Here is a 57,671-nt window from a genome sequence, read left to right on the forward strand (position 1 = left end):
CGGGATCGTTGGAGACGCCGACGCGCAGCGCGTTGATGGCAGGGATCAGCTTTTCGCGCAGGCGATCCGCCGTGTCTTCGCCCACAGGAACGACTACGGGCAGAGCCATGCAGCGTTCGCCTGCCGAGCCGAAAGCGGCTCCAGCGAGGTCGTTCACCACCTGGTCGAGATCGGCGTCGGGCATGACGATGCCGTGGTTCTTCGCGCCGCCGAATGCCTGCACGCGCTTCGCGTTCGCCGTGCCGCGCGAGTAGATATACTGCGCGATATCGGAGGAGCCGACGAAGCTGATCGCCGGAATATCGGGATGGTCGAGGATCGCGTCGACCATTTCCTTGTCGCCATGGACGACCTGCAGCAGGCCCTCGGGCGCGCCGGCTTCCACGAACAGTTCGGCGAGGCGCACGGGCACGGAGGGATCGCGCTCGGACGGCTTCAGGATGAAGGCGTTGCCGGCGGCGATCGCCATGCCGAACATCCACATCGGGATCATGGCAGGGAAGTTGAACGGGGTGATGCCCGCACCGATGCCGAGCGGCTGGCGCATCGAATAGACATCAATACCGGGGCCTGCGCCCTGCGTGTATTCGCCCTTCAGCGCCTGCGGGATGCCGCAAGCAAACTCGATGACTTCGAGGCCGCGCTGCACATCGCCATGCGCGTCCTCGACGACCTTGCCGTGTTCGCTCGAGAGCAGCTCGGCGAGTTCCTGCTTGTTGGCTTCGACGAGGCGCTTGAATTCGAACATCACGCGGGCGCGGCGCTGCGGATTGGTCGCCGCCCATTCGGGCTGGACCTTCTTCGCTTCGTCCACGGCCTTCTGCAGCAGGGCGGCATCGCCCAGCGCCACTTCGGCTTGGACTTCGCCCGTGGACGGGTTCCAGATCTGGTGCTTGCGGGTGGCGGAACCGGTGGGTCCACCGGCGATGAAATGGTCAACCTGACGCATGGGGGAATCCTCTCTTTTCTTGCCAACGGCTGTGGCAAGCAGATGCTCCGAAATCAACCGGTTTCAGATGAAACCTTTGCCTTTCGGGTCTATCCGACCGCCGCCATCATCTGCGCGCACAGGATCGCGCCATAGGTGCCGAGCGCATAGCCGAGCACTGCCAGCAGCACGCCGACCGGGGCCAGTGCCGGATGGAACGCGGCCGCCACGACGGGCGCCGAAGCGGCACCGCCGACATTCGCCTTGCTGCCGACGGCGACGAAGAAGAACGGCGCCTTGATCAGCTTTGCCACCAGCAGCAGCAGGATGACGTGGAAGAGCATCCAGATGAGGCCCACGGCCATGAAGCCGGGCGCATCGCCCAGCTGCGTGACGTCCATCTTGGTGCCGATGATCGCCACCAGCAGGAAGATGAAAAGCGTGCCGAACTTGCTCGCGCCGACGCCTTCCAGGTTGCGCGCGCGGGTGAAGCTGGCGGCAAGGCCGAGCGTGGTCGCCACCACGACGACCCAGAAGAAACTGCTCGCCAGCGTTGCCTCTTCGCCCTGCAATTCGGCGAAGAACCCGCCCAGCATGGTGCCTGCAAGGTGGCACAGGCCGACCACAGCCAGTGTCGCTCCGAACAGCAGGACGTAATCGTTCGCCGTCGCCACACGCTCTACCGAGCTGGTGTAATCGGCCATCTTGTCGCGCAGCCGGTCGATCGCGCTGCTGTCCGCACCGAGCCAGCGGTCGACCTTCTCGCTCGCGCCTGCACCGTAGAGCAGGAAGATCATCCAGATGTTGGCGACGATAATGTCGACCGCGATGAGCGCTGAATATTTCTCGATGTTGTAGCCATAGACCTCCAGCATCGCGGTCTGGTTCGCTCCGCCGCCGATCCAGCTGCCCGCCAGAGTGGCCAGGCCGCGCCATGCCGCGTCCTGTCCGGTGCCGATGATCGAGGGATCGAATTGCGCGACGATATAGAGCGCGAGGGGGCCGCCAATCACGATGCCCAGCGTCGCGGTCAGGAACATGATGATCGCCTTGCTGCCAAGGCCAAGGATGCCCTTCAAATCGATGCTGAGCGTCATCAGGAACAGCGCTGCGGGCAGGAAGAAGTCCTTCGCCACGGTCCAGAGATTGCTCTCGCTCACATCGATGAGGCCGAAGGTGACCATCAGCGAGGGCACGAGGTAGCAGACGAGGATGATCGGCACGAAAGTGTAGAACTTCTGCCATCCGGGCCGATCGCGCGTCACGAATACGAAGGCGAGCACCAGGCCCAGGAGGCCAAGGATGATGCGGTCGTCGGTAATCAAGTGAAATCTCTCCCGGAGGGGCTGTATCAGCCGGCAGCGAAAGTGCCGGTTTCGAAGAAATGGGCGATTTTCTTGCGCTGGGGGAGGATGTCGAAGCCTTTGTCCGCCAGCCAATCATCGTCGAAAATCGTGTCCGCATAGCGCGCGCCGTCATCGCACAGGATCGAGACGATCGAACCCTTGAGGCCGCGCTCTGCCATGTCGGCAGCGATCTTGGCGCAGGCCCAGACATTGGTGCCGGTCGATCCGCCGCAGCGCCGCCCGAGCCGTTCGCTCACCTCGTGCGCGGCTGCGATGGAGCAGGCGTCGGGCACGGCTTCCATGGCATCGACCACATCGGGCAGGAAGCTGGGCTCCACCCGCTGGCGACCGATCCCTTCGATGCAGCCCGAGGGATGGTCGACGCGCTCGACCGACCGGTCGGCCCAATGGCGGTGGAAGACCGAGCCTTCGGGATCGGCAACGCAGACCTTGGTGTCGTGGCGGTTGTAGCGGGCGAAGCGGCCGATGGTAGCTGATGTCCCGCCGGTCCCGGCTCCGCATACGATCCAGCGCGGCACCGGATGCGGCTCGCGCTCCATCTGGGCGAAGATCGATTCTGCGATATTGTTGTTGCTGCGCCAGTCCGTCGCCCGCTCGGCAAAGGTGAATTGGTCGATGTAATGGCCATTCAGATCATGGGCGAGGGCCTGCGCTGCGTCATACATCTCGCCGGGATTATCGACGAAGTGGCACTTGCCGCCGTAGAAAGCGATCGCATCGATCTTCGCCTGCGCCGTCGTCCTGGGCACCACGGCGATAAAGGGGAGGCCCAGCATCCGGGCAAAATAAGCCTCCGACACTGCGGTCGACCCGCTCGATGCCTCGACGATGGCCGTGCCCTCGCAGATCCAGCCATTGCACAGGCCGTACAGGAACAGCGAGCGGGCGAGCCGGTGCTTGAGGCTGCCGGTCGGGTGGCTGGATTCGTCCTTGAGATAGATGGCTATGTCCGGAAGCGCGGGGACGGGCAGGGGGATGAGATGCGTGTCCGCAGACCGATTGAAATCGGCTTCGATCCGGCCGATCGCCCAGTTCACCCATTCGCGGTTCGTCGTCATCCGGCCCTTCTATAGGCTTGGCCGCGAAGGTGAAGCCGCCGCCCCGGGTTTTCCGCCGCTCACCGAATCGATTGACCGTGTGGCGCCGCCCATGGCAAGCGCCGCTCCACCAGGCGGGTGTAGCTCAATGGTAGAGCAGCAGCTTCCCAAGCAGCCTAGAAGCCCGGATTTCTGCGGGTATTGTTGTTAACTGCGATTAAATCTGCCCCATTCTATTCAGTGGCTTGAGATTGCGAGGTAAACTGGTGTTGCAACGGGTTGCAGCGGATCATCTTCCGAGTGCCGCCTTTGCCGCTTCCTCGGCCCCATACGCACCGGCATCCAGTAGCTTCTCGTAAACGTCCATCGCCCTCGCCCGAAGAGGGCCGTCGTTACGCTGCAACGCTATGGCCAATTGCACAAAATCGCGATCAATGAAGCCCCGATGCCTGCCTCCATGCTGACCCACGATGAGGTTCGCGATGCGTTCGGTCACATCCATTACAGGCTCATCGAAGCCGGGATAGAGCAGCAGAGATTGCAGGCCGTCCGCAAATTTGCCTGTAAGGGACGCGGCAAGAACCGACGAATTGTCGGCGATTGCCGCTATCAACTCCCGTGTGAAGTCATCGGGCGCGAGAGTTTCTCTCATGTCGACCGTGGAGGAAATTGCATGCGCCTGATCCCCGTCCGCGCGAGACACGTGTCCCATAAGAAACTCGTGTGCTCGCATTCGCAGAGACGGGTCATTCTCCCTCCAAGCTGCGGCGGCTGAAAATAGTCGTCCCGTAATTTGCGAGGAGACGTCATCATCGAGAATGGCTGCCAAGGCATTCGCCATTTCGCTGTCAGGCTCTACAAGAATTACCGCCTCGGCAAACTCCGCTGCAGCTTGCTGGAAAATCTCATCCTCTTGGCCAAGCCACTCCTCGCATATTTTCAGCACGAGGTCGTTTGGGAACATTGCCCGGGTGCTCCAAAGCACACCGACAAGATCGGCGGATTGGAAAATACGAAAATCCAAACTGGCAAGCCGAGAGAGTAGCGCACGCACTCGTGACCTATCTGCCCAGAACAGCCACTTTCCTTTGTCAGCCAGAAGAAACGTCCATAGATGGGGGTCTTCGGGCTTGACGGCATGTCGCTCCAATACGTCGAGCCACGCGTCGTAAGCCTGCTCCTCGCGTCCGATCAGCCCATGAAAGATCGCGGAAAGAGGCGTGTAGTTTTCTTGAGGAACTATGCGCATCCCCCCGTAGGCGTGAAACAGTAGAGGGGAAGGCGCGGTCTTCTCTCTCTTGTTTCGGCGTTCGTTTTCGGCGTCCCTCGCTAACCGCCGCTCGGTTTGATCGACAATCGCGTCGGGATCGTTCTCCAACCAACTTTCGAGCATTGCTACCGTATCATCCGGCAACCCCTTCAACGGATCGGCAAGTCGAGAAAGTGCCCAACTGGCGTGGGTCTTCCAAGTGCGCGACGAAAATCCCGCGCTCGAAAGATCGTGGATCATTCCGAGCAGTTTACGAGGCGGGTAGATACCGTCTTTCGACAACTCGTCCAACAAATAGCCTGCCGCGTGCTCATGCTTCCCCGGGACAAATCGCGCCGCGATGCGGATTGCCCGCTCAGGGTTCTTTTTTCCAAACTCTGCGAAAGCGCGAGACAGTTCGACGACCCCCCCGTCCCGCGAAATGGGTCGCCGATGTGACCGCTCTGACTCGTCGTGTATTTCGTCTAGCATGCGGAAGATGTCGTCATCTGCTGCCTTCTCCATGGCAGTTTCCGACATGGGTGACCCGACAAACGTCCCCATCGACCCCCCACGTTTGCGCGGAATAGGCTGTCGCTTCCGCTCCCGCATCTCGGCAACCTGCCGTCTCCGGCGCGGAGGCAAGTTTTTCTGTGGCAACCTCTCAAGCAATTCCATGCGGTTCTCATCAGACCATCGAAGCCGCATGCGTCTCAAGTCGGCAGTGTCCTCCTTACCGTGCCCAGCCTCATAGAGTGACCATCCCTCAATGCGGTCGCGAAGCGCCATCACCGGTTCGCCGGAAAGATGTTTACCAATCATTTCGACCAGTTCTTGGGATGACAAACCGGCCTCGATTGATGACATGCCCGGCTCTACCGTGACATGCGCGTCGCCGATGTAGAAACGTCGCTCATCGGCAAGGATGTAACCTAGCGCTTCCTCGGCAAGCGACGCACCGCCTGCGACATAGGTTTGAGCAATCATATCCTGCAATTGGTCGATCTCGACAGAAGCTAGGCGCGTAATGAGCCGCGAGGCTAATTCTGGCTCAGTCTTTGCGACAGCGCTCATCGCTTCTTGAAGTGCGACAATGATGCTTCCGTGCTCACCCTCTACTTGCCAATCCCACGGAAGCGATTTGGATTTGGAGTATCGTTTGATACCGTCGCAATACGGATCGACTTGCTTCTCTGCCTGCTCAATCAACCACGGCAGAAGAGCCTCCGCGAACTCGGCAGGAGCCGCCTCGGCCAGCTTCTCGACGTCGTGCAATTGGGGACCGGTATGTTCATCGGCTTCGATTGTCCCCACCCAGATTGCAACGACGCGACACGCCTCCCCCAGTCTGCCATCCGTCCGCAAAGTGCTAACCAGATGGGATACGCTATATGGGTCGATAGCTGTCCGGCTGAGAATGGTGCGGATCAGCGTCTCCACGTCGTCAGTGATGACGCCAGATTGCTCGGCAATACGAAAAACCAGCTGGTCCTTTGAAGGGTCACTCCAATGCGAACGAACCAGCGAGACCATATTGTCCGGGTCTTCTCTGGCTTCCGCGGCAAGCCCCTGCACCGCCCGCCAATGAAAGTCCTCTTGCTGCATGAGTTGCGGTAGGCATTTCGACAAGTGGGGCCGCCACTTGGACCAGTGCTCAACGATCTTCCCCAAGCCGCGATTTGCCAAGATTGGGTCGGTGCGGATGAGTGTTTCGATCCATGCAGCTTCCTGCTGAGTGGGGTCACCAACCGTCGAGACCACATCTGTGACGAGGTGTCTGAGGTGACGCCGGGTTCGTCCGTCGCCGAGCAAAGCCGAAACCGCCCGTATGTAGGCGCCCTCGTCGGTCGCCCTAAGCCGTTGCAATGATCGCAGCACGGTTGCGCGCACGAACAGACTATCTTGGTTGCGCCACGCATAGTCAGCTAGGTCGCCGCCGGAGCGAAAACTCTTCGCCTGAAAATCATCGAGCCAAGACTGGTGGCTGAACCCGATCTTCTGGCCACTACGGACGATCAAGCCACACGCTTCGCCTCTGGCCAAGGCTTCTTTGCTGTTCGCCTCATATACGTCGGCTGGACGCCACAGTGTCTCGGTTGCGAGCATTTCCGAGGCGAGGTTCTGCATTAATTCCAAAACCGCTTTGCGGGTCTGGTCGGGTCCAAGGTTAGCTGTAGCAAGCCAACGATCCAACAAGTCGCCTGCTTCTACCGAAGAAGGATCGACACCCCGCTGCACCAGTTGAACGAACAGCTTGAGGGCAAATGGCCTGCGGAGCGTCTCCTTCAACTCCTCAGAAATGCCAGCGCACTCAATTCCCAGATCGGCGAGAAGAACAAGCACGCTTTCAGTCGAGGGTAGCGCTAGATTGAACTCCTCAGCCTTGAGTTGTTGGAAACGCGCATCGTGTGCCGCCTCGAACGGGCGCGACGACACAACGACATGCACACGCAGCCTTTGATCTCGGATGTGCCTGACCATCCTGAGAAGAACTTTCATCCGGTCGGACGAACGGTCCATGACGTCGCTAACCGCGTCCAATTGGTCTACAATTACAGTCACGGATGAGGATTGAGCGACCGCCGCAATCTCGGCCGCCAGCGGTCCTGACATTCCTAGGGCGCGCCCAATGTCATCGACGGTTTGGATCGACACTGGGAGGGTGTCAGCCTTGATGCCGAAAACAACGTGACCACCCCCTTCCAACTCGTCGGTTAGCTTGGACATTAGGGCCGATTTCCCCGACCCCGCCTCGCCGATGAGGATCGACGTTCCACTAGGTTCCGCGAGAATGTGCCTCTTGAGGCGCTCCAGTTCCGGCCTCAGAATTTCATGCCCGGAGATGTCTCTCGGCCACTCTCGCAGTTCGTCCGATCCTGTTTTTGCGTCTCGCATAGCATCGTGCAAGTTGATCGCGGACGCTTCCTTTCCCTTCTCCTGCCGCTCCATCATTGTTCGGATCGCCGTCACGTGACTGAGCGTTGCCTCGGTGGCGACGTAGTGACCGACTTCTCGCCAGTGCGTGGATTTGTTGAATTGAGACCGTAGTTCACGAATGATGGTCGCGAACGCGGCCACGAGATCGTCGCGCTCAGTTTGGAAGACGCGACGAAGGGCCTCGTCCGCAGTTTCATCCTTAGCAAAACGGTCGACAAACATTTGAACGAACCGCTTGGCCAATCCGTCCGAGTCGGGAAGGTTCGACGGATCGCTTATGATGGCTTCAAGAAAAGGAACGAATACCACTTTCACGAAGCTGACGGACCGAAGATCGTCCGCGAGCGCAGGAACAGTCTGTATCCCCGCTTCAATAGAGGCGGAGCCTATCTCGGCGATTTCCTTTTTGGCTTCGCCTGATTTGAGGAGATTGAAACCCTTGCTGGCTGCATAACCCAATGCGGCCTCGCCGATTACCCCAAGAATGACCTCAGCCAACACGCCCCTTATCTCCTTCATGAAGAGCCAGATGAGGGCTTAACGTCTTTTAGGGCAAGGACGCATCATCGATTTTTGTGGACCATCGTTGCCATCAAGATCGTCGACCGACGCTCAGGCTCGCCTATGATCTCGCACAGCCTTCCCCTATTTGGACACGTCCCGGCCACTAGGAGATGTCTCACACGGCTTCCTTCTAGCTTTTTGAACGCAATCTCATTGATCCTTAGGCTCTCGTTGGACAGGCTGTAGCATACGAAAGGAATCCCAGTTTTCGCGCCTGTTCCCTGACTGTCGCGGTAGCTTGACCCGGAAGCCACCAACTCTTTGATGTGGGGTCCCAGCGCGCTCCCAGCTTCTTGGCCTTGTCTTTGTCCGCGAAAGAGACTTTCAGTTCGATCCGATCCCGGGGCGGGTCTGATCGAGTTTTGCCTCGTTTTTTGTCTACGGCAGCAAGAGCATCTGCAATTCTCGGGTCGTCCAGTGGCCGCAGCTCGGCACCTTCCGCCCACGCTGGTGGCTCAATCTGTCGCCATGTCTTATAAGTTCCGGCCGTATCGAGAGAGGCGAGTTCCTCCCGCAAGTCACCTTTTAGGTTGTAGATGTCCATCAGGACCGACGGGTTGCCGTAATAGGGGGGCGGCTTTGTCGCTCTGCCCATAGCCACTATCCGGGCGCATGAGGCCTCCCAAGTCGTGCGCCGGACCCAGATGCCAGGACCATTGGCGTCGTCGAGCATTTGAAAAACATTTCGGCTATTGTCCTTCTTCCAACTCTCGTCACCCGCCATCACACAATCTCCTCCGGACATCACATGCCTATCGAAAGATCGGTTTGTCAAAAGGCTGCGCTGAATGAACCAGCGTGAACTAATCGGGAATATTTCTGGCTCGCAAGAGGCCCCTTTGGGACGACGAATGTCCTAGACCACACCCCGCACTCCCCTAGGATTTCAGGGAGTTTTGCAGGGGATCATATCGTGAAGGTCGGCTACGCCAGAACATCCACCTTTGACCAAATCGCCGGATTGGAAGCCCAGCATAGGCTTCTCGAAGAGACAGGCTGCACCCAGATTTTCTCGGAGCAAGTTTCGTCGGTTGGCGAGCGGGCACAATTCCAGAACGCGCTGGACTTTGTCAGGCAAGGGGACGTGCTGATCGTCACACGCTTAGACAGGCTTGCGCGCTCAACCTCGGACCTTCTCGGCATCCTTGCCGTCTTGGAAGACAAGCAGACGGGCCTGCACATCCTCGATTTTGGCGGCTCAGAAATGGATACCCATTCGCCGACTGGGAAGTTGATGCTGACGATGTTCGGTGCACTAGCCCAGTTCGAGCGCGAACTAATGCTCGTTCGCCAGCGTGAGGGTATTGAGCGCGCCAAGGCAGCGGGAAAGTATCGTGGCAGAGTGCCCACAGCCCGGCGCAGACTTCCAGAGATGCTCGAACTTGCCCAAAAAGGTCTTACCCCTCCCGAGATAGCCAACCGCCTACAGGTCTCTCGTGCGAGCGTCTATCGGCTGTTGAAGGATGAACGGTCGTGAACCAGTCAGGCGAAATCTTCGCGCGGATCATAGCTGAATTGGAAGACCTGCACTGTGTGGCGGTTGATGGCCAAGCCGCCGACCAGACGCCCGAAGCCATCGCGGTTCTTTCAATTGAGATTTGCAACGGGTTGCAACGCGTCGGCGATCTCTTCGCCGAGGTGCGTTGCATTGCGAAGCCTCTGCCATGAGATGCCTAGCACAGGATGTGCTGCTGGATCACAAGGTAGAGGACTTGATCGCGGATGGCTGTTCATTGCCGCGCTGGGGGTTCGCCATTCCCGGGCCTTACAACGGTGCGACTGGCGAGGAACGTGTCTACGCTTGGCAGAAGAACCAGATCGCGTGGCGGCTCGGTTGGCTTCCGCGCAATCAGACCTGCTCGATCTGCGAGACAAGACCTGCCGATCAAGGTCATCAAGAGATATATATGCGCGCCTTTGCGCTAATGCCTGTTTGCAGGTCGTGCCACGTCCGTTTGCATCGTAGGTTCGGTGATCCGGATCGCTGGCAGGCGTTCGTCGATCAGCTTTCGCCCGATAACTGGGCGAGGATGCTCCTGCCCGAGCAATTGGATCGCGTCGATGCAATGAGGATAGCCGCAGAACTGGACTGGCTAAGCGCGCTTGCAGCTTTCTCGGAGGTTTGGCGAGCAGCGCGGTGACTGGCGCGTCAAGCGTCGGTCCCTCCGTCTACATATCTAGAAAACACGGTCTAAATTACTGATTTTCGGCTTGATTTTGCAAATTTTCGATCTTTTATTGTCCGAATGGCTAAGCACCCTTCATTGATCCAAAAGTATCAAATAATCGTCCGCGAGTGGATGCCCCACCTGTCGACGAACGAGTTCGCGGTCCTGATCCAGTTGGTCGACCGCACCATCGGCTGGGGCAAGACCCGTGCCACCTTCAGCCTGAACCGGGTGCTCGAAGGAGATAAGGCATACGGCGGCATAAAGATGTCGCGGCGCGGCTTGTTCTACGCGCTGTCGTCACTCGAAGAGAAGGGCATGATTGCGCGGCACAAGCACCCGCAAGGCAAGCAAATCCGTATGTATTCGGTCAATATGGGATGGACACCCGCCATGCCTATCGTGCCAAAGAGGCTTCAATATGGCCCCAAAACCAGTGCAGGGGATGCACCGGACCAGTGCAACAGTTGCACCGGCCCAGTGCATGAGGTGCACACGAGAGAAAGAAGTCTGGGAGAAGGAAGTCAGGAGAATGAAGAACAGGTAGCGGCACGTCCTGCGGACGACACCGCTACTGCGGTTAATCCGGACGATTTAATCCGGAAGGCCAAGGCCGACCTCCGGACGCTCCGCCGCCAGCCGCCGCGCAAGCTGACGACCCTGCCCCAGAAGATCGACGCCGCGCAGCGCGAATGGCGAGCCGCCATCGAAGAGAACCACCCAACTGGTGGGTGTCTCGCTTGGAACCAACGCGAGGTCGCCATGGTCAAGGCCAAGCTGCGTGGCTGGAACGACCGCCGCATCGAATTTCACAAATTCATTGGTTGGTGCGCGGCCAACTGGAGCCTCGTGCGCCGGAAGCAACTGGCGTGGATGACCAAGTCTAAGCCGCCCAAGACGCCCGAAATCGGTTTCCTTGTGTCGTTCATCACTCACTTCCACGAGGCGTGGGCAGACCGCGACCTAGGCAACTGGATGCACGAAGATCAGACCCGCGACTACGATAAGCTGCGTGCCAAGGGCCTGTCGCACGACGAAGCCGTCCACCGCCTCGCCAAGGACGACGCCATCGCGGAGACGCGAGACGAGAACCGCAAGGCCAAGCAGGACATCGCCATTCGCCGTGGCATGCTCAAGCGGCAGGAAGAACGGCTCAAAAACAAGACGAGCGCCGCTCCACACCCACGCTCCGAGGCGGCCCGGGCTTCTAAGCGCCCGGCAGCCAAACCCGTCAAACGGCTGACCGGGCAAGAGTTGCAAGATTTCGAGTTCGACGACACGCCGCTTGATCCAAATTGGGAGCCGCTAAATTGACTAAAAATGAAGACGTTTCTCTTTTTTTGTCAATAACTTACTCTTGATTTAATCAATAGATCGTTTAGATTTTCGGCTGAAAGGAAGCGCAATGGCCATTTCTCGCCGAAAAGCCGTGAAATTATCATCCAGGCTACAGTCCCAAGGAGGTTCCAACTTCCGAAAGGTTGATTTGAAGCGTGCAATTGACGGGGCGCAGCGCGTTGGAATGGATATCGGTGCGGTCGAAATACGACCTGATGGAACGATCACTATTCGCGCTGCGGGAGAAGTTGCTTCTTCGTCAAATGAATTGTTTGAGCGATGGGAAGAACGTCTCTGACGTCCTCGCCTCATATTGTCCGTAAACGCACGAGAAACGGCATCGTGTGGTATGTCTACGCGTGGAGGGGCGGCCCGCAGGTTTCAAGGTTCGAGCAGGCTAAGCGACCAAAATTGCAATCTTCGGATTGGGTAAAAATTTATCAGGCCGAAGAGGCCGCTCGGAATGATCGCACACGGCTTGTAGGCGGTGCTCTTACAGCTTTCAGGGGGTCAGCCTACTGGGCTGCACTTGCCAATAGCACGCAAAAAACATGGGGGGCAGCGCTTGATAAAGTCGAAAAAAAATGGGGTCGGGTCCCACTAGTTCTCTTTGACGATCCGAGAATGAAAGCAAAGATCGTCGCATGGCGAAATACCATGGCGAGCACTCCTAGGACGGCCGACATTTCGGTTTCTGTGCTTTCAAGATTTCTGGAATGGGCAACCCTCGACGGTCTGCTTGCCATTAATGTTGCTAAGGGTGTGCCGACTATTCACCGCAGCGAGAGCCGCGCACCGATCATTTGGACGGGCGACGATCTCAATGCGTTGAAGACGGTTGCCCAACAGCCGCTGCGGGATGCTGTCGATCTGGCTGTTCTGACCGGATTGCGTCGTGCTGACTTGGTCGCGCTACGATGGGATGAAGTAAACGATCTAGCAATTCACAGGACCGCTGCGAAGCGCTCAAGACGTAAAAGATTTCGAGTTACCATCCCTAGGCTCCCCCAGCTGGATGATCTTCTTACAGCCCTTCGAGAGCGCGACCGGAGGCCGGGTGTTGAGACAGTTCTAGTGAATAGCTTCGGAAAATCTTGGACCGGGGATGGCCTGAACTCAAGTTTTTACGATGCACGAAAAAAGGCGAATAATGGGAAGGGCATTTGGCATCGGGAACGCGATCCTGTCACTGGCGAAGAACAACTCACTCAAAAGCGCCTTCATGACATGAGAGGAACATTCGCCACTCGGATCATGGCACACCCAAAGGCGAAGCTGACAAATCGAGAGGTGGCCGACATTATGGGTTGGTCGCCGGAACAGGTCGAGCAAATCCGGAAGAGATACGTTGACGATACCGCTATCGTGGTGTCAATCACCCGCCGCTTGGCAGGCGATCTGTAAACCGGATTGTAAACTGCCGGGTCTGTGGCATTTTAAGTCATTGAAATGCGGGTGTAGCTCAATGGTAGAGCAGCAGCTTCCCAAGCTGACGACGAGGGTTCGATTCCCTTCACCCGCTCCAGCGAACTCATTTCGGCGGCATGCGGATCGCGCCGTCCAGGCGGAACTGGTGGCCGTTGATGTAGCTGTTGCGGGCGATTTCGACGATCAGCGAGGCGAACTCCTCCGGATGGCCGAGGCGTTTGGGGAACGGCACGCTGGCGTTGAGCTGGTCCCACATCTGCGGGTTGCGATCCTTCATCCCCAGCATCAGCGGGGTCGCGAAGATGCCCGGCATGACCGAATTTACGCGAATGCCTAGGTCCATGAGATCGCGGGCCATCGGCAGCACCAGCCCGTTCACGCCCGCCTTGCAGCTGCCGTAGATCACCTGGCCGATCTGCCCGTCCTGCGCTGCGACGCTCGCGGTCAGGGTGATGGCGCCGCGCTCTCCGTCCTCGTTGAGCGGCTCGCTATTGGCCATACCGAGAGCGGAATGGCTGGCGATGCGGTAGGATGAGACGAGAATGCCCTCCGCTCCGAATGCGTAGTCTTCTGTCGACAGGCGCTTGTAGCCGCCACTTTCCTTGTCCCAGCCTAGCGTCTTGCCCCGGCGGCTGGTCATGGCGCAATGGACCGTGACGCGCTCCTGGCCGTGGGCGGCGCGGGCGGAGGCAAAACCGTCGACCACCGATTGTTCATCGGTGATGTCGACCCGGGCAAAATGCCCGCCGATTTCTCTCGCGTGCGCTTCGCCCGCTTCCTCGTTCACGTCAAATATCGTCACCTTGAGTCCCGCCTCGGCCAACGCGCTCGCGCTCGCCTTGCCGAGACCTGATGCGCCGCCTGTGACGACTGCCGCCATTCCCGCTTTCAATTCCATACCTTCCTCCCTGCTGTCATTTGGCTTTCACGCTGCTATCGCATGGCGAGGCCTCCGGGCCAATGGAGAGAGAAATGACCACCCAGATGCAGCGCCGCCAGTTCCTGTCCACGACCGCAACCGCCTTCGGTGCCCTGACGCTGAGCGGATGCATGACGCGCGGGGCGGATTTGACGGATGCGGGATACGGCCCGCTGGTCCGCGATCCGAACGGCTTGCTCGACCTGCCCGAAGGCTTCTCCTACCGCCTGCTGTCCAGCCTTGGCGATGCGATGAGCGATGGCGGGACGGTGCCGGACAAGGCCGATGGGATGGGCTGCCTGCCGCTGTCCGGCGGAGAGATCGCGCTGGTGCGCAATCATGAGCTCACGCCCTTCGACGAGGGCGGTGGGGCGATCGCCGACGGGTACGACAGGCTCGCGGGCAGAGCAGTGCTTCCGGGCGGCACCACGACGCTGGTGCTGGATGCGGCGACGCTGGAGAAGAAGCGTGAATATCGCTCGCTGGCCGGGACCATCCGCAATTGCTCGGGCGGGGTGACGCCTTGGGGTAGCTGGCTGACCTGCGAGGAATATGTCACCGAGCCCGAGAATATTGCGCCCGACAAGCTGGGCCGCGACCATGGCTGGATCTTCGAAATCCCGGCCGATGCCGAAGGGCAGGTCGACCCGGTGCCGCTCAAGGCAATGGGCCGGTTCAACCACGAGGCTGCCTGCGTCGATCCGGAAACCGGCATCGTCTACCTGACCGAAGATCGCGGGGATTCCGTGCTTTATCGTTTCATTCCCAAGGTCCGCGGCAAACTGGCCGAAGGCGGCAGGCTGGAGGCGATGGTAATCGACGCCGTGCCCGACACCCGCAACCACGATGCGCCCCTGATGCCTGTCGAGAAAAGCTATACAGTGCGCTGGATCGCGTTGAACGATGTCGAGGCGCCGGAGGACGATTTGCGTGAACGTGCGGCGGCGCAGGGGGCATCCATCATCGCGCGCGGCGAGGGCATCCACATGGGCACGGACGAGCTCTATGTGTGCTCTACCAGCGGTGGGGCTGCAAAATATGGCCAGGTGTTCAAGCTCGTGCCCGGACGCGGGGCCGGTCCCGACCGCTTCGAGCTTTTCTTCGAAAGCGAAAACGCGGCGCAGTTCAATTACGGCGACAATCTCACGGTCGGGCCTAACGGTCACCTGATCGTGTGCGAGGACCAGTACATGCCGATCGTCGACAACCGGCTTATCGGCATTACATCCGTTGGCGAGCCCTATGCCTTCGGTCGCCTGCGCATGCAGACCGAACTGGCAGGCGGGTGCTTCTCGCCCGACGGGAAATGGTTCTTCGTCAATGCCTATGCGCCGACGCGCACGATCGCGATTACCGGTCCGTGGAAGGTGTGACGTCGCTTTAGATGAGCGCGCTGCTGTTCGCCCTTGTCGCTGCCTTCGCGCTTTCGATCGGTGCGCGCGACCAGCTGCTCATCGCGGATCTGCGCGCCCGGCTGGGGCGATCTCCCGGCCTTATTGCGACGGGAATGGCTGTGGCGGCGGCAACGGGTGCACTGGCCGGCTGGGCCGGAGGCAGGTTCGCCGCCTTGCTGTCGATCAATACGGCGCAGATGTTCGTCGCGATGGCCCTGCTGCTGGCGGCGGTCGAACTTGCGTGGCCCAATCGCGGCAAGGCACCTGCGGAACCCACCCGTTCGCTCTTCGCTATCGGGCTCGCTCTGGCTTTGCGCCAGCTCACCGATGCGGCGCGCTTTGTTGTCTTCGCGATTGGTGCGGCGCTCGCATTCCCGCAGATGGCAGCGCTCGGCGGCGCATTGGGGGGAGTGGCGGCGATTGCGACCGGCTATGAGCTTGGCGAGAGGCTTCGCTTGCTACCCCATCGAGCGATTCGACTGGGTTTGGCGGCCATCGTCTTCATCGCGGCGATAATAATCGGATTTTCCGTTCTTCTTGCGTGAGAAGGATCGTTTATTCCGATCTCTGCAACAGCCAAAGACCATGAAACCCTTTGTCCGTCTTCCCGTTGGTTGGGCAGACAGTTCATAATCCAAGAAGGGGATTTTCCATGGCCGAACTCGGCAACAATTCGAAAGCCGGTCTCGTAACCGCGCTCAACGGCGCACTGGCCGACACGCTGGCGCTCTACATGAAGACCAAGAACTTTCACTGGCATGTTGCAGGCCCGCGCTTTCGCGACCTCCACGTCCTGTTCGACGAGCAGGCCGCCCAGCTGATCGCCACTGTCGACGACCTGGGTGAGCGCGTCCGCAAGAACGACGAATACACGCTGACCTCGATCGGCTCGGTCGCCAGCGAAACGAAGATCGCCGACCAGGACGATGTCACGATCACCGCGGACGCGATGGTCAAGGAATTGCGCGACGACAACCGCAAGCTGCATGACCGCCTCGGCAAGGTGAAGGAAGAAGCCGAAACCGTTGGCGACAACGCGACCAGCGGCATCGTCGACGACTGGATCGACCAGTGCGAAGAGCGCATCTGGTTCCTCAACCAGACCAGCAAGTAAGCTTCGCAGAAAAATACCAATTCACAGCCCGTTCGCACCTTGGGTGCGGGCGGGTTTGTTGTATGTGTGAGCCATGGCAGACGTAACGATCATCGAACGGGCAAGCGACGAAGCAATCGCCGACTGGCTCGCCGCACGACTTTCCGAGGCGCTGGAGGCAGGGGAAGGGCCGGTCACGATCACCGTCCCCGGCGGTTCGACGCCGTTCCCGATTATTGAGAAGCTGCTCGAACACGACCTCGATTTCTCGCGGCTGGTCGTGTGGCCGAATGACGATCGCATCGTTCCCGAAGATCACGAAGCGTCGAACACGGGCAAACTCAGGGCGCTGTTCGAACCGGCCGGTGCGGAAGTGGTGACGCTGACGATCATGGAAGCGGTCCCGCATTTCGACCTCGCCTGGCTCGGCATGGGCGCGGACGGTCACATCGCTTCGCTGTTTCCCAACACCGATCCAAAGCTCGATGAAGAGCGGCGGATCATGCGCCTGACGCCCGATCCCCTGCCGTCGGAAGCGCCGTTCGACCGGATCAGCCTGACGCTGCCGTCATTGCTCGATTCCGCCCAGATCGCTTTCGTGATCCGCGGCTCCGACAAGCGCACGGTTTTCGACCATGCCGTGTCCGGCCAGAGCGACCTGCCTGTCGCACGGCTGCTCAAAGGTGCGAGCCAGCCCGTCACATGCTTCACCTGATCCCGGCGCCGCTGCACCGGCTCGCCCTTCGCATCGCTTACCGCTTGCGCGCCCGGCTTCGCAAATCCACCGGCACGACCCGCGACGGAGTGAGCGTGATCGTGCGTGACCTCGACGGGCAATTGCTACTTGTGCGCCACAGCTACGGTCCCAAAGGCTGGTTTTTCATCGGCGGCGGCATCGATCGCGGTGAGACGGCGGAACAGGCCGCGCGGCGCGAGATGCGCGAGGAAGTGGGCTGCGAAGCGACCGCGATCAGGCCAATCGGCACCATCGGAGAGGAATTGTCGGGCGCCGCGCATACGGCGCATATTTTTGCTGCGGTGATTGACGACCTGCCCAGACCCGATGGCCGCGAAATCGTGGAAGCGCGGTTCTTTCCCACCCACTCGCTGCCCGAGCCGCTGAGTCCGCGTACGCGCGAGCGGCTGGCCTTGTGGCGCGCCAACGCCGCCTAGAGCAGGCTCAGCTGCGCGTCGGGCCCCCGCTGTTCTTCCTTTTCGTCCTTTTCGAGCTTCGAAAGCGTTAGCCCCATCAGCCTGATCGGCATGGGGAGCGGTAGCACCTCTTCCAGCAGGATGCGGGACACGCTCGCGAATTCCTCCTTGTCGGCGATGGGGCGGGGCATGGACTTGGCGCGGCTGAAGATCTGGAAGTCGGTGTATTTCAGCTTGAGCGTGACGGTACGCCCGCTCGCCGCTGCGCGCTCGATCCGCTCCCAGACGATGTCGATGATGTTTTCCAGCGTCTCGCGCAGTTCCGACCCCGAGGAAATGTCGCGGCTGAAGGTGCGTTCTCCGCCCACAGATTTGCGGGTCCGGCTGGCGCGCACCGGACGCAGATCGATGCCGCGTGCGGCGCGATAGAGGTAATCGGCGAAGCTGCCGAAATGGGCGCGCAGCCACTCGATGTCCTTGGCCGCGAGGTCGGCGCCGGTCGCAATGCCGAGGCGGGTCATTTTCTCTTCGGCCTTGGGGCCGACGCCGTGGAACCGCCTGACCGGCAGGGACTGGACGAAATCTGCGCCCTGGCCCGGGCGAATGACGCACAGTCCGTCGGGCTTGTTCTGGTCGCTGGCGAGCTTGGCGAGGAACTTGTTGTAACTGACACCGGCGCTGGCGGTCAGCTTCGTCTTGGCGCGGATCTCCTGCCGGATCAGCTCGGCGATGCGGGTCGCGCTGCCTATGCCCAGCCGGTCTTCGGTCACATCGAGATAGGCCTCGTCGAGGCTAAGCGGTTCGACCAGTTCGGTGTGGTGGCGAAAAATGGCCCTGATCTGCTGCGACACCTCGCGGTACACGTCGAATCGGCTCTTGCAAAAGATGAGGTCCGGGCAGAGGCGCTTCGCCGTCACTGACGGCATGGCGCTGCGCACGCCGAACTTGCGCGCTTCGTAGCTGGCCGCGGCCACGACGCCGCGCCCGCTCGCCCCGCCGACTGCCACGGGCTTGCCGCGCAGGTCCGGATTGTCGCGCTGTTCGACGCTGGCGAAGAAGGCATCCATGTCGACATGGATGATCTTGCGCAGACCATCGGCCTCCTCGTCATCGTCCCTGTCCTGCGCTTCGCTCATGTCTCTCCAGATAGCGATACAGGTTGCAAAGCGGAACCTTGTGCGGCACCCGCCATTTTGTGCAAATGCGAAACGATCAACTTGCGACGGGCGAACGCCCACCTGCCGAGGCCGCGTCGCGCGCGCCCATCGGCGAGCGCGAGCTGATCTGGATGATGGCACTGCTGATGGCGCTCAACGCTTTCGGTATCGATGCCATCCTCCCCGCGCTCGATGTGCTGGCAACCGATCTCGGCGCGCAGGGCAACAATCGGCAATTCGTGGTTGGCGCCTACCTGCTCGCTGCCGGGATCGGTACGCTGGTGCCGGGTGCCTTCGCCGACCGCTACGGGCGAAGGCCCGTGCTGTTCGTGGCCCTGTTCCTCTACATCACGCTTTCCATCGCCTGCGCACTGGCCAGCACGTTCGACATGCTGGTGGCGCTGCGTGCAGCGCAGGGTTTCTTTGCTGCGGGCATCATCGCGCTTCCCCCTGCAATCATTCGCGACCGGGTCGGCGGGGACAAGATGGCCCGCATGATGAGCCTTATCTTCGTGATCTTCCTGCTCGTTCCGGCAGTTGCGCCCAGCATCGGGCAGGGCGTGCTCGTCCTGATGGGCGACTGGCGCTGGATTTTCGCCAGCATGGCGGTGGCCGGCGTAGTCATGAGCGCGTGGGTCTATTTCCGCCTGCCGGAGACGCTTCACGAAGAGGACCGTCAGGAAATCCGCATCGGCCCCATCGCCCGCAACATGAAAAGCGCGGTGACGTTGCGCGAGACCATCGGTTACACGCTCGGCAGCGCGCTGGTTTTCGGCGGTCTGTTCGGCTTCATCAATTCCTCGCAGCAGTTGATCGGCGAAGCCTTCGGCGCGGGTGACCGCTTCCCGCTGATCTTCGCCATCTGCGCAGGCTGCATGGCGCTGGCCAATTGGTCGAACAGCCGGATCGTCGAACGTTTCGGCGCGCGCAAGGTCAGCCACGCGGCGTTGTTCGCCTTTATAGCGGTGGCGGCGGCGCAGCTCTATTTCGCCAACCAGCCCGACGAAACGCTGTGGACCTTCGTCCCGCTGATGGCGGCGAACATGAGCCTGCTCGGCTTCATCGGGGCGAATTTCGGCAGCATCGCCTTGCAGCCGTTCCGCCATATCGCCGGCGCGGCGTCTTCGGCGCAGGGGTTCCTGCGCATGACCAGCGGCGCCTTGCTGGGGGCCTTCATCGGCTATGCCTATGACGGCACGGCCCGCCCGCTTGCGGCAGCGCTGCTCGTCACGGCCGTGCTGAGCCTTGCTTTCGTGCTGTTCTCCGAACGCGGGGAGCTGTTCGGCGAGAAAATGCCCGAAGACGCCTAGGCTTCGGCGTGCAAGCGTCGCCAGGCGAGGTCGGCAAATTCGCACAGCAAGGGCCGCGTATCGCGCGGGTCGATGATGTCCTCGACATTGAAGCGTTCGGCGCTGCGGAAGGGCGATGTGACCTTGTCCAGCTGTTCGCGGATTGCAGCCAGTTCGGCTTCCGGGTCCTCCGCCGTCTCCAGTTCCGACTTGTAGGCCACCTCCAGCCCGCCCGCGATGGGTAGCGAACCCCAATCGCCCGACGGCCAGCAGAACCGGTACTGGTACGTCTCCGCATTGCTCATCGCGCTGCCCGCAATGCCATAGGCGCGGCGCAGCACGACCGAGGCGAGCGGGACGCTGGCCTTGTAGATCGCGTTCATTGCATGCACGCCGTAACGGATCGTGCCCGCCATTTCCGCCTCGCGCCCGATCATGAAGCCGGGGTTGTCGACGAGATGGACGATCGGCAGGCGGAACTGGTCGGCCAGCTTCACGAAGCGTTCGACCTTCTCTGATGTTTTCGCCTCCCACGATCCGCCGAGATAGGAGGGATCGCTGGCAAGGACCGCGACCGGCCAGCCGTCGAGCCGGGCGAGTGCGGTGATGCAGGCGCGGCCCCACATGCGGCCGATTTCGAACACGGTGCCCTGGTCGAACACCATCTCCATGCAGCGGCGCATGGAATAAACCTGCTTGTCCTCGCGCGGGACCAGGGAGAGCAGCGCTTCCTCGCGGCGGTAGACGGGGTCGGTGCAATTGGAGCGACGCGCGAACTGGCCGACGTGTTCGGGCATGAAGGAGAGGAAATGGCGCGCACGGGCGAAGGCTTCGGCCTCGCTGGCCACCTCGTCGTCGATCACGCCGTTGCGGGTATGGATGCCGCTTCCGCCGAGATCTTCCTTCGCCTGGTTGTGGTCGGTCGATCCCTTGTAACTGTCGCCGAGGCCGTCGACCACGGCCGGGCCGGCGGCGAAGATCTGGCTGAGGCCCTTCACCATGATCGAATAATGGCTCGCCACCGCGCGCGCCGCGCCTAGCCCTGCCGTGGGACCGAGGGCGAGCGCGACGACAGGCACGGTATCGAGGTTCTTCACCACGTCCGACCAGCCGGGGACCGCGGGGATGTAGGTCGCGCCGATCTGTTCGAGTGTCTTGACGCTGCCGCCGCCGCCGGTGCCGTCGATCATGCGGATGATGGGCAGCTTGAGCTCATGCGCCATCTTTTCCGCCTGCACCATCTTGCGGGAAATCCCGGCATCGGCCGCACCGCCGCGGATGGTGAAATCGTCTGCGGTGGCGACGACCGGGCGGCCTTCGATCAGCGCCTTGCCGAAAAGGAAGGGGGCGGGGAGGATACCGGCAAGGTCGCCGTTTTCATCATAGCTCGCCTTGCCCGCGATCTTGCCGATCTCGCGGAACGAGCCGTCGTCGACCAGCGCGGCGAGCCGGGCGCGGGCATCCATCTTGCCGCGCGCGTGCTGGCGCGAAACTTTTTCCTCGCCGCCCATCTGTTCGGCGAGCGCTTCGCGTCGGCGCAATTCGTCGAGTTCGTCCTGCCAGCTCATGCGTGCCCTCTCTCCGTGGGCCCACACGCTTGCAAGGGTCGGAGCGAAAGGGAAGCCTTATTCTTCTTTCGGCTCGACAACCGCCAGCACGGCCTCGACCTGGACCTGCCCGCCTGTCGCAGCGGAAAGCTCGGTCACGGTCCCGTCGAAGGGCGCGGTGAGGGCGTGTTCCATCTTCATCGCCTCGAGCACCATCAGCCGCTGGCCAGCGGTGACCGCATCGCCCTCGGCCACATCGACCGCGATGACCTTGCCCGGCATGGGGGCGAGAATGGCACCGTCGCCCGCCCCAGCAGCGCCCGAGCCGCGAGACTGGCGTTCGAAGACGAAGCTCTGTCCGTCGGCGAAGACGACTGCACGCTCGGGGTCGACGAATCCTGTTGCCAGGCTGTCGACATGCGAGGCAGCCGCGTTGACCGTACGCGTCTCGCCCTTGTGCGTGAGCGTTGCATTGAGCCTGCCCGGCGCATTGAGGCGCAGGCCGATCGGCAGGTCCTCGTGCTCTTCCGTTTCGGCAAGCGCGATGAAGTCGGCAGCAGTCTGCCAGATATCGTCACCCGCCTCGTCTGCCGAGACCAGCGTGTCGAGCTTCGCTTCGATGAACCCGGTGTCGAGGTTCGCGTCTTCGAAATCCTCGTCGCGCAGGCAATTCGCTATAAATGCTCCATTGGTTTTCACCGGCCAGATTTCGACGCTTTCGGCGATGTCGGCGAGCTGGTCGATGGCCTCGGCGCGGGTCTCCCCCCAAACGACGAGCTTGGCGACCATCGGATCGTAGTACGGCGAGATCATATCGCCTTCTTCGACGCCCGTTTCGATCCGCCCTTCTACACCGAGATCGAAATGGTCGAGCCTGCCGGTCGAGGGCAGGAAACCACCTGCGGGGTCTTCGGCATAGAGGCGCGCCTCGATAGAATGGCCGTCGATGAAGAGATCGTCCTGCTTCAGCGGGATCGGCTCGCCGCTTGCCACACGCAGCTGCCATTCCACCAGGTCGACGCCGGTGATCTCCTCGGTCACCGGATGCTCGACCTGCAGGCGGGTGTTCATCTCCATGAAGAAGATGCGGTCGGCGCGCAGACCTTCGCTGGCGTCGGCGATGAATTCGATGGTGCCCGCGCCCTCGTAATCGACCGCCTTGGCCGCGCGCACGGCGGCGGCGCAGATGTCTTCACGCGTCGCCTCGTCCATGCCGGGGGCCGGGGCTTCCTCGATCACCTTCTGGTGGCGGCGCTGGAGCGAGCAGTCGCGTTCGAACAGGTGGACGACATTGCCGTGGCTGTCGCCGAAGACCTGCACCTCGATATGGCGGGGCGAGGTGATCCACTTTTCGAGCAGCACCTCGTCATTGGAGAAGCTGGCCTTGGCCTCGCGCCGGCAGCTTTCCAGCGCGGCTTCGAAATCCGCCGCCGCATCGACCTTGCGCATGCCCTTGCCGCCGCCGCCTGCGACCGCCTTGATCAGCACGGGATAGCCGATGGCGTCGGCCTCTTGCTTCAGGCGCTCTACCGACTGGTCCTCGCCCTCATAGCCCGGCGTGACCGGCACGCCTGCCTCGCGCATCAGCTTCTTGGCGGCATCCTTGAGCCCCATGGCATCGATGCTGGAGGGCTTGGGGCCAACCCAGATCAATCCTGCGTCGATCACGGCCTGCGCGAAGCCTGCGTTCTCCGACAGGAAGCCGTAACCGGGATGGATTGCCTCTGCGCCGGTCTGCTTGGCCGCAGCGATTATCTTCTCACCCACCAAATAGCTTTCGGCGGCGGGCGAGGGGCCGATATGCACTGCCTCGTCGGCTTGCCGCACATGCAGCGCCTTGGCATCGGCGTCGGAATAGACCGCCACGGTGGCGATGCCCATTTCACGCGCGGTGCGAATGATGCGGCAGGCGATTTCGCCGCGATTGGCGATGAGGAGTTTCGAAATCATATGAATGCGCGCTAGCCGTAGCGGTCAGATCCATCAAGCGCCTCGCGTCAAGCTACCAACCGGCGACGGGCCTGAAATCGTGCCGCGACCAGATGATCGGTTCTTCCGGCCCGCTCGGCCGGTTCCACAGCGCTTCGAAAAAGGCGGTGGTCACGTGCCAGCTTTTCTCCAGCCCGCCGACGCGTACGCGCTTGTCCCAGGCCAGCTGGCCGCGATTGAGCACCTTGCGCCCGATCGCGCCGTAGATATTGGCCGCCGCAAGCACGGCCCAGCGCTGGCGGAAGCGCAGCTTCTTCGCGCCGAGCTTCGATGCCTCCTCGTGCTTTTCCATCAGCGCGATGAGGCGCGGCATCAGGCTGGCGAGCTTGAAGCGGTTTTCGGGAAGGGCATGTTCGCCCGCTTGCCAGTCCAGTTCGGCCAGCCACGTCGCGGGCAGGTAGCAGCGCCCGGCTTCCGCATCCTCGGTAATGTCGCGCGCGATGTTCGCAATTTGGAAGGCAAGGCCGAGGTCGCAGGCGCGGTCGAGCGTTTCGCCGTCGTCCTTGGGCACGCCCATGATCACCGCCATCATGATGCCGACCGATCCGGCTACGTGATAGCAATAGCGCATCATGTCGGCCTCGGTACGCGGCTGCCAGCGGGTGGCGTCGAGCGCGAAGCCGCCGATCATGTCGTTCGCCATGTCCCAGTCGAGCCCGCACTCGTCTGCAACGAGGCCGAAGGCATCGAACGCGAAGTCTGCCGTGGGCTGTTCGTCCAGCGCGCGCTTGGTCAGGACGCGGATCGCCTGGACGCGGTCTTCTGCGCTTTTCAAATCGCCTTGGTCCCCCAGCGGACCGCCCTTGTCCTGGTTGTCGGCGATATCGTCGCACCGGCGGCACCAGGCGTACAGAAGCCAGGAGCGTTCGCGGGTCGTGCGGTCGAACAGTTTCGACGCGGCGGCGAAGCTTTGCGAGCCTTCCGCAATCGCGTCGTGTGATTTCGCAACCAGCGCTGAACGTTCGCGGCCGCCGCCTGCCCGGGCAGGCGTTGCGCGCAGATTGCTCGTGGTAAGGGGACGCTGTGCGCTCAGAGGTCTTCCGCCTTCATCTTGAAGATCGGGGTATGCGGGGAATAGCTTTCCATCTGCTGAAGCAGGCCGCTTAACGTAGTGTCGTGCACGAGAATGCCTTGGTGCGCAGCACGCACGAAGCCGACGTCCGCCATCTTGCGATTGAAGGCGATGAGTTCGTCATAAAAGCCGAATGCGTTGAGCAGGCCGACCGGATTGGAGTGATAGCCGAGCTGCGCCCAGCTCATCGCTTCCCACAGCTCGTCCATGGTGCCGACGCCGCCCGGAATGGTGATGAACCCGTCGCTGAGATCGGTGAAGCGCTGCTTGCGCTCATGCATTCCGCCGACCGTGTGAAGTTCGGTGCAGTCGTGGTTTGCGACTTCCGAATTGGCGAGTGCTTCGGGAATGATCCCGATAACTTCACCGCCCGCTTCGAGTGCGCCGCGCGCAGTCGCACCCATCAGGCCAAGCCTGCCGCCGCCATAGACGACCCCGATGCCACGCTCGGCCAGGCCGGCGCCGACATCGGAGGCAAGCTGGATGTAACGTGGATCTTCGGGCGAAGCGGAACCGCAATAAACCGCTAGTCTCTTCATTTTTCGAGCAAATCCTCAACCATGAGCCCCGCGGTCGCCTTGGCGCTGCCGACCACGCCGGGGATGCCGGCGCCCGGGTGCGTGCCTGCGCCCACGAGGTAGAAATTATCGATCACGTCGTCGCGATTGTGCCCGCGGAACCATGCGCTCTGCGTCAGCACCGGTTCGAGGCTGAAGGCGCTGCCCATGTGGGCATTGAGGTCCATCGCGAAATCGCGCGGTGCGTAGTGGAACTTGGTCTTGATCCGGCCATGAAGGTCCGGGATCAGGCGGCGCTCGACCTCGTCGAGGATGCGCTTTTCCAGGATCGGGCCCATCTCTTCCCAGTCGACCGACAGCTTGCCCATGTGGGCGACGGGGACGAGCGCGTAAAAGGTGCTCATGCCTTCGGGCGCCATGCCGGGATCGGTCACGCTGGGGTGGTGCAGGTAGATCGAGAAATCCTGCGGCAGGACGCCGTGATCGTAAATGTCTTCCAGCAGGCCCTTATAGCGCGGGCCGAACAGGATCATGTGATGCGGGATGCCCGGCCAGGTGCCCTCGATGCCGAAATGGACGACGAACAGGCCCGGCGAAAAGCTCTTGCGCGACAGCGACTTGGCGTAGCTTTTCCCGCGCTTGGTCTCGCCCAGCAGGTCCTTGTAGCTGTGCATGATGTCGGCATTGCTGGCGACCGCGTCGAAGCGCTGCTTCCAGCCAGAATGGGTTTCCACCTCGCTCGCCCGGTTGCCCAGCGTGTGCACCTGGACCACCGGATCGTGGAGGCGCACGGTGCCGCCGATCCGCTCGAAATGCTTCACCATGGCGGCGATCAGCCGGTTGGTGCCGCCCTTGGCCCACCAGACGCCGCCGTCCTTTTCCAGCTTGTGGATGAGGGCGTAGATGCTGCTGGTCTTCATCGGATTGCCGCCGACAAGCAGGGTATGGAAGCTCAGCGCCTCGCGCAGCTTCTCGTTTTCGACATAGCTCGACACCATGGAATAAACGCTGCGCCACGCCTGCTTCTTGGCCAGCGCGGGAGCAGCCTTCAGCATCGACTTGAAGTCGAGGAAGGGTTTGTGGCCCAGCTTGACGTAGCCTTCTTCGTAGACGCCTGCCGAATATTCGAGGAAGCGCTGGTACCCGGCGACGTCCGCAGGATTGAGCTGCGCGATCTCGCCGAACAATTGCTCTTCGTCGTTCGAATAATCGAAGTTCGTGCCGTCGGGCCAGTTGAGCCGGTAGAAGGGCATGACCGGCATGATCTCGATGTCTTCGGCCATGTCATGCCCGCTCAGCGCCCACAATTCACGCAGGCAGTCGGGATCGGTGATGACGGTGGGACCGGCGTCGAAGGTGAAACCGTCCTTTTCCCAGTAATATGCGCGGCCGCCCGGCTTGTCGCGCGCCTCGATTACCGTGGTTGCAATGCCTGCCGACTGGAGGCGGATGGCGAGCGCGAGGCCGCCGAAACCCGAACCGATGACACAGGCTGTGCGGCCCGTATGCGGTATCTCGGTAGCGTCGGAAGGGGCGGGAGGTGTGGTCTCGGCGTTCATCGATGGCTCTCATGGACGAGCGGTGCGCCCTTGCCAAGCAAGGCCGTGACCGCGCGGGAAATTGGAACGGGCGGCTTGCCCGAGAGGATGCGCAGCTTGTCGAAGCGGGTCGAGCGTGCGGCATAGAACCGCTCGATCAAAGGCTCCGGCAGTCGATAGAAGCGCTCGAACACACGGTATCGTTCCTCCGGAATGGCCGCATCGAACAGCATTTTTCCCAGAAGGCGGTAAAAGCGCGTCCTGCGCCAGTGTTCCTGCGCGCGTTTCTCTACGAAATCCGACAGCTCTGTGCCGGGTAGGTGTGCGGCCCCGGCAATCGCCAGCGCGTTGGCAGCGGCGACCGGCATGGTGTAGCTGGTGAGCGGATGGACGAAGCCGCCGCGAGCGCCCGACAGCGCCACGCCGGGCTGCTGGAGTGAAGCGCGGTAAGCGGTAAAATTGCCGCCGGTAATGACGGGAAGGACGCCGGTTTCCTCGTGCAGCACCTCGGCACTCCAGCCCTTGGCCTTGGCGTAATCTTCGATCCGCCGCGCCAGCATTTCCCGGTCGAGAACCGGACTGTCGGCATAATAGGTGTCCTCGACGAAAATCTCGTTCGCGCCCAGTGGCAGCAGGTAGATGAACCGGTAGGCACCGGGCTGGTTCACCGTGGCATCCATGATAACGGGGCGCTCGATCCCGTGCGGAGCGCGGGTGCGAAGGTGCTGGCCGAGGAAAACCTGCCAGCCACCGGCAAGATGCTCGCTCGGCACAGCATCGCGGCAATCGATCACTGCGCGCGCCTTGATATCCGGGCCGCCACCGATCTCGACCCGGTCCGCCCTGAGGCTGGCGGCGCGCATTCCGGTGAGAATTGCATCCTGTGGCAATTGGCGGCGCAGGTGCGCATCGAAATCGCGGCTGTCGAGAGAACAATAATTAGCCGCCAGCTTGCGCCGGTGAGCCGGGAAGCGGACTTCGTTGCCGCCCGTCCAACTCGTCGCCGTAAAGCCGGAAAGCAGGTCCGTCGCCTCCGGTCCGAGGTCATGCTCGAACCAGCTCCAGCGGTGATTGCCGCCGAAACTCTCGCCCGCTTCGACCAGTGCGATACGGATGGCGGGGTGCGCGCGGTGGATGGCGAGCGCGGTAAGGCCCCCGGCCAGTCCGCCGCCGACAACGGCAATATCGTATTCGCGCCCCATGGGGAACACCGCTTACGTCCCGTGGCCGTGCGCGGCAATCGGTTTCACCCGACACGGCATTCTTCGTGGAACGCCTGCGGGACACGGTCGTTGGGCGGACAAGGGCAATTCGAGGGAAATTCCAATGAAATACGTCGCAATCCTTGGCGCAGCAGGTCTGGGCCTGTGTGCTGCCGCACCGCTCGCAGCACAGGACTATGCCGAGGTCGAAGGTGCGCGCAGCGGGCCGCCATCCACCGTTTTCGACGGCGATTTCCTGAGCGTGGGCGTGGGTGTCGGCTACAATGCGAGCTATTCCGGCAGCGACGATTACAACGTAAATATCCTGCCGATCGTGCAGGGTTCGGTCTGGGGCATAGACATCAATCCGCGCCCGGCTGGCCTCGCACTCGACCTCATTCCCGATGCCGACGATGCGACGGTCAATTTCTCCGCCGGACCCATGTTCCGCCTGCGTAGCGACCGCGTCGATGCAGAGGATATCAACGACGATATCGTCGCTTTTTATGGCGAGCTCGATCGCGCGGTCGAAATTGGTGGCAGCATCGGCGTGTCTTTTCCCAAGCTGCTCAACCCGTTCGACAGCCTGAGCGTCAATGTGGATGCGACGTGGGACGTCGCGGGCGCTCACAATGGCATGACGGTCAGCCCCTCGGTCACTTACTTTACTCCGCTCAGCCGCGCGACGGCCGCCTCGCTGACGCTGAGCACCAGCTTCATCGACGACGATTTCGCGGACTATTATTATTCGGTGCCTCCGGTGAACGCGCTACTGGCTGAAGAGGCTTTGCTGCCCGGCTTCCAGGCTGAAGGCGGTATGCAAAGCTATGGGGTCAACCTGTTCCTGGCCCATGACCTGAGCGGCGACGCTACCGATGGCGGACTTTCGATAATCGGGATCGGCGGCTGGTCGAAACTGGTCAATGACGCTGCCGATACGCCCTTCACGAGCATTCGCGGCGATAACGACCAGTATTTCGTAGCGCTCGGGGTGGGCTACACCTTCTAGGATCTACGCTCTGCAGTAAGGCGGTTATGCTTTTCGGCGAGCGCCTGTGCGCGCTCTATCCGCTCGCGGAACTTGCCTTCGAAGGGATCGCCTGCGGAGATCGGTTTAGTCCGCACGCCCGCCAGGTCGAGGCCATAGAGCTTGTCGTTGGAGCCCATATAGGCCTTGGCCGGCACGCCTTCGCCACCCAGGTCGTCCAGCAGGTGTTCGATGCCGGAAGTGCTGACGCTCACCATCCACTCGGCATAGCTGGTCGCAAATATAAGATAGACGCTGCCATCGTCTCCGGTCGGGGTATGAAACAGCCGCGCGGTGCCCTTGCGCTCTCGTCCGCCCGCATAGGCGCGCCTGCGCTGAATACCCAGCCAGATGTTGTAGATGCCGGCCCAGACCAGGATCGCCCCGAAGAGGACGAAGATTACGGCGAGGAAAGTCGGGATTTCCTCAAGGTCGGGAAACATTCCGAGACCGGCCGCGATCATGGCCAGTCCGATGACGACGGTCAGTAATCCGATCATGGCCTGCCAACTCCGCAACTTGGAATTGGCAGGCCATTAGCACGATCGGGTTAAGGCTTTCGCCTTTTTTCCGTCAGTCGCCCTTCGACGCGGTGCCGACAGTGCCGTCGGCAAGCTCGGGACGGCTGTCGGGCATGGCCGCGTCGCGGTCGCCCGTCTTCAGGTAGGTATCGAACCAGCGCATCATGCGCAGGTTGTAGTCGTAGCGTGCGGCTGCCTTGCGGTTGCCGTGGCCTTCACCCGGATACAGCACGAGACGTACGGGCACATCGGGCTTGCGAACCTTCATCGAGCGATAGAGCTCGTAGCTCTGGCTGGGCGCGACGCGCGTGTCTTCCGCGCCATGCATGATCAGCAGCGGGGTATTGGCCTTGTCGACGTGATAGATCGGCGAGACTTCAAGCATCTTCTGCCAGTCGTCCCACGGCCAGGCGCGGCTGTGAACATTGTACATCTCGTACGGAATGTCGGTCGTGCCGAACTTCGAGATCTGGTTCGAAATGCCTACGAACATCACGCCAGCCACGAACTCGTCGCTGAAGTAGGTCGACGTCCATGCGGTCGCATAACCGCCATAGGAACCGCCGGTCACACCGACGCGGTCGGCATCGGCCACGCCCGCTTCGACAAGCGCGCGCTTTGCATCGACGAGATCGGTGAACTCGGGGTCCGTATAGCGGCCCTGGTGCTGCTTGGAGAAGGCCGTGCCGTAACCGGTGGAACCGCGATAGTTCGGCAGGAAGACCGCATAGCCCTGGCCTGCGGCGACCTGGCCCGGCTTGGAGTAGGCGGTCTGCCAGCCATTGCTGTCATGCGCTTCGGGGCCGCCGTGGACATTGAGGATCAGCGGAGCGCCACCGCGAGGTGCGCCGCCGACCGGCTCGATCAGGACGCCTTCGACCTCCTGGCCGTCACGCGCGGTGAAGGTGAATGCCCGCTGTTCGCCGAAATCGATTTCGGACAGCCAGCTGTTGTGCTGTGTCCAGCGCTGGAATGCGCCGTTGTTCCACACGAACAGTTCGGTCGGGTGCTTCGGGCTGCTCGCCTCGACGGCGATGACATTGCCGCCGGCTTCAACGCTGCTGAGGATCAGCGCGCCGCCATCGTGTTCCTCGGCGACGGAGCCATCGGCATTGTAGACGCGCAGCGAAGACTGCACGCCCGTATGGATGACTGCGGCAAGGCGGCCGTCGGCAAGCCATTCGGCATCGACGGCTGCTTCTGCGGCACCGGCGTTGAGCGCGCGGTAATCACCCGTTGCCACGTCGACGAGGTGCAGCGTGGTGTCGGCGGGATCGTTCATGTCGACACCCGCGATCATGGACAGCTGCGTGCCGTCGGGCGAAATCTCGATATCGCCGAGCTTGCCCGGCGTTTCGACCACATTGAGCACCTTGCCGCTGGTAAGGTCGATGATGTGCGCACGCTTCGAGGTATATTCGTCGTCGATCTGCGGCGTGGGCGCGCTTTCGACGACGCCGGTGGTGCCGTTCGGCGCGACGTGGAAGCCGCTGACATAGCCCGGGATGGTCAGTTCGGTCGGCTCTGCATCGACTTCACCGCCGACCTTGGCTGCGAACAGGCGGTTGAGGCGAGCCTCTTCTTCATACACGATCGCATTGAAGCCTGCCTTGGACTGCTTTTCGCGGTCCTTGTCGTCTTCGGCGGAAGCCAGCATCCAGATGGCCGAGCCGTCCGGAGCCCAGGCATAGGAGCGCACGCTCGCGTCCTTTACCGCGGCGAGCTTGCGGTGCGCGCCGCCGTCTACCGGAATGCCCCAGACCGCGCGGTCCTCGTCCTCGTCTGCCCAGACGAAGCTGATCATGCGGCCGTCGGGCGAAAAGGCGATGCCCGACACGCTCATGTCTTCGGGCAGGAATTCGCGCGCGTTTGCAGGGCCAAAGGCGACGTTCAGCTGCTGCGTGGTCGAACCGTTTTCCTCGCCTTCGGTCACGTCGGGCAGGCTGGCGGTGGTGTAGGCAATGCGGCTGCCATCGGGCGAAACGGCGACCGTGCCGACGCTTTCGAGCGCGGCGACGTCTTCGGGCGTCATCGGGCGCGCCTGCGCCTGTGCGGAAATGGAAGCTGTGGCAAGCAGGCCGGTGGCAACTGCAAGGCGACGAAGGGTAATCAAGATGTTCTCTCCTGCAAGAATCTTCTGCCCGGCTACATAGCGATAGCGCGGCGAAGGGCAAACCGGGGCTTGTCGGCGGCGGGTCGTGCAGGCATCACGGGCCAGCAAGAGGAGAGGAATTCATGCGCAAACTAATCACGGGCCTTGCTGCAAGCGTGCTGGCGGCTGCAACGCCGCTCGCTGCCCAGACCACCGTCATCCATGCCGACGGAGTGGTGACCGATGCCGACAGCGCTCCGCTGGGGCGTTCAACAGTGACCGTGACCGACGGCCGGATCGTCAGCATCGTGGATGGCTGGCAGGCCGTGCCCGAAGGCGCCGAGATGGTCCATCTGGAAGGCAAGACGCTGGTTCCGGGCCTGATCGACTTGCACACCCACCTGTCCGGCGATCCGAGCGGGGAGTTCTGGCGCGCAGCGGTCCAGCCGCCCGAATGGTATTCGCTGGTGGCGGCCAAGAATGCGCGCGTTACCGCCAAGGCCGGTTTCACGACCGTTCGCGATCTTGGCGCGCGGAGCGACCAGGTCATGCAATCGCTGCGCCGCGCGACAGCTGAGGGAATGCTTCCCGGGCCGCGCATCGTCACGTCCGCACGCACCATCGCGATCGTCGGGGGGCATGGCGACATCAACGGCTTCCGCCGTGAAGTGAACGACGCGCTGGGTACATCCTTCGCCTGCACCGGCGCGACCGAGTGCGCGGAGAAGGTACGGCTGGCATCGAAATACGGGGCCGACCTGATCAAGATCACCGCGACCGGCGGCGTGCTGAGCCAGCAGGGCCGCGGGCTCGAAGCGCATTTTACCTTCGACGAGATGAAGACCATCGTCGATACGGCGCACTCGCTGGGCCTCAAGACCGCAGCGCACGCACATGGTGCGCGCGGCATCGAACTGGCGGCACGCGCCGGGGTCCAGACGATCGAGCACGGCACCTATATCGATGAACAGGCGGCCAAGGTGATGCGCGAGAACGGCACCATCCTCGTCCCGACCCTCATGGCTTTCCAAGGCATCAAGGAGAACCTTGGCAAGGGCTTCTACACACCGGTAGTCGAAGACAAGATCCGCGCCGTCAGCGCCTATGCCGAGACAATCGTCGAACGTGCGCGCAAATGGGGCGTGACCATGGCGTTCGGCACCGATGCCGGCGTGTTCCCGCATGGCGATAATGCCGGCGAACTCGCGCTGATGCGCAAGGGCGGGATGAGCGATGCGCAGGTGCTCGCCAGCGCCACCACGGGCGCAGCAAAGGTGCTCGGCATGGAAAACGAAATCGGCCGTATCGCACCGGGCTTTTCCGCCGACATGGTCGCGGTTGACGGAAACCCGCTCGACGATGTGAGCGTGCTCGAGGACACCGGCTGGGTCATGGTCCGCGGCCGCGTCATCGAGTGAGGGGCCGCCCTCGACGCTCGTCCCTGATCGACCAACTTCGGCTGCCGGTCCGTTTGTCGCTTGTCGCGGCGGCCCGGCAGGCATAGGCCGCTGCCAGATTCAAGACAGGGACATTCTCGCCATGCATTTGCTTCGTTCTGCGCTTGTCGGCGCATCCGCTGTGACACTCGCAGCCTGTGCCAGTGTGCCAGGGGATACACAGGCGCCAACTGCGGCAGTCGCCGACGAGGCCCGCGAGCACGATCGGCTGTTCGCCTTGTTTGCAGATGCGGACGAGCGAGAGCTTGCTCTAAATCCCCTGTCGGCGCTGTTTCGCGGAGATACGCGCTATGCGGACAGGATCGGGGATTACTACACCGACGCCTACAATGATGCCTCGCGCGCGGATGCGCAGCTCAACCTTGCAAAGCTGGCCGAAATCGATCGCAGCAAGCTGTCGGACACCGACCGGATCGCTTACGATGTCTTCGCATACAACCAGCGCGAGGCGCTGGCCGGGCTGACCCCTCAAATCCTTGCCGTGACCCAGGTACGACCGGTCAACCATTTCACCGGGTTCCACACCTTCTATCCCAGCTTCGCCAGCGGGCAGAGCGCCGCGCCGTTCGCGACCCTCGAGGACTACGAAAACAATCTCAAGCGGCACGCCGACTATGCCGAGCTGACCGATCGCATGATCGCGCGTTTTCGCGAAGGGATGGACAGCGGTGTCCTGGAAACGCAGCTGACTATCGGAAACGTGATCAGCCAGCTCGACACGCAACTGGCCCACGATATCGAGGAATCGCCCTTCTGGATGCCGGTGACGAACTTTCCGGAAGAATTCTCGCAGGCCGACAGGACCCGTCTGGAAGGGGAGTATCGCACCAGCATCGAACAGGTTTACGCCGCACACGAGCGCCTGCGCGATTTCCTCCGCGACGAATATTACGCTGCCGCCCGTGAAAGTGTGGGCTTATCGCAGATGAAAGGCGGTGAAGCCCTTTATCGCCAGCTGGTCGAGGAAACGACCACGCTGCCGCTGGAGCCCGATTACCTCCATGATCTCGGCCTGTCGGAAGTCGCCCGGATCAAGACCGAACTTGAAAAGGTGAAGGCTGAGGTCGGCTTTACGGGCACGCTGAATGAATTCTTCGACTATGTGCGCACCGATCCCAAGTTCCAGCCGGAAAGCCGCGCAGCGCTGACGCAGACCTATTACGATATCGGCGCCCAGGTGGATGCAAAGATCCCCGAGTATTTCTCGCTCACGCCCAAGACCCCGCTCGAGATCAAGCCCTACGAGGAATATCGCGAGAAGTTCGAGGCCGGCGGTTCGTATCAGAGCGGTGCCGCGGACGGATCGCGCCCGGGCACGTTCTATTTCAACGCCTATGATCTCCCCAGCCGCCTGACGACCGGCAATATGACGCTGTACCTGCACGAAGGCGCCCCGGGGCATCACTTCCAGATCAGCCTGGCGCAGGAAAACGAAGCGCTGCCGGCGTTTATGCGCTTCGGCGGGACGACGGCCTATATCGAAGGCTGGGCGCTCTATGCCGAGACCCTCGGTTACGAGATGGGCTTCTTCGACGACCCGTGGAACCGGTACGGCACGCTTCAGGACGAACAGCTTCGCGCCATGCGGCTGGTGGTCGATACGGGGCTTCACGCGAAGGGCTGGAGCCGGGAGCAGGCCATCGACTTCATGCTGGAAAATTCCGGCATGACGCGCACGGAAGTGGTGGCAGAGGTGGAACGCTACATCGCCATTCCCAGCCAGGCGCTCGCCTACAAGGTCGGTGCGCTGAAAATCCAGGAATTGCGGACCAAGGCAGAAAGCGCGCTGGGCGACGCTTTCGACATTCGCACATTCCATGCGCAGGTGCTCGATAGCGGCGGCCTGCCGTTGCCGGTGCTGGAAGCAAAGATCGACCGCTGGATCGCGGATGGCGGCAAGTAAGAACGAATACAGGAGAGGTTCAATGAAACTGACTGCAACGCGCACTGCGCTGGCCCTGGTGATGGTATCGGGCCTTGGCGCCTGCACTGCCGTATCCGGCGGAGTAGAGACCGCGGCGCAGGCCGTGAGCGACGGTGCATCGCAAGCTGTCGCGGCGGCGGCGCTGGACGAATTGCTGGTTCGCAGCGAAGCGGCCTATCTCGATCGCAATCCGGTTGCGGCATTTTTCAGGAATGACTTCTCAGATGCCGACAAGCTCGGCGATTTCTCGCCTGCTTCTCTAGCGAGCGAGCGCGCTGCCGCTCAGGCCGATCTTGCTGCCTTGCGCCTGATCGATCGGTCAGCGCTGAGCGAGACCGACCAGATTGTCTACGATACATTCGAGTACACGATGCAGCGCCGCATCGCGCAGACGGAATCGGATATCCTGCCGACCATGCTGGCTACACCGATCGACCATTTCCGCGGCTTTCACGTGTTTTATCCGCGCCTCTCCGCTCCGGGCGCCCTGATGCCCTTCGAAACGGTCAAGGATTTCGAGGATAATTTGTCACGCCATCGTGATGCAGCGCGCGGGATTGACCAGATGATCGCCCGCATGAGGACTGGGGCCGCGCGAGGTATCACACTGCCGAGCCTGACGGTCGAGATCATGATCAAGCAGTTCGATACGCAGCTCGACGCTCCGGACGACAAGAACCCCTATTACGCTCCGCTGGCAGCATTCCCGAGCACCTTCGCAGACGAAGAGAAGCGGGGCCTTACCAAGGCCTATCGTGAGACGGTGCAGGACGTGCTCTTCCCCGCAATGAAGCGTATGCGCGATTTTCTCGCGGAGGAATACCTGCCCGTCGCGCGCGAGACGATTGCGGCAACCGCCAATCCGGACGGTGATGATTATTACAGCTACCGCATTCACGAAATGACGACGCTGCCGCTGACGGCCGAGGAAATCCACCAGACCGGCCTATCCGAAGTGGCGCGAATCAATGCAGCGATTGCCGAGGCGAAAGCCGAAGCAGGCGATCGAACGGCGCCGACTTACACCACCAAGGCCGAATTGCAGGAGGCTTGGTACGAAGTCGGCAAGCAAGTCGATCCCTTGATGGATCGCCTGTTCCTGAACCAGCCCAGGACGCCGCTGCGCATCGAGCCGTATGAGGAATATCGCGAGGCCTTCAATCTTGCCGCATCCTATATGGCAGGCAAGCCCGACGGGACGCGTCCGGGGACCTTTTATTTCAGCGGCTACAATGTGGCGGAGCGCAAGCTCGGTACGTCGATCAACCTCTACATGCACGAAGGCAACCCGGGGCATCACTTCCAGACGATGCTCGCCTTCGAGAACGAGGAACTGCCCGATTTCATGCGCTATGGCGGCTTCACCGCTTTCAGCGAGGGTTGGGGCCTCTACGCCGAGAGCCTGGGCTACGAACTGGGTCTTTATGACGATCCGCTGCACCGCCTGGCGGCGTTGCAGGGCGGGGAGTTGCTGCGCGCAGTGCGTCTCGTCGTCGACACCGGGATGCACGCCAAGGGGTGGAGCCGGGAGCAAGCGATCGAATACATGGTCGAGAACGGCCAGCCGCGCGATTTCGCCGAAAGCGAAACGGCCCGCTACATTGTGATGCCGGCCCAGGCGTTGGCTTACAAAACCGGCGAATTGAAAATCAAGCAACTGCGGGCCAAGGCCGAAGCGGCATTGGGCGACGATTTCGACGTGCGCCGGTTCCATGACCAGGTGCTGGCAACGGGCGACATCCCGCTCGAAGTGCTCGAAGCGAAGATCGACGACTGGATCGCGAGCGGCGGACGGTAGGGCCTTGGTCCCGTTTTGGGACAAGCCCCTGCCATCACGGCAAGAATTCGGGAACCGGATCGCGGACTAAGGGGTTTTACGCGGCAGGACGGTGGGAAAGTATTTCATGGAGGTAACCCATGTCGAGCTTGTCCTTCCATAGCAGCCGCCCCGATGGGTGGGTTCAGCCCAAGGCCTATAGCGACGCGTCCCTGCGCTATAAGCACCACGGCAAGATCCTCCCGATGGAAAAGCCGGGCTTTTTCGCCCGCCTGTTCGGGGCTCGCTGAGCGGTTCAGTCAAAAGGACGCCCGTAAAAGGGAAGGGGCCGGAGGTCGAAAGACCCCCGGCCCCTGATTTTTATGCCTTCGGAAGATTGGAAGAGGTCAGTACTCTTCCGGTTCTTCCGGCGTTTCGGCCGTGTGCGTGGGACCGGCATCCTTCTCGCCCCGGGCCAGCTTGAACACCACGCCGCTCAGCAAGGCGAGGGCAAGCAGGTTGGGCAGCGCCATCGCGGCATTGGAAATGTCGCCCAGGCGCCAGACCAGTTCGGACGGCTGTGCCGCGCCGAGGAAGATCACGACGCACCACAACACGCGCCATGCCATGTGCAGCTTCTTCTCGCCCGAGCGGGTAGAGCCCTTCATCCGGTCGTAGAGGAAGGTGATCGCGCGTTCGCCGTAGTAGGACCACGTCAGCAGCGTGGTGAAAACGAACAGGATCAGCGCGATCGATGCGATCAGCGTACCGATCGGAATGCCTGCCAGCGTGAACGGGAAGGCGGCGGCAAAGGCACCGCTCGTCATCTCGAAGCCGACCCGGTCGGATTGCCAAGCATGGAGCACTGCCTCGCCGCCTGCGGTAAAGTCGCCGCGCACGGTCAGGATGACCAGTGCGGTCATGGTGCAGATCACGATCGTGTCGATGAACGTGCCGAGCATGGCCATCCGGCCCTGCGATTCGGGATCGTTCGTCTGCGCAACGGCGTGGGCGATGGCGGTCGAACCCTGGCCAGCCTCGTTGGAGAACAGGCCGCGCGCGACACCGGCGCGTATGGCGATGATGATCGCCGCGCCGACGAAGCCGCCGCTGGCCGCCTGCGGGTTGAACGCCCCGTGGAAGATCAGTGCGAAGGTTTCGCCCAGGTCACCGAAGTTCAGGATCAGCGCGATCACGGCCATGACGATGTAGGCAGCCGCCATGAATGGCACGACTTTCTCGGCCACGTTGCCGATCGACTTGATGCCGCCGATGATGACGATGAACACCAGGATCGCGACGATCAGGCCGCCGAGCCACTCCTCGATGCCGAACAGTTCGTTGAGGCCGTCGGCCACGGCATTCGCCTGGATAGAGTTACCGGTGACGAGTGCGGAGAACAGCGTGCCGAGGCAGAACACCACGGCCAGCCAGGTCCATTTCTTGCCCAGGCCCATCATGATGTAGGTCATCGGACCGCCGCGCAGCACGCCATCGCTGGTGCGTTCGCGATAGCGGATCGCCAGAGAACCTTCGGCGAAGGCCAGGGCCATGCCGAACAGGGCGGTGATCCACATCCAGAAAATCGCCCCGGGACCGCCCAGCGCGATGGCGGTCGCCACACCCGCAAGGTTACCCGTGCCAACCTGCCCGGAAAGCGCGGTCGAGAGCGCCGCGAAAGGCGAAATTTCACCATCGCCCTGGCTCTTGCGACCTGCGAACAGGCCCTTGAAGGCGCTGCCGAGCTTGATAATCGGGTAGAACCGCAGGCCGATCATAATCCACAGGCCGATGCCCAGCAGGATGATGGTCATCGGCGGGAAGGGGAGGACTTCCACCCCGTTCCACGTACCTACCCAGATGAAATCGGATACATTGGTAACCGGCTCGACCAGCCGATCGCCAAGACTTGGTGCCTGGCTTGTTGCCATGGTTAGGAAACCCCTCTCGCGTCCCTTGAAATCAAGTGGCGCACGCTAGAGATGCTTGGTCGCCTTGGAAAGACGCAAATGCGCGCCTCTCCCCCGCTTGCGTTTTGCGCGGGTGGAGCCTACATGGCTTGTCGTCTTCCGACATCGATGATGGATACAGCCCCTCCCGGACTTGAACCGGGGCGGCGAAACCCCCATCCCGGAAGGCACGAGCAGTTCAAGTGCGAGAGTGACAGGCCATGGCCGACAAAGGAAACAAGACTTCCCCCGCCGAATTCATCCGGCAGGTGCAGACCGAAGGCCGCAAGGTCGTTTGGCCGACGCGCGAAGAGACGATCCGTATCTCGATCTTCGTTTTCATCATGATGGTGATCCTCTCGCTCTTCTTCCTCGGCGTGGATTCGGTTTTCAGCGCAGTCGTGCGCTGGCTCATGACTCTCGCCTGACGGGCATAACGGCCCGACAAGACCCTCCGACAGGATAAAAGATTAGATCATGGCACGCTGGTACATCATCCACGCCTACTCCGGCTTCGAGAACAAGGTTCGCGATTCGATCATCGCCGAAGCAGAGCGCCTGGGCCTTTCCGAAGGCGTCGAAGAAGTCGAAGTCCCGACCGAAACCGTTACCGAAGTGAAGCGCGGCAAGAAGGTCCAGGTCGAGCGCAAGTTCATGCCGGGCTACGTTCTGGCCAAGCTGAACATGACCGACGACGTGTACCACCTTGTGAAGAACACGCCGAAGGTTACCGGTTTCCTTGGCAACAACAACAAGCCGCAGGCGATCTCCGAAAAGGAAGCCGCGCGCTATTTCGGCGGTGTCGAAGAAGCCAAGTCCGCTCCCAAGAAGCAGGTCAGCGTCGATTACGAAATCGGCGACCAGGTCAAGGTCCTCGACGGCCCCTTCGCCAGCTTCAACGGCCTTGTCGAGGAACTCGATTTCGACAAGCAGAAGGTCAAGGTTTCGGTGTCGATTTTCGGCCGCGCAACGCCGGTCGAGCTGGAATTCGAACAGGTCGAACTGGTCAAGTAACCGCAAGACATCAGCGATTCGAAAAAAGGGGCGCTCCTCGCAAGAGAGGGGCGCCCCTTTTCGTATCTGCTTGAAGGCCCTCAGCTGGTGCCGAGCATGCCCAGGCTGTTGGCGTAGGCGAGGCTCATCATGATCGTGTCGACCGCGGCGTGGGCGAGGATGCAGGCCCACAGATTGCCGCCGCACTTGACGCGCAGATATCCAAGCCCGGCGCCGACGACGCCGGTGATCAGGACGCCGCCCAATCCCTGGTAGAGATGCGGGAAGCTGAACAGCACCGCCTGGATCAGGATCACCAGCCATATCTTGTCGCCGATGCCGCGCAGGCGCTGCAGCCGGTCCATCAGGAAGCCGCGATAGAGCAACTCTTCCCCGAAGCCGGCGGCGAACCAGGCGACGAAGACGATCCACATGACGAAGCTCGTCGGGCTTTCGGTCACGAAGTCCATCACCGCCACGACATTGGGCGTATCGATGCCCAGCTGGCTGACCAGCCACGAGCCCGCCTGGAACCACGCGATGATGAGCACGGTGGCGAGCGAGGCGAGGGCGAAGGTATTGCCCCAGCTCTTGGGCGCCCGAAGGTTCCACGCAGCGGCCAAGTGGCCATCGCGGCTCAGCCAGAACCAGCACAGCAGGAGCGCGGCGGCCATGCTGCCCACCACCGATCCGATCAGCCCTTCGGATGTCATGCCCAGCATGAGCACCGCTGGTACCGATGCGGCGAAGAACACGATGGTTACAGTCACGAACTGGAGGATGAAGCGTCCCCAGCCGAGCGTGCCGGGCACAGCCGCCGCTTGCGAAACGGCCGAATTCTCGACCCCGGTCAGGCTGTTCTCAGTGGTCGCGGTGCCGGTCATTCCTACCCATCCCCTGCTGGTGTCCCGGATGCATCCCGCACCGGGCGCGCCGCATCAAGTCGGGGCGGGGGTAAATCCCCAGCCTAGCGCCGGTTCGGGCCTTGCGGGGATTGTCAGGCGGAGGTGCCGGAGCTGGCGCGCAGCGCGGCCAGCTCGTCATCGACCGCGCTCTCGCGGCGCATATCCTCCAGTTCGCGGTCGACGGCGGCCTTGCGGGCAGCCGCCTGCGAACCGTCGAGAGCATAACCGGTGCGCTTCTCGAGCGCCTCGATATGGCCGAGCCGGCGATCCACCGGGCTTTCGCGCGGAGCGGACCCGCTCGCGACCGGCGCGAGGCGATCAGCCGCCAGCTGGTCGGCAAGCCGCATCCGCACATCGTCGCGCTTGGCTTCGAGCTGTAGTTCGACCTCTTGCATGTCGATAAGGCTTGCCTCGATGGCGGCGATCTCTTCCTCGATCTTGCTGAAGGAAAGCCGGGTATCCTCGCGGGCGATCAGCGCTTGTCGGGCAAGGTCCTCGCGGCCCTTGTTCATCGCCGACTTCGCCTTGTCCTGCCATTCGTCGATCTGTCCGCGGGTATCTTCGAGGCGGGCCTCCAGCCGCACCTTGTAGCGGCGGGCCTTGCTCATATCGCCGGTCAGGCCGACCAGCGCTTCCTCGATCTCGCGCTGCAGGCGCAGCAGCAGCTTGGCCGGATCAAACGCCTTGTCCAGCGCGCTCGACACATTGCTCGAGATGAGATCCCTCACTTCGATTGCAATACGAAACATTTCCACCACCCCTCAGTAAAAGTACCGGCGTATTCTATATTCGAGTCCTTAACAGAACCTCTTGTTCAGGAAAGGGAAGAATTTACCGTATCTGTAGATGACGGTTTCCTACAATTACAAGCGGCAGGTAAATTGCCTGGGATGCAAGAGCCCCTCAATTCCGATATAGTTGCTGTCGCAAGCCGCTGCCATCTCCGCTGGAAAGTTATGCTCCAGGACCCTGTTCCACATGTTCCACTCTGTAGGGCAGTGCGCGGGCAAGTCCAAATGGCGTCCAACACGGCGCTTCAGGCTTGCAATCGGGCGCAGAATCGCTATGTGCGCGCCTTCCCAAGCCCATGGCTAGGATACCCACGCGGGAGGTCTGCTTCGCGGACCGCTCGACCGCTTAACATGAGGCTGCCTTCGCAAGAGCGCGGCCGACAGTGTGAAAGGAGGCCGTAATGGCCAAGAAGATCGAAGGCTATATCAAGCTGCAGGTGCCCGCGGGCACTGCAAACCCGTCACCCCCGATCGGCCCGGCACTGGGTCAGCGCGGCGTGAACATCATGGAATTCTGCAAGGCTTTCAACGCCGCTACGCAGGACCTCGAAAAGAACGCTCCGATCCCGACGGTCATCACCGTCTATGCCGACCGTTCGTTCAGCTTCACCACCAAGACGCCGCCGGCTTCCTTCTACCTGAAGAAGGCCGCGAAGCTTAAGTCGGGTTCGAAGGAGCCGGGCAAGGTTTCCGCCGGAACCATCAAGCAGAGCGCGGTGAAGGAAATCGCAGAAGCCAAGATGGCTGACCTCAATGCGAACGACATCGACCAGGCAATGAAGATCATCGAAGGCTCCGCGCGTTCGATGGGCCTCGAAGTGGTGGAGGGCTAAGACCATGGCAAAGCAGACCAAGAACCAGCAGGTTCGTGCCAAGCTCGACGGCGAAAAACTGTACACCGTCGACGAAGCAATCGCCACGCTGCGCGAGCACAAGGCGAAGTTTGACGAAACCGTCGAAGTTGCAATGAACCTGGGTGTCGACCCGCGTCACGCCGACCAGATGGTCCGCGGCATGGTTTCGCTTCCGAGCGGCACCGGCAAGGACGTCAAGGTCGCCGTCTTCGCGCGCGGTGACAATGCCGAGAAGGCCACTGCCGCCGGCGCCGACAAGGTCGGTGCGGAAGACCTCATGGAAGACATGCAGAACGGCAATCTCGACTATGACCGCGTGATCGCCACGCCGGACATGATGGGCGTGGTCGGCCGCCTCGGTAAGGTGCTTGGTCCCAAGGGCCTGATGCCGAACCCGAAGCTGGGCACCGTGACCCCGAACGTGGAGCAGGCCGTCAAGGACGCCAAGGGCGGCCAGGTCGAATTCCGCGTCGAGAAGCAGGGCATCATCCACTCCGGTATCGGCAAGCTGTCGTTCAAGGACGAGGACCTGAAGACCAACTTCAAGGCGCTGACCGATGCAATCGTCAAGGCGAAGCCGACCGGTGCCAAGGGCAAGTACGTCAAGAAGGTCACGCTGACCTCCTCGATGGGCCCGGGTCTCAAGGTCGACCTCGGCGAGGTGGAGGGAGCGTAAGGCTCTTTCCTACTCGGACAGAACGAGACTATCGCCGCGCTCATGCAGCGAGGCGATAGCGCAAAAGAAACGGGCCGGGGGGGAAACCTCCGGCCCTTTCTCTTTGGTGCATGCGCTTCAGTCCTGCGGGGCGGCGCGCAATTGGCGTTTGTAGAACCAGCCGATCCCGATCAGGCTGGCACCCAGCGCCAGGAAGCTCGCCACCTGCAGCAGGCCTTCCAGCCCTGCGGCATCGAAGCCGAAGACCTTGATGACGGTGCCGGTCATCAGGACCAGAGAACCGATCCTCCAGCTGCGTTCGCCGCGGCGGCTGCCGATCATGAGGAAAGCGATGCCGAGCAGGATACCGAGGAGCGAGCGCAGGAGGTCCTCGGTCTGGGTCATCGGGGTCTCGACCAGATAGCTGCCCGCGAACACCTGTCGCAGCAGGGCGATCGCACCGACACTCACGACCAGCATGATCGCTGCGTCGATGGCACTGCGGAAACGCGGCACCCACAGGCGCAGCGACAGCAGGATCGCGGCGGCGACCACTGTCATGGCGAGGGCAAGATTGGCGATCGGAACCGGCCCTACCGCCTGCATGGCGAAGAGTGGATTGTGCCAGAACCCGGTAAAGAGCGTGAAGTGAGCCAGCGCGGTGACGGCCAGCAGGCTCGCGACAAGCGGACTGGCTCGCAAGCTGGCGATGCCCTTGGCAGCCAGCCATGCAGCGCCGAGCAACAGCAGTTCGAACAGGATGCGCTCTGCCAGACCCGTAAGCTCGAATGCGGGTAGCGTTTCGATCGCAAAGACCTGCTTGAAGAGGACATGCGCGGTGATGAACGACGGGACCAACGCCGCCCAGAACAGCGGGACTGGCTGCTCGAGAATGCGGCCTTCGGTAATCCGCGCCATGGCGAGGGCGATGGCGAAGGGAAGGATAAAGCTGAGGGTTTGCCGGATGGTCGGCAAATCGGTCAGCATGAAGGGATCGCCAAACAATGCGCCGCCTGCACCTTCGAGCCAGATGGTGAGCGGTTCTGCAGCCCAGGCAATCGTGGCGAGGACAAGCCCCAGCACTGCCCATTCGCGCTGCTGTTGTTTCCAGCGCAGGAGGATGGCCATGGCAGCGGCCAGCCAGACCGACGCGATAGGCGGAAGGACCTGCAGCGCTGCGCCGAACACGACCAGGGCGGCGAGGAATTCCGCCACGCTGCGCGGCAGCTTGTCCTTTACGAAATAGCCGAGCGCCAGCAGCGGCAAGGCGGCCCCAAGCCACCGCAGAAGGCCGAGCCAGTAGGGAGACTGCGCGCTTCCTGTCAGCGCGTCCATCTCGGCCATCCCGGCAGTGGTGCCCGGCAGGCTCAGGATGGTGGCGAAGGCGAATGCGGACGCGGTAGCCAGGAAAGCGGGATGTTCGGCCAACCGGTTACGCAATGTCCACACGATCGCAGCGCCGATTGCGCCAAGCGCGATAGGCAGGGTCCATTCGGGAAGCAGGCTGTTCGCGGCAAGTCCCGCAAGCAAACCGGCGGACGCAAGGTTGAGCGCGAGGGAAATACTGTCAGCGCGGCTCCAGAGGGCCTTTGCCCCGGCGACGGGCAGGGCGGCGAGCGCAATGCAGGACATGCCAGCCAGCAAGCTCGAAGAAGTATCGAGCGTCAGTGAGGTGGTGAGACCAAGCCCCGCTGGAACAGCTGCTAGCATGACGCGGTCGACCAGCTGGTCCTTGTCCTTCAGCACATGGAACAGCGGAACGCCCGCAAACATGACCGCAAGCGCGATGAGAATCGCGATGAACGAGCCGGTTGCAGGATCGCTCCAGAAGGCGAGCAACAAGATGCTGATGGCTGCGGCCACGGCATTGGCAGGGCGCATTGGCGGCTTCTGCCAACCGAAGAACGCAAGCGACGCGCCGAGCAGGAGGTAAAGCCCCCATGCCAAGGGCGAATAGCCGCCCTCGTCAACCAGAACCGCCAGCTGGAGACTGGCGATGGCGGCGGCGGCCAGCCGGAGCGGTTGTTCGAATTTCTCGCTGGCGAGGAACGACGGAAGGACCGCGCCGAGCAGCACGAAGAACAGGCCGAGCGCGACGACATCGGTCGCTGAGAAGCCCGTTCCGGTGAGTAGCAATCCGCCCCATCCGAGGCCGCCGATCAGGGCCGCCATGCCGAGCCACGGGCGACGCTGGCGATTGCCGGTCTGGGTGAGACCGCCCGTCACCAGTGCGAGGTACAGGGCGAGCAGCGGCAGGTTCGCCTCTTCGCTGCCCACCAGCGCAGGCGCGGCGAAGCCGCCTACAAGGCCCAGGACTGCGCTTGGCAGGCCGAACCGATACGACAGGGCAATCGCGAGGGCAGTGACGGCCGCAAGGCCAAGGAAGGCGAAGGTCTGTCCGATCAGCCCGTACTGCGTGCCGGCAAGATAGAAGCCGGCGTAAAGCGTGGCGAGGCCTGCGCCTGCGAGGGCCTGGCAAACGCGTTCGTCGCCCACTTTATCGGCATTACGGTATGCTGCCTCGGCCCCGCCGAGGAGGCCGATGCCGAACAGGAAGGACAGGGCCACCCGAACGCTGGAGGTCAGCAGGCCTGCCTCGATCGAATACCGGACCAGCAACACGCCCGCGACTGCAAGGGTGACGCCGCCCATCCAGATGAACAGGTTCCGCCCGAAGATCTCCTCGAAATCAAAGGAGAAGCGCTCGAAAAAGCCCGGCTTGACGGCTTCGGTGACATCGGGAGTCTCACCGGGCTGGCCCGACGCGTCGTCACGCGCTTGAGCCGGCATATCTTCCGGAGCGCCAACGAGCTTGACCGATTTGGGTACGGAAACGGAGCGCGCAGCAGCGGGTTCAGGCGTGTCGCGGACCTCATCTTCAACGGGTTCTGCTGCAGCGGGCGCCTCCTCCCGCTCGGGCGCCGTGGCCCTCGCGCCTTCTCTCAGGAGCGTGTGCAAATGATCAAGCGACCCCTCGAGCCCTTCGAGGCGCTGCTGAAGGGCGCGCAGATGCGTGCGCTGGTAGAATGCGACCCCGAAGAGGACCAGGATAAGAAACCAGTCCATCAAACCCCCTTGTCTGCAATCAGGCTAGCGCGAGGGCCGCCCAAGGCAAGTGGCGATCAGATTCCGCCGGGGGTAAATTCGAACCCTTCTTCGGTCAGGCGCTCGCACAATTCGGCCATGCAGGCATCTAGTGCGGCGCGATCGGTCGAGCGGATGACGAAATTGGACCCGACCTTGCCCTCGCGGAAAAAGGGATAGCTGCCGATCTGGCATTCGGAATGTGCCTTCTCCACGTCGCGCAGCTGAGTGGAGATTTCGCTCTCGGGAATAAAGCCGCCGACCGTCTCGCTGAGCAGGGGTTCCCCGCCTTCGAGCGTTCCGGTTAGCGCGTCGAGCATGCCTGCGGTGATATGCGGGACACCCGCCATGAGGTGCAGATTGCCGACCTTGATGCCGGGGGCGCCGGACATCCTGTTCGGGATCAGCTCCCCGCCTTCGGGCACGCGCGCCATGCGCAGGCGGCCCTCGTTCAGCCCGCCCTTGTCTTCGTAATAGCGTTCGAGGATCGCGCGTGCTTCGGGATGGATGACGACATCGACACCCAGCGCCTTTGCCACTGCATCGACAGTAATGTCGTCATGTGTCGGACCGATGCCGCCGGTGGTGAACAAATAATCGTAGCTTTCGCGCAGGGCGTTCACTGCCCCGACGATGGTGTCGATCACATCGGGGACCACGCGCACCTCGGCGAGCCTGATATTCTGGACCTGCAGCCAGCTCGCCACCTGGGCGATGTTCTTGTCGTGCGTGCGACCGGAAAGGATCTCGTCCCCGATAACGACGAGCCCGGCGGTGTAGATGCGTTTGGTCATGCGGACAGACGTAGTGTCGCTTGCTGCGGAAAGCTACTCCGCAGCTTCGAGAGTTTCATCGGGCGACTTGGAATTCGCGCCCTTGCGCCTGAAAGCGAGGATCCCGTCGTCGATCGGCTCTTCGCGCATCCGCTTGCGATCCTGCACATATTCCTGGTTGAGGCGCCAGGGATAGCCGACCGCGTTCTTCGGCATGATGGCCTTGCCGCGCTGGATGTAGCCCGAGGAGAAGTCGAAGATATCGTCCTCCTCCAGATCGTGGTTCTCCGGGAGTACCGGCACGGCCACGTCGACGCCGACCGCATCCATCTCGTTCAGGACGCGGCATATGTAGTCGGAGTTGATATCCGCACGCAGGGTCCAGCTGGCATTGAGGTATCCGAACACTACCGCAAGGTTCGGCACGTTCGAGAACATGCAGCCCTTGTAGTAGAAATGGTCTGCCAGATCGACCTTCTCGCCTTCGAGCGACAAGTCGATCTTGCCCGCCACGGCCAGCTTGAGACCGGTCGCGGTCACGACGATATCGGCGGGCAGGAAAGTATCGTCCTGTAGCCGCACGCCGCCTTTTTCGAAGGCTTTGATGTGACCGGTGACCACCTCCGCCTTGCCGCTCTTCAGCGCTTCGAAAAGATCGTCGTCGGGGACGAGGCAGAGGCGCTGGTCCCAAGGATCGTAGGGCGGGGTGAACGGCGTGAGGTCGTAGTCCTTGCCCATGGACTTGCGGATGCGTTTGTGGAGGCCGTCTTTCACCTTCTGCGGCTTGTTGCGCGCCATCTTGAAGCTGAAATCCTGCATCTTGATGTTTTTCCAGCGCGTGATGCGGTAGGCCGTCTCTTCTGGCAGAACCTTGCGCAGGAAGTTTGCTAGTGCGTCCTTGGCAGGGCGCGAGAACATCCAGGTCGGCGTGCGCTGGAGCATGGTGACCTTGGCCGCCTTGTCGGCCATCGACGGGACGATTGTGACGGCGGTCGCCCCGGACCCGATCACGACGACCTGCTTGTCGGTATAGTCGAGATCTTCGGGCCAGAATTGCGGGTGGATCACCTGGCCTTCGAATTCGCCGAAGTCGAAGCCCGGGTCGTAGGGCTCGTCGTAATCGTAATAGCCGGAACCGAGATACAGCCAGTTGGCGGTCAGGTGCTTGCGCTCTCCATCCTCGCCTTCGACGGTGACATGCCAGCGCGCATCTGCGCCGCGCCAGTCGGCTGCGATGACCTTGTGCCCAAAGCGGATGTGCTTGCGAATGCCGCGCTCGTCGGCGATCGTTTCGAGGTAGTCGAGAATGGCCGGACCATCGGCAATCGACTTTTCGTGTTTCCACGGCTCGAAGTCGAAACCAAGCGTGTGCATATCGCTGTCGGAGCGGATGCCGGGATAGCGAAACAGGTCCCAGGTGCCGCCGAGATTTTCGCGCCGTTCGAGAATCGCATAGCTGCGATTCGGCGATTTTGCCGTCATGTGCGCTGCCATGCCGATGCCGGAAATACCGGCACCTACGATCAAAACATCGAAATCAGTGGCGCGGTCGCTCATTGGTCTGTCTCCCATGACAGACAAGCTAACCCATCATCAAAGGAAGCGCCAGTCTCGGTTGCTTAAAGCAACTTGATTCTCGCGTGCTAGATTTCCGGCCGCTGTTCGTGATGGGGAGATTGTGCGGCGAGTATCTTCCGCCTTTCTCCGGGCGATTGAGCGAGGAATTCAGCTATAGGTCCTTGGCTGTCCACAAACCGGTCGAGCTCTGGCTTTGTGAAGAACCGCTTTAATACGAGGACCAGCAGAAATGGACCCACGTAGAAAGGCATCTGGCGGGCCAGCGTGACCAGCGTCCCGTCACGAAACACATGGATCGCCGTCGCTGCGATCAAGGCGTAAAGGATCTGGCGGGCAGGCGTGGCCCTGCGGCCCAGTAGCAGCAAACAGACAGTCGAATAGAGCAACGCAAAAAACAGCGCCTGAATTGCCACGCCGACATAGCCGAGCGCCATCCAGCCCTGGCCGGGCAGCGATCCGGTCATCCCGATCGGAGTGCCGTAATCCCAGAGACTGAAGAACTGGACTGGGGACCCGACCGGCTTGTCCTTCCAGATGACGCGCGGAACGGGTTCTGTGAAAATCTGCAGGTTGCTGGCGAAATAGTCGTAGGTGCCCGTGCGCTGCGGGACAGCGTAAACAATATACTCGAAATATTCGAGATTGGCGAAATCCATCCCTTCGAATGGGCTTAGGTCGTAATTGTTCGCGTAGTCTGCCTCTCCAGCCTGCCCGGCAAGGCCGCGCAAGGATGCACCTCGGTCCAGAACGATCTGGTTGAACGCCAGCACGGCTAGCAATGCGAGTGATGCCGCTCGCCAGTCGACCCAGCGTTTGCGGTATTCCAGCAAGGCCAGGATACCGATTGCAATCGCTGTGTAGATGATCGGTCCGCGAGTACCCCCACCGCCTTGGAGCACCACGAATACTGCGAAGAACGCCCAGCTCCACCACCGGTATCGGGCAAGCCAGACGAGGAGGACGGTAATCGGCGCAAGGATGAGCGCTGCATCGGTGAACCAGCCGATCGCATCGGTATTGATCGCCGCACCGGTCGACAGGTCGCGAACCATGGAGCCGTAATTGTCGGCCTGCCGCTGCCAATTGCCGAGCTGCGACCAGATGGCGAGCGGCGCAACAATGGCGCAGACCATCAGGATAGGACGCTTCATTGCGGCGCGCGCGCTTTCGAAGAGGCTCTCCTCCAGAGCGACGGGCAATCTGGGCGCGACGTATAGCGATGTGGCCACGAACACCACCATCGCCAGATTCGTCGCAAGGATCACGGTGATCTTGTCACTCATCGAAGGCTGGAAATCGTACACTCGATAAACGAAGCTGAAATCGTAGGCGCGGGCGATGAGTGGCCGGAACACGAAGACCAGGCCATGAAAAGCCAGGTAGAAGGTCGCCGGGTGCATGATGCAGGCTGCCGGATGGCGCAGGTAGACGGCGCTCACAACAAGGAACGTCAGAAACGATGCGAGGAGCAGCAAGTCGTACACTTCAGGGCGGAGAGTAGGCCTTCACCCTGCTGCCGGGCAAGGCACTCAGCGATTTCTCCGCAATTCCCTCATGGCCCACGCAACGTCGCCAATCCTGTCGCGCGAGAACAGACTTGCGATAAATTCGCCCACGCCAAGGTTGGACATCCGCAACGCGCCCCTGAAAGCAGGGACGAGCTGGAACAGTTCGGCCAAGACGATCGGCGCCAGGACCAGTGGCAGGGCAAAGCCCCGTTCGGCGAGGCTTGCAGCCAGGATCAGGCCTGCCAGCGAGGCGATGAAATACCACGTGACTGTCGTGCTTTGACGATTGGCAGCTGCTATCATTGCAAAGGGAGCTGAGGCCAGTGCGCGCAGCCCAGCGGCAAGGAGGAGGACCGAGGCAACTCCCGGGTCGAATGGCGCCTGCGCGCGGGTGAAGATGCGCTGCGCCAGATCGCCGAAGACGAGCAGGGCGGCAGAGAAAACAACCGCAATGCACGCCGCCAGAATGGTCATGACCGCAAGGAGGCGTCTCCTCGTTTCCAGGTCTTCCGGATCGAGGTGCGTGCTCTCATAGAACTGCATCGAAAAGCTGAAGCTGGTGAACAGATCGAGTAGCCGGGTCAGTGTGCGGGTCGCGACGAAACCCGCCAGAATGACTGCGCCGGAAGATAGGCCGATCACCATCACGTAACCTTGCAGATTGATGCCGTGCACAAGGGGCAGCAGCATCAGGGCAAGCGATGGGAGCATCAGCGTCCGCGTAGAATCTCCCAGTCGGCTCGATGGACCGTGAAACATCGTGGGCGCTGTTCTGCGTGCCAGCGAAGCGATCCAGATTGCGGCCGTGATGCGCGTTGCCGCCAGTGCCGCGGCAAGGGTTGCGATGTTGTCAGAGAGCGTCACGCACACGGCGATGACCACGATTTCGGCCAGGATACTGACGGAATTCAAAGCGATGTGGTCGGCATACCGACCGACAGCGCGAAAGGGTATCTCAAGCGCAGCGACCTGGCTGGTGGCCACGATATAGATCGTAAGAGCGATCAGCGTTTGGTTCAGTATGTCCTGCGGCATCGAGCGGAGTGCGGCGACGGCTTCTCCGGCCTGTGCCACCGCCAAGGGGAAGAGTGCTGCCAAGACAAGGGTAGCCGCAGAAGCGATGATCCAGGACGATCTGAAGTGCGCCCTGCTTTGCGCCGCGTCCCCCTTTCCATGCGCGACCACTGCCGCCGTACCGCCCGCTCCGGAAAAGCCTGCTGAGACGAAACCGAAATAGGCGGGTAGGGCAAACAGCAACAGCCAGGCGCCAACGCGCTCTGCGTCCCAGCTTGAAAACAGGATCGGCAGGGTGAGGAATTGCGCCGCGATCCGGGTTGCCAGCGAACCGAAGTTTGCGGCTGCCCCGCGCAGGATACGCTGCCGGGCACTCACGGACGATTACCAATCATGATGCGGCCTATTTGCTCGGATCTCTCGCGTTGCAATCCCAAGCGGGAAAGGGCGGCGTTCAGCCGCCGTCCTGCGACATGAATTCGACAACGTGCCCAAGCACGGCTTCGTGAAGTGGTTGGTCGAATTCGGCGCCTACAAGACTGCCTTCGCGCCAGCGGACATGGGCGTGCAGTGGGCCGATATTGCCAAGTTTGAGCGATACTTCCGTACCCACCTTGAGCACCGAAAACTTGTCGAAGAACCGGCAGCCAGTCGCTGAGACATCCTTGATCCAGACATCGCGAGAGCCCCCCTGTCGTTCCCGATACGCACCGGCAACGCGTACGAAATGTCGATTTCCGCGCCTGTTTTCCATTCGCCCCCTTTCAAATACGGGCTATTCATCCCACGAGGCTTGAAATGGTGCAAGGGCGGGGCGGCTTTACTCGACGCGTCTTTCCACTAGCTATAAAGGGGCGCCGAGGGAGCGAACGAGAGGTATGACGACAAACAAGCCGCACCGTGTGACGTCGATCGATGTCGCGGAGAAGGCCGGCGTAAGCCAGTCGACGGTCAGCCGAGCCCTCTCGGGTTCGGAAACGATTACCGAAGCGACGCGTCGCCGCGTCGAACAGGCAGCCGCGGAACTGGGCTATCATGTGAACATGCGTGCTGCCGGCCTGCGCAAAGGCGAAACCGGCAGCATCGCCATCGTTGTAATCGGTCGCGAAGGGCAGGGTCCCGCGGCGATCAATCCGTTCTACTACAGCCTTCTTGGAAGCACTTGCGCTGCGGCAGCAGAGCGCGGATACGAGGCGCTGGTGTCGTTCCAGGCGCAGGAAGACGAATTTTTCGGTCACTATGTCGCCCGGCGCCAGGCCGATGGCGTGGTCGTGATCGGTACGGCCACCAATGGGCCGGCCTGGGATTATTTCCGGACCGTGGCCGAGGAAAGCTCGTCCATCGCTTTCTGGGGCTCGCCCTTCGATGATGCCGTGTGGGTCCGGTCGGACAATATGGCCGGCGGGTGCCTCGCCGTCGAACGGCTGGTCAAGGGCGGTGCGAAGGACATCGTCTTCGTCGGCGATCCCAATTCTTCGCAAAAGCAGTTCCGCGAACGGTTCGAGGGTTACCAGGCGGGAATGAAAGCGGCGGGCCTCGAAGCGCGACCGGCATTCGTCTCGGTCGGGTCGGACCGGGTTTCCCAAGGGCGCAATGCGATTATCCGCCTGACCGAGAGCGGCACGGATTTCGACGGCCTGTTTTTCGCTTGTGACGCCATGGCGCTTGGCGCCCTTGAGGAGCTGGCCTTGCGCGATCTCAACGTCCCCGTCGACGTCGGCGTGGTCGGCTTCGATGGTCTCGGGTCCGGCGAATTCAGCAATCCGCCACTGACCACGGTCGAGCCGGATTTTGCAGAGGCGGGCAGATTGCTCGTCGAAACCGCGTTGGCAGGCGAGGGAGAGCAAGGCGTCAGGCGCGTGCCGGTCAAGCTCGTCGAACGAGCGAGCGTTTCGTGAATTCAGGTCGTTCGTCGAACGTCCGTTTGCAAAGCGCATCGCCCACGGTCTAAGTCGCTCGCCTGTTCCCGGGAGAGAGACCGTTATGAAATCGAGTATTGCCTCCACCCTCGCGCTGGTCCTTTGCGCGACTGCCGCCCACGCGCAGGATTCCGAGCCGAGCCCCAATCCGGTCGAGGAGCAGGAGGTCGATGCCTCGCAGGACGCATTGCCGCCTGACGGTAGCGGCGAGGTTGTGGATGCAGCGCCGGCTACGGTGCCGATTGCGGGTCAGGATACCAGTTCCGAAAAGTGGGACGTTATGGCGCCGGCGGGCACGGTGCTGAAGGAAGTACCCATTCGCACCGACGAGGGTACGTGGATCGATGTCGACGTCTCGCCCGATGGCCGGACGCTCGCATTTGCGCTGCTTGGCGATATCTACACAATGCCGATTACAGGCGGCACTCCGACCCGCATCGCAGAAGGCCTCGCATGGGAGGTCCAGCCTCGCTTCTCTCCCGACGGCGCCCGGATTGCCTTCACCTCCGACCGCGGGGGCGGCGACAACATCTGGATCATGAACCGCGACGGTTCGGACAAACGGCAGGTCACGAAAGAGGACTTCCGCCTGATCAACCAGCCAAGCTGGTCGCCCGACGGTCGCTATATCGTCGCAAAGAAGCATTTCACCACGCAGCGCAGCTTGGGCACAGGCGAAATCTGGCTCTACCACGTCTCGGGCGGCGGCGGCGTCCAGCTGGTGAAGCGGGCCAGCGAGGCCCTGCAGAAAGAGCTGGGCGAACCGATCTACGCACCTGACGGTAATGCGATCTATTACACCCGCAATGTCACGGGCGGACCGATCTTCGAATACGCACAGGACAGCACGCAGGGCATCTTCAATGTCGAACGTTACGACATCGATACGGGCGAAGTAACGACCGCAGTCGGCGGGTTCGGCGGTTCGGTCCGTCCGACGCCTTCACCCGATGGCAAGAGCATCGCTTTCGTGCGCCGCGACAAGGACCAGTCCCAGCTGTGGGTGAAGGACATCGCCAGCGGCCGCGAGCGGATGGTATACGGCAAGCTCGATCTCGACATGCAGGAAACCTGGGCGGTCTACGGCGTCTATCCGATGATGGACTGGACGCCCGACAGCGCGTCCATCGTGACCTGGGCGGGCGGCAAGCTCTGGCGCGTCGCTGCCGACGGTTCGGGGGCGAGCGATATTCCCTTCCGCATCGACGATACGCGCGCCGTGGCCGATGCGCCGCACCCCGTCATCGAAGTGGCACCCGATAGCTTCACCGCCAAGATCCCGCGCTTCGCCACCGTCTCGCCCGACGGGCGGACCATCGTCTTTGAGAGCCTTGGCAAGCTTTACACCAAGCCGGTGGGTGGCAACGCCGCCCCGCAGCGTCTGACGTCCGGTAATAAGGATACGCTGGAACTGTGGCCGACGTGGTCGCGCGACGGTTCGCGCATCGCCTTCGTTCGCTGGAGCGACGAAGGCCTTGGCCAGATCGTTACGGTGGATTCCCGTGGTCGCGGCGAGCGTACGGTGACCCGCCAGCGCGGACATTACGCGGTGCCGCAATTCTCGCCGGACGGAAGCATGATCGCCTTTGAGAAACGAGGAGGGGGGTATCTTACCTCGCCCGACTTCTCCGAGAACGAGGGGGTCTACGTGGTGGCGGCCGGTGGCGGCGATGCGCGACTGGTTACCCGCAATGGTTCCACGCCGCAGTTCGGCGACGACGACGACCGTCTCTTCATGCTCGCCAGCGCGGACGGCAAATTGCAGCTGATCTCCAGCGATCTCGATGGCGAAGCCCGGCGCGTTCACGCGCAGGGCGAGCTGGCCAATGACTTCCGCGTAAGCCCGCGCGGCGATTACGTGGCTTTCAGGCAGAACTACGAGGTCTTCGCCATGCCGCTGCTTCCCGGCGGGCAGGCTGTGACAGTGGGCGAAAAGGCCAGTTCTCTTCCCGTCACCAAGGTGAGCACGGGCGGGGCGGATTACATCGGCTGGACCGAGAACGGCTCGACCCTGCACTGGTCGATGGGGCCAACGCTCTACAGGGCCAGCACATCGGCGCTGACACCTGGCGCGCCGCAAGCTGAAGACGCGCCCAAGTTCTCGCCGCCGGACACTGGTACGTCGATGGCGCGCACGATCGCGGCCGACAAGTCGAGCGGCATGGTGGCCATCACCGGAGCGCGCGTGCACACCATGGCCGGGGATGGTGCCGGAACCATCGAGAACGCGACGATCCTCATCGATGGCGACCGAATTGCGGCGATTGGTCCTGCATCGCAAGTAAGCGTGCCAAACGGCGCTGTCCGTATCGACGCGAGCGGCAAGACCATAATTCCGGGTCTTGTCGATGCCCATGCGCACGGGCCGCAGGGGACGGGCGACCTCATCCCGCAGCAGAACTGGTCGCTGGTCCAGAACCTCGCCCTAGGGACGACCACGATCCACGATCCCTCGTCGTCGGCCAGTATGATCTTTGCTGCGGCTGAACGCCAGCAGGCCGGAACACTGCTTGCCCCGCGCATCTTTTCGACCGGGGAGATCATCTACGGAGCCAAGGCGCCCAGCGTTTATGCGCGCGTCGATAGCTATGAAGATGCGCTCGCCCATGTCCGCCGGATCAAGGCGCAGGGCGGTATGTCGGTGAAGAACTACAACCAGCCGCGCCGCGAACAGCGCCAGCAGGTTGCCGCCGCTGCGCGCGCGGAGAACATGCTGGTCGTGGCTGAAGGCGGTTCGCTGTTCGGCATGGACATGAACCTAATTGCGGACGGCAACTCCACCCTGGAGCACAATATCCCGCTCGACGTGATGTACGAGGACGTGCTGCAGATGTTTGCGCAGTCGGACACGAACTACACGCCCACGCTCACGGTCACCTACGGCGGTCTCGCCGGGGATCCCTATTGGCGCCAGGCCACCGACGTCTATGACAACCCCCTTCTGGTTCACACGCCGCCTAAGCTGCTGCTTGCCAGCACCGCACGGCGGACGAAGGCGCCGGAATGGGCTTTCGTCGATGACAATTCGGCGCGTGAAGCCCGAAAGCTGGCCCAGCGCGGGGTCAAGGTCAGCATCGGTGCCCACGGCCAGCAGCCCGGCATTGCCGCGCACTGGGAATTGTGGAGCTTCGCACGCGGCGGCATGAGCGCTGTCGAGGCCTTGCGTGCCGGCACGATCGAACCGGCCCGGTCCTTGGGCATGGAGCGCGATGTCGGCAGCCTCGAAGTGGGCAAGCTGGCCGATCTGGTGGTCCTGAACGACGATCCCGCCACGGATATCCGCAATTCGGACAATATCGACCAGGTCATGCTGGGCGGCCGCCTCTACGACGCGCGCACCATGAACGAAGTGGAAACCGGCAGCGCCAAGCGCATGCCCTATTGGTGGGAGTGAGAAGGATCGCGGGGGCAGCCCCCGCGACCTGTCTTCAGCCTGCGCGGACGTTGACGAGGAAATTGTCGACGCGGCTGCGCAGGGTCGAAGCCTGACCCTCAAGATCGTTGGCCGAGGCGAGCACCTGGCTTGCCGAGGCCCCGGTCGCCAGATTGGTGTCGCGCATCGTGCCAATATGGGTTGCCACATCGTCCGTACCGCGAGCGGCGAGGTCGATGCTGCGAGCGAGGTCCTGACCGGCCACCGATTGTTGATCGACCGCACTCGCGATGGAAATGGCGGTCGTTTCCAGCTGCTTGATCTGGTCACCGATCGAACGCAGCGCATTCACGCTGGCGCCGGTCGAGTTCTGCATGGTGCGGATCTGCTCGGCGACTTCCTCGGTTGCGCGGCTCGTTTGCGTGGCCAGTTCCTTGACCTCGCTTGCAACCACAGCGAAACCGCGGCCCGCTTCACCGCCACGCGCGGCCTCGATCGACGCATTAAGCGCGAGCAGGTTGGTGCGTTTCGCGATGGACTGGATCAGTTCTACGATCTGGCCGACCTGTTCGGCCGAAGAGGCGAGGGCCGAGATCGTCTGGTCGGCATCGCCTGCATCATCGGCAGCCTTGCGTGCCAATTCGGCAGAATGCGCCGCCTGACGGCTGATTTCGCCAATCGACATGGCAAATTCGTCCGACGCAGCAGCAGCTGCGGTGACGCCGCTCGACGCCTGTTCCATCGCTCCACTGACTTCGGAAGCCTTTACCGCGGCCAGTTCGGCCGTGGCCGCCATTTCTTCGGCGGTGCGGTGAAGCTGGCTGGAAGCAGCGGCGACGCCAGAGACGACCTCGCCGATTTCGTGCTCGAACGATCCCGCCAGCTTCGCGATGTCGCGTTTGCGGCGTTCGGCGGCATCCTTTCGGCCTGCGAAAAGCTCGTCGAGCTTGTGACCCGACTTAAGGAATACCTCCAAAGCACGGGCAAGGTCGCCGATTTCATCGGTGCGAGATGTGCCAGTGACGGAGAGGTCGCGCTCGCCCTTGGCGAGGGCATTCATCCCGGTGGCGACCGCTCTCAGAGGACGGATCGTATCGAGGATCATGCGACGGGTTGCAAGATATCCCACCACGAGGCAGATAACCGCGGCGAGGATGATCAACCCGCTCATGAATGGCTGGGCGGCATCGCTGCTGAACCCGATATAGGCGAACACCGAGATCAGGAACGTGCCGATCATGGGTGCAAGCACGGCGAGTTTCATCTTGTTGGCGACTGTTTGGGAATTGAACCACCTCGCCAGCCAGTAGCGGTATTCTTCCACTTCCGGCGCCTCGTTCGAGAGGCTGACACTCGCGATCTCGTCGGATAGATCTTTGTCGAAATTGCTGATGGCGTTCATGGTTACCCCTCTGCGGAACATCTCGTGGTAACCAGACAGGCTTTAGATATGGTAAACGCAGAATTCTTCGCGCCGGCCCTTTTTTAAGACGGGGCGTTAGGCTTGGTCAGGCGGCGTTGGCCTTGCCGCCCTCGATCGCGGGAGCGATCGCAATCGGCCGATCAAGGTGCTGCTCGATTTCTTCGGCAGGCATAGCCTTGAAATAGAGCC

49 protein-coding genes and 1 tRNA gene (2 of these 50 cut by a window edge) are annotated in these 57,671 nt (G+C 61.9%); 24 read left to right on the forward strand and 26 right to left on the reverse strand.

What is annotated here, in order from left to right; translation table 11 throughout:
* The 5 genes from GRI34_RS00240 to GRI34_RS00260 all read right to left on the reverse strand — a co-directional run.
* Positions 1-949: the 5' portion of a CoA-acylating methylmalonate-semialdehyde dehydrogenase gene (locus tag GRI34_RS00240; protein ID WP_160594223.1), read on the reverse strand. It extends 548 nt beyond the left edge of the window; the window shows 949 of its 1,497 coding nt (coding positions 1-949); the start codon lies at positions 947-949; the stop codon falls past the left edge of the window.
* A gap of 89 nt (positions 950-1,038) precedes the next feature.
* Positions 1,039-2,253 (reverse strand): DUF819 family protein, encoded by a 1,215-nt coding sequence (locus GRI34_RS00245; RefSeq protein ID WP_160594224.1) that lies wholly within the window; start codon positions 2,251-2,253, stop codon positions 1,039-1,041.
* Between the two features lie 26 nt (positions 2,254-2,279).
* Entirely contained in the window at positions 2,280-3,353 is a 1,074-nt protein-coding gene (locus GRI34_RS00250; protein ID WP_160594225.1) for a PLP-dependent cysteine synthase family protein, read from the reverse strand.
* Between the two features lie 268 nt (positions 3,354-3,621).
* Positions 3,622-8,037 (reverse strand): NACHT domain-containing protein, encoded by a 4,416-nt coding sequence (locus tag GRI34_RS00255; protein WP_160594226.1) that lies wholly within the window; start codon positions 8,035-8,037, stop codon positions 3,622-3,624.
* Positions 8,038-8,242: 205 nt separating this feature from the next.
* Entirely contained in the window at positions 8,243-8,806 is a 564-nt protein-coding gene (locus GRI34_RS00260) for a DUF5710 domain-containing protein (protein ID WP_160594227.1), read from the reverse strand.
* Positions 8,807-8,995: 189 nt separating this feature from the next.
* Between GRI34_RS00260 and GRI34_RS00265 the strand changes: the two genes are divergently transcribed.
* From GRI34_RS00265 to GRI34_RS00295, 7 genes are all read left to right on the forward strand, one after another.
* Complete coding sequence (locus tag GRI34_RS00265; protein WP_160594228.1) at positions 8,996-9,559, forward strand: recombinase family protein; 564 nt, start codon at positions 8,996-8,998, stop codon at positions 9,557-9,559.
* The gene (locus GRI34_RS00270) at positions 9,556-9,750 is read left to right on the forward strand and encodes a hypothetical protein (RefSeq protein ID WP_160594229.1); all 195 of its coding nucleotides are present in this window, start codon (positions 9,556-9,558) and stop codon (positions 9,748-9,750) included. The genes GRI34_RS00265 and GRI34_RS00270 overlap by 4 nt, the downstream gene beginning before the upstream one ends.
* Entirely contained in the window at positions 9,747-10,223 is a 477-nt protein-coding gene (locus GRI34_RS00275; protein ID WP_160594230.1) for a hypothetical protein, read from the forward strand. Before GRI34_RS00270 ends, GRI34_RS00275 begins: the two co-directional genes overlap by 4 nt.
* A gap of 105 nt (positions 10,224-10,328) precedes the next feature.
* A complete protein-coding gene (locus tag GRI34_RS00280; RefSeq protein ID WP_160594231.1) occupies positions 10,329-11,564 on the forward strand; it encodes a hypothetical protein in 1,236 nt (411 codons plus the stop codon).
* 91 nt (positions 11,565-11,655) lie between these two features.
* Positions 11,656-11,886: a hypothetical protein gene (locus GRI34_RS00285; protein WP_160594232.1), complete on the forward strand. Its 231-nt coding sequence runs from the start codon at positions 11,656-11,658 to the stop codon at positions 11,884-11,886.
* A 326-nt stretch (positions 11,887-12,212) separates the two neighbouring features.
* Entirely contained in the window at positions 12,213-12,992 is a 780-nt protein-coding gene (locus GRI34_RS00290; protein WP_160594233.1) for a tyrosine-type recombinase/integrase, read from the forward strand.
* 47 nt (positions 12,993-13,039) lie between these two features.
* Positions 13,040-13,113 (forward strand) — tRNA-Gly (locus tag GRI34_RS00295).
* 6 nt (positions 13,114-13,119) lie between these two features.
* On the opposite strand, the gene GRI34_RS00300 is transcribed toward GRI34_RS00295, so the two are convergent.
* A complete protein-coding gene (locus GRI34_RS00300) occupies positions 13,120-13,914 on the reverse strand; it encodes an SDR family oxidoreductase (RefSeq protein WP_160594234.1) in 795 nt (264 codons plus the stop codon).
* Between the two features lie 74 nt (positions 13,915-13,988).
* Here GRI34_RS00300 and GRI34_RS00305 point away from each other — a divergent pair, with 74 nt between their 5' ends.
* The 5 genes from GRI34_RS00305 (at position 13,989) to GRI34_RS00325 (ending at position 17,595) form a co-directional block, all read left to right on the forward strand.
* A complete protein-coding gene (locus GRI34_RS00305) occupies positions 13,989-15,308 on the forward strand; it encodes an alkaline phosphatase PhoX (RefSeq protein WP_234028101.1) in 1,320 nt (439 codons plus the stop codon).
* Between the two features lie 11 nt (positions 15,309-15,319).
* A complete protein-coding gene (locus GRI34_RS00310; protein WP_160594235.1) occupies positions 15,320-15,874 on the forward strand; it encodes a hypothetical protein in 555 nt (184 codons plus the stop codon).
* 107 nt (positions 15,875-15,981) lie between these two features.
* Positions 15,982-16,443 carry a Dps family protein gene (locus GRI34_RS00315; protein WP_090477893.1) on the forward strand — a complete coding sequence of 154 codons (462 nt, stop codon included), beginning with the start codon at positions 15,982-15,984 and terminating at the stop codon, positions 16,441-16,443.
* A 73-nt stretch (positions 16,444-16,516) separates the two neighbouring features.
* Positions 16,517-17,137 carry a 6-phosphogluconolactonase gene (locus GRI34_RS00320; protein ID WP_160594236.1) on the forward strand — a complete coding sequence of 207 codons (621 nt, stop codon included), beginning with the start codon at positions 16,517-16,519 and terminating at the stop codon, positions 17,135-17,137.
* Positions 17,125-17,595, forward strand: a complete 471-nt coding sequence (locus tag GRI34_RS00325; RefSeq protein ID WP_160594237.1) for an NUDIX domain-containing protein — start codon at positions 17,125-17,127, stop codon at positions 17,593-17,595. The genes GRI34_RS00320 and GRI34_RS00325 overlap by 13 nt, the downstream gene beginning before the upstream one ends.
* Here the strand turns inward: GRI34_RS00325 and dinB are convergent.
* On the reverse strand, positions 17,592-18,710 hold the full coding sequence (gene dinB, locus GRI34_RS00330) for a DNA polymerase IV (protein WP_160594238.1): 1,119 nt from the start codon (positions 18,708-18,710) through the stop codon (positions 17,592-17,594). The genes GRI34_RS00325 and dinB overlap by 4 nt on opposite strands.
* A gap of 65 nt (positions 18,711-18,775) precedes the next feature.
* Here dinB and GRI34_RS00335 point away from each other — a divergent pair, with 65 nt between their 5' ends.
* Complete coding sequence (locus GRI34_RS00335) at positions 18,776-20,041, forward strand: multidrug effflux MFS transporter (RefSeq protein WP_160594239.1); 1,266 nt, start codon at positions 18,776-18,778, stop codon at positions 20,039-20,041.
* Here GRI34_RS00335 and GRI34_RS00340 read toward each other — a convergent pair.
* Genes GRI34_RS00340 through crtY form a run of 6 tightly spaced genes read right to left on the reverse strand, consistent with a single transcriptional unit; the run spans position 20,038 to position 27,886 of the window.
* Complete coding sequence (locus GRI34_RS00340; protein ID WP_160594240.1) at positions 20,038-21,588, reverse strand: acyl-CoA carboxylase subunit beta; 1,551 nt, start codon at positions 21,586-21,588, stop codon at positions 20,038-20,040. The genes GRI34_RS00335 and GRI34_RS00340 overlap by 4 nt on opposite strands.
* Before the next feature lie 57 nt (positions 21,589-21,645).
* Positions 21,646-23,517, reverse strand: coding sequence for an acetyl/propionyl/methylcrotonyl-CoA carboxylase subunit alpha (locus GRI34_RS00345; RefSeq protein ID WP_160594241.1), 1,872 nt, complete (start codon positions 23,515-23,517; stop codon positions 21,646-21,648).
* Positions 23,518-23,569: 52 nt separating this feature from the next.
* Positions 23,570-24,589 (reverse strand): phytoene/squalene synthase family protein, encoded by a 1,020-nt coding sequence (locus tag GRI34_RS00350; RefSeq protein WP_160596327.1) that lies wholly within the window; start codon positions 24,587-24,589, stop codon positions 23,570-23,572.
* Positions 24,586-25,167 (reverse strand): LOG family protein, encoded by a 582-nt coding sequence (locus tag GRI34_RS00355; RefSeq protein ID WP_160594242.1) that lies wholly within the window; start codon positions 25,165-25,167, stop codon positions 24,586-24,588. Before GRI34_RS00355 ends, GRI34_RS00350 begins: the two co-directional genes overlap by 4 nt.
* Entirely contained in the window at positions 25,164-26,705 is a 1,542-nt protein-coding gene (locus GRI34_RS00360) for a phytoene desaturase (RefSeq protein WP_160594243.1), read from the reverse strand. The genes GRI34_RS00355 and GRI34_RS00360 overlap by 4 nt, the downstream gene beginning before the upstream one ends.
* Positions 26,702-27,886: a lycopene beta-cyclase CrtY gene (gene crtY, locus GRI34_RS00365; RefSeq protein ID WP_160594244.1), complete on the reverse strand. Its 1,185-nt coding sequence runs from the start codon at positions 27,884-27,886 to the stop codon at positions 26,702-26,704. The genes GRI34_RS00360 and crtY overlap by 4 nt, the downstream gene beginning before the upstream one ends.
* Positions 27,887-28,010: 124 nt before the next feature.
* On the opposite strand from crtY, the gene GRI34_RS00370 reads away from it, so the two are divergent.
* The gene (locus GRI34_RS00370; protein ID WP_160594245.1) at positions 28,011-28,895 is read left to right on the forward strand and encodes a MipA/OmpV family protein; all 885 of its coding nucleotides are present in this window, start codon (positions 28,011-28,013) and stop codon (positions 28,893-28,895) included.
* Here the strand turns inward: GRI34_RS00370 and GRI34_RS00375 are convergent.
* Both GRI34_RS00375 and GRI34_RS00380 read right to left on the reverse strand, forming a co-directional pair.
* Positions 28,892-29,413: a hypothetical protein gene (locus GRI34_RS00375; protein WP_160594246.1), complete on the reverse strand. Its 522-nt coding sequence runs from the start codon at positions 29,411-29,413 to the stop codon at positions 28,892-28,894. The genes GRI34_RS00370 and GRI34_RS00375 overlap by 4 nt on opposite strands.
* Positions 29,414-29,486: 73 nt before the next feature.
* Entirely contained in the window at positions 29,487-31,547 is a 2,061-nt protein-coding gene (locus tag GRI34_RS00380; RefSeq protein ID WP_234028102.1) for a S9 family peptidase, read from the reverse strand.
* 122 nt (positions 31,548-31,669) lie between these two features.
* Between GRI34_RS00380 and GRI34_RS00385 the strand changes: the two genes are divergently transcribed.
* The 4 genes from GRI34_RS00385 (at position 31,670) to GRI34_RS00400 (ending at position 36,974) form a co-directional block, all read left to right on the forward strand.
* Positions 31,670-32,944: a metal-dependent hydrolase family protein gene (locus tag GRI34_RS00385; protein ID WP_160594247.1), complete on the forward strand. Its 1,275-nt coding sequence runs from the start codon at positions 31,670-31,672 to the stop codon at positions 32,942-32,944.
* A 121-nt stretch (positions 32,945-33,065) separates the two neighbouring features.
* Positions 33,066-34,886, forward strand: coding sequence for a DUF885 domain-containing protein (locus GRI34_RS00390; protein WP_160594248.1), 1,821 nt, complete (start codon positions 33,066-33,068; stop codon positions 34,884-34,886).
* A gap of 22 nt (positions 34,887-34,908) precedes the next feature.
* On the forward strand, positions 34,909-36,705 hold the full coding sequence (locus GRI34_RS00395; protein WP_160594249.1) for a DUF885 domain-containing protein: 1,797 nt from the start codon (positions 34,909-34,911) through the stop codon (positions 36,703-36,705).
* 119 nt (positions 36,706-36,824) lie between these two features.
* Complete coding sequence (locus GRI34_RS00400; RefSeq protein ID WP_160594250.1) at positions 36,825-36,974, forward strand: MYG1 family protein; 150 nt, start codon at positions 36,825-36,827, stop codon at positions 36,972-36,974.
* A 96-nt stretch (positions 36,975-37,070) separates the two neighbouring features.
* On the opposite strand, the gene GRI34_RS00405 is transcribed toward GRI34_RS00400, so the two are convergent.
* Positions 37,071-38,594, reverse strand: coding sequence for an alanine/glycine:cation symporter family protein (locus tag GRI34_RS00405; protein ID WP_160594251.1), 1,524 nt, complete (start codon positions 38,592-38,594; stop codon positions 37,071-37,073).
* 239 nt (positions 38,595-38,833) lie between these two features.
* On the opposite strand from GRI34_RS00405, the gene secE reads away from it, so the two are divergent.
* Positions 38,834-39,040: a preprotein translocase subunit SecE gene (gene secE, locus GRI34_RS00410; RefSeq protein ID WP_090477939.1), complete on the forward strand. Its 207-nt coding sequence runs from the start codon at positions 38,834-38,836 to the stop codon at positions 39,038-39,040.
* Positions 39,041-39,089: 49 nt separating this feature from the next.
* Positions 39,090-39,626: a transcription termination/antitermination protein NusG gene (gene nusG, locus GRI34_RS00415; RefSeq protein WP_100260495.1), complete on the forward strand. Its 537-nt coding sequence runs from the start codon at positions 39,090-39,092 to the stop codon at positions 39,624-39,626.
* Positions 39,627-39,706: 80 nt separating this feature from the next.
* Here the strand turns inward: nusG and GRI34_RS00420 are convergent, their stop codons facing one another.
* On the reverse strand, positions 39,707-40,489 hold the full coding sequence (locus GRI34_RS00420; RefSeq protein ID WP_160594252.1) for a CPBP family intramembrane glutamic endopeptidase: 783 nt from the start codon (positions 40,487-40,489) through the stop codon (positions 39,707-39,709).
* A gap of 113 nt (positions 40,490-40,602) precedes the next feature.
* Positions 40,603-41,259, reverse strand: a complete 657-nt coding sequence (locus GRI34_RS00425) for a PspA/IM30 family protein (RefSeq protein WP_160594253.1) — start codon at positions 41,257-41,259, stop codon at positions 40,603-40,605.
* A gap of 443 nt (positions 41,260-41,702) precedes the next feature.
* Between GRI34_RS00425 and rplK the strand changes: the two genes are divergently transcribed.
* On the forward strand, positions 41,703-42,134 hold the full coding sequence (gene rplK, locus GRI34_RS00430) for a 50S ribosomal protein L11 (RefSeq protein ID WP_090477950.1): 432 nt from the start codon (positions 41,703-41,705) through the stop codon (positions 42,132-42,134).
* A gap of 4 nt (positions 42,135-42,138) precedes the next feature.
* Entirely contained in the window at positions 42,139-42,831 is a 693-nt protein-coding gene (rplA, locus tag GRI34_RS00435; RefSeq protein WP_160594254.1) for a 50S ribosomal protein L1, read from the forward strand.
* Between the two features lie 117 nt (positions 42,832-42,948).
* Here the strand turns inward: rplA and GRI34_RS00440 are convergent, their stop codons facing one another.
* The 6 genes from GRI34_RS00440 to GRI34_RS00465 form a co-directional block, all read right to left on the reverse strand.
* Positions 42,949-45,876: a DUF2339 domain-containing protein gene (locus GRI34_RS00440; protein WP_160594255.1), complete on the reverse strand. Its 2,928-nt coding sequence runs from the start codon at positions 45,874-45,876 to the stop codon at positions 42,949-42,951.
* 56 nt (positions 45,877-45,932) lie between these two features.
* Positions 45,933-46,688: a competence/damage-inducible protein A gene (locus GRI34_RS00445; protein ID WP_160594256.1), complete on the reverse strand. Its 756-nt coding sequence runs from the start codon at positions 46,686-46,688 to the stop codon at positions 45,933-45,935.
* 33 nt (positions 46,689-46,721) lie between these two features.
* Positions 46,722-48,224, reverse strand: a complete 1,503-nt coding sequence (locus tag GRI34_RS00450) for a flavin-containing monooxygenase (RefSeq protein ID WP_234028103.1) — start codon at positions 48,222-48,224, stop codon at positions 46,722-46,724.
* Positions 48,225-48,310: 86 nt separating this feature from the next.
* Positions 48,311-49,684, reverse strand: a complete 1,374-nt coding sequence (locus tag GRI34_RS00455; RefSeq protein ID WP_160594258.1) for an O-antigen polymerase — start codon at positions 49,682-49,684, stop codon at positions 48,311-48,313.
* A gap of 90 nt (positions 49,685-49,774) precedes the next feature.
* Positions 49,775-51,145, reverse strand: coding sequence for a hypothetical protein (locus GRI34_RS00460; protein WP_160594259.1), 1,371 nt, complete (start codon positions 51,143-51,145; stop codon positions 49,775-49,777).
* 76 nt (positions 51,146-51,221) lie between these two features.
* Complete coding sequence (locus GRI34_RS00465) at positions 51,222-51,521, reverse strand: PilZ domain-containing protein (protein WP_160594260.1); 300 nt, start codon at positions 51,519-51,521, stop codon at positions 51,222-51,224.
* A gap of 124 nt (positions 51,522-51,645) precedes the next feature.
* On the opposite strand from GRI34_RS00465, the gene GRI34_RS00470 reads away from it, so the two are divergent.
* Both GRI34_RS00470 and GRI34_RS00475 read left to right on the forward strand, forming a co-directional pair.
* The gene (locus GRI34_RS00470) at positions 51,646-52,665 is read left to right on the forward strand and encodes a LacI family DNA-binding transcriptional regulator (protein WP_160594261.1); all 1,020 of its coding nucleotides are present in this window, start codon (positions 51,646-51,648) and stop codon (positions 52,663-52,665) included.
* A gap of 85 nt (positions 52,666-52,750) precedes the next feature.
* Positions 52,751-56,080 carry an amidohydrolase family protein gene (locus GRI34_RS00475; protein WP_160594262.1) on the forward strand — a complete coding sequence of 1,110 codons (3,330 nt, stop codon included), beginning with the start codon at positions 52,751-52,753 and terminating at the stop codon, positions 56,078-56,080.
* Positions 56,081-56,114: 34 nt separating this feature from the next.
* Here the strand turns inward: GRI34_RS00475 and GRI34_RS00480 are convergent, their stop codons facing one another.
* Positions 56,115-57,461: a methyl-accepting chemotaxis protein gene (locus GRI34_RS00480; RefSeq protein ID WP_160594263.1), complete on the reverse strand. Its 1,347-nt coding sequence runs from the start codon at positions 57,459-57,461 to the stop codon at positions 56,115-56,117.
* Positions 57,462-57,567: 106 nt separating this feature from the next.
* A protein-coding gene (locus tag GRI34_RS00485) for a putative bifunctional diguanylate cyclase/phosphodiesterase (RefSeq protein WP_325065163.1) crosses the window boundary here: on the reverse strand, positions 57,568-57,671 show its 3' end. It continues 1,429 nt past the right edge of the window; only the last 104 of its 1,533 coding nucleotides appear in the window; its start codon lies beyond the right edge, outside the window — the gene reads right to left on this strand; its stop codon occupies positions 57,568-57,570.

The organism is Qipengyuania aquimaris, assembly GCF_009827445.1.
GTDB lineage: Bacteria > Pseudomonadota > Alphaproteobacteria > Sphingomonadales > Sphingomonadaceae > Qipengyuania > Qipengyuania aquimaris.

Excerpts from the sequence above, each read along its gene's own strand:
- GRI34_RS00340 (WP_160594240.1), bottom strand. The coding sequence starts at position 21,588 with ATGAGCTGGCAGGACGAACTCGACGAATTGCGCCGACGCGAAGCGCTC.
- nusG (WP_100260495.1), top strand. The coding sequence starts at position 39,090 with ATGGCACGCTGGTACATCATCCACGCCTACTCCGGCTTCGAGAACAAG.
- rplK (WP_090477950.1), top strand. The coding sequence starts at position 41,703 with ATGGCCAAGAAGATCGAAGGCTATATCAAGCTGCAGGTGCCCGCGGGC.
- GRI34_RS00420 (WP_160594252.1), bottom strand. The coding sequence starts at position 40,489 with ATGACCGGCACCGCGACCACTGAGAACAGCCTGACCGGGGTCGAGAAT.
- GRI34_RS00280 (WP_160594231.1), top strand. The coding sequence starts at position 10,329 with ATGGCTAAGCACCCTTCATTGATCCAAAAGTATCAAATAATCGTCCGC.
- GRI34_RS00450 (WP_234028103.1), bottom strand. The coding sequence starts at position 48,224 with ATGAGCGACCGCGCCACTGATTTCGATGTTTTGATCGTAGGTGCCGGT.
- GRI34_RS00315 (WP_090477893.1), top strand. The coding sequence starts at position 15,982 with ATGGCCGAACTCGGCAACAATTCGAAAGCCGGTCTCGTAACCGCGCTC.
- GRI34_RS00310 (WP_160594235.1), top strand. The coding sequence starts at position 15,320 with ATGAGCGCGCTGCTGTTCGCCCTTGTCGCTGCCTTCGCGCTTTCGATC.
- GRI34_RS00395 (WP_160594249.1), top strand. The coding sequence starts at position 34,909 with ATGAAACTGACTGCAACGCGCACTGCGCTGGCCCTGGTGATGGTATCG.
- GRI34_RS00405 (WP_160594251.1), bottom strand. The coding sequence starts at position 38,594 with ATGGCAACAAGCCAGGCACCAAGTCTTGGCGATCGGCTGGTCGAGCCG.
- GRI34_RS00475 (WP_160594262.1), top strand. The coding sequence starts at position 52,751 with ATGAAATCGAGTATTGCCTCCACCCTCGCGCTGGTCCTTTGCGCGACT.
- secE (WP_090477939.1), top strand. The coding sequence starts at position 38,834 with ATGGCCGACAAAGGAAACAAGACTTCCCCCGCCGAATTCATCCGGCAG.
- GRI34_RS00360 (WP_160594243.1), bottom strand. The coding sequence starts at position 26,705 with ATGAACGCCGAGACCACACCTCCCGCCCCTTCCGACGCTACCGAGATA.
- GRI34_RS00390 (WP_160594248.1), top strand. The coding sequence starts at position 33,066 with ATGCATTTGCTTCGTTCTGCGCTTGTCGGCGCATCCGCTGTGACACTC.
- GRI34_RS00375 (WP_160594246.1), bottom strand. The coding sequence starts at position 29,413 with ATGATCGGATTACTGACCGTCGTCATCGGACTGGCCATGATCGCGGCC.
- GRI34_RS00480 (WP_160594263.1), bottom strand. The coding sequence starts at position 57,461 with ATGAACGCCATCAGCAATTTCGACAAAGATCTATCCGACGAGATCGCG.
- GRI34_RS00440 (WP_160594255.1), bottom strand. The coding sequence starts at position 45,876 with ATGGACTGGTTTCTTATCCTGGTCCTCTTCGGGGTCGCATTCTACCAG.
- GRI34_RS00260 (WP_160594227.1), bottom strand. The coding sequence starts at position 8,806 with ATGGCGGGTGACGAGAGTTGGAAGAAGGACAATAGCCGAAATGTTTTT.
- GRI34_RS00470 (WP_160594261.1), top strand. The coding sequence starts at position 51,646 with ATGACGACAAACAAGCCGCACCGTGTGACGTCGATCGATGTCGCGGAG.
- GRI34_RS00400 (WP_160594250.1), top strand. The coding sequence starts at position 36,825 with ATGTCGAGCTTGTCCTTCCATAGCAGCCGCCCCGATGGGTGGGTTCAG.
- GRI34_RS00320 (WP_160594236.1), top strand. The coding sequence starts at position 16,517 with ATGGCAGACGTAACGATCATCGAACGGGCAAGCGACGAAGCAATCGCC.
- GRI34_RS00285 (WP_160594232.1), top strand. The coding sequence starts at position 11,656 with ATGGCCATTTCTCGCCGAAAAGCCGTGAAATTATCATCCAGGCTACAG.
- GRI34_RS00335 (WP_160594239.1), top strand. The coding sequence starts at position 18,776 with ATGCGAAACGATCAACTTGCGACGGGCGAACGCCCACCTGCCGAGGCC.
- GRI34_RS00290 (WP_160594233.1), top strand. The coding sequence starts at position 12,213 with ATGAAAGCAAAGATCGTCGCATGGCGAAATACCATGGCGAGCACTCCT.
- GRI34_RS00305 (WP_234028101.1), top strand. The coding sequence starts at position 13,989 with ATGACCACCCAGATGCAGCGCCGCCAGTTCCTGTCCACGACCGCAACC.
- GRI34_RS00465 (WP_160594260.1), bottom strand. The coding sequence starts at position 51,521 with ATGGAAAACAGGCGCGGAAATCGACATTTCGTACGCGTTGCCGGTGCG.
- GRI34_RS00300 (WP_160594234.1), bottom strand. The coding sequence starts at position 13,914 with ATGGAATTGAAAGCGGGAATGGCGGCAGTCGTCACAGGCGGCGCATCA.
- GRI34_RS00445 (WP_160594256.1), bottom strand. The coding sequence starts at position 46,688 with ATGACCAAACGCATCTACACCGCCGGGCTCGTCGTTATCGGGGACGAG.
- GRI34_RS00385 (WP_160594247.1), top strand. The coding sequence starts at position 31,670 with ATGCGCAAACTAATCACGGGCCTTGCTGCAAGCGTGCTGGCGGCTGCA.
- dinB (WP_160594238.1), bottom strand. The coding sequence starts at position 18,710 with ATGAGCGAAGCGCAGGACAGGGACGATGACGAGGAGGCCGATGGTCTG.
- GRI34_RS00255 (WP_160594226.1), bottom strand. The coding sequence starts at position 8,037 with ATGAAGGAGATAAGGGGCGTGTTGGCTGAGGTCATTCTTGGGGTAATC.
- rplA (WP_160594254.1), top strand. The coding sequence starts at position 42,139 with ATGGCAAAGCAGACCAAGAACCAGCAGGTTCGTGCCAAGCTCGACGGC.
- crtY (WP_160594244.1), bottom strand. The coding sequence starts at position 27,886 with ATGGGGCGCGAATACGATATTGCCGTTGTCGGCGGCGGACTGGCCGGG.
- GRI34_RS00275 (WP_160594230.1), top strand. The coding sequence starts at position 9,747 with ATGAGATGCCTAGCACAGGATGTGCTGCTGGATCACAAGGTAGAGGAC.
- GRI34_RS00425 (WP_160594253.1), bottom strand. The coding sequence starts at position 41,259 with ATGTTTCGTATTGCAATCGAAGTGAGGGATCTCATCTCGAGCAATGTG.
- GRI34_RS00250 (WP_160594225.1), bottom strand. The coding sequence starts at position 3,353 with ATGACGACGAACCGCGAATGGGTGAACTGGGCGATCGGCCGGATCGAA.
- GRI34_RS00355 (WP_160594242.1), bottom strand. The coding sequence starts at position 25,167 with ATGAAGAGACTAGCGGTTTATTGCGGTTCCGCTTCGCCCGAAGATCCA.
- GRI34_RS00370 (WP_160594245.1), top strand. The coding sequence starts at position 28,011 with ATGAAATACGTCGCAATCCTTGGCGCAGCAGGTCTGGGCCTGTGTGCT.
- GRI34_RS00325 (WP_160594237.1), top strand. The coding sequence starts at position 17,125 with ATGCTTCACCTGATCCCGGCGCCGCTGCACCGGCTCGCCCTTCGCATC.
- GRI34_RS00345 (WP_160594241.1), bottom strand. The coding sequence starts at position 23,517 with ATGATTTCGAAACTCCTCATCGCCAATCGCGGCGAAATCGCCTGCCGC.